54 protein-coding genes (1 of these 54 only partly in view) are annotated in these 55,986 nt (G+C 59.3%); 27 read left to right on the top strand and 27 right to left on the bottom strand.

Annotated elements, in window-relative coordinates; genetic code table 11:
• The 3 genes from C1X29_RS13455 to C1X29_RS13445 all read right to left on the bottom strand — a co-directional run.
• A protein-coding gene (locus C1X29_RS13455) for an RNA-directed DNA polymerase (protein ID WP_102717645.1) crosses the window boundary here: on the bottom strand, positions 1-2,849 show its 5' portion. The gene continues 385 nt to the left of window position 1, outside the view; 2,849 of the gene's 3,234 nt are visible here — the first part of the coding sequence; the start codon lies at positions 2,847-2,849; the stop codon falls past the left edge of the window.
• A gap of 470 nt (positions 2,850-3,319) precedes the next feature.
• Complete coding sequence (locus tag C1X29_RS13450; protein ID WP_102717644.1) at positions 3,320-3,745, bottom strand: type II toxin-antitoxin system HicB family antitoxin; 426 nt, start codon at positions 3,743-3,745, stop codon at positions 3,320-3,322.
• 31 nt (positions 3,746-3,776) lie between these two features.
• On the bottom strand, positions 3,777-3,959 hold the full coding sequence (locus C1X29_RS13445) for a type II toxin-antitoxin system HicA family toxin (protein ID WP_102687894.1): 183 nt from the start codon (positions 3,957-3,959) through the stop codon (positions 3,777-3,779).
• A 456-nt stretch (positions 3,960-4,415) separates the two neighbouring features.
• On the opposite strand from C1X29_RS13445, the gene C1X29_RS13440 reads away from it, so the two are divergent.
• Positions 4,416-4,682, top strand: coding sequence for a DUF3077 domain-containing protein (locus C1X29_RS13440; protein WP_102687853.1), 267 nt, complete (start codon positions 4,416-4,418; stop codon positions 4,680-4,682).
• Between the two features lie 58 nt (positions 4,683-4,740).
• Here the strand turns inward: C1X29_RS13440 and C1X29_RS13435 are convergent, their stop codons facing one another.
• From C1X29_RS13435 to C1X29_RS13425, 3 genes are read right to left on the bottom strand one after another with little or no spacing between them, the layout of a single operon-like run.
• Complete coding sequence (locus tag C1X29_RS13435) at positions 4,741-5,451, bottom strand: SDR family NAD(P)-dependent oxidoreductase (protein WP_102717643.1); 711 nt, start codon at positions 5,449-5,451, stop codon at positions 4,741-4,743.
• A gap of 33 nt (positions 5,452-5,484) precedes the next feature.
• Complete coding sequence (locus tag C1X29_RS13430; protein ID WP_085746363.1) at positions 5,485-6,129, bottom strand: DsbA family oxidoreductase; 645 nt, start codon at positions 6,127-6,129, stop codon at positions 5,485-5,487.
• The gene (locus C1X29_RS13425; RefSeq protein ID WP_007952610.1) at positions 6,126-6,344 is read right to left on the bottom strand and encodes a 4-oxalocrotonate tautomerase family protein; all 219 of its coding nucleotides are present in this window, start codon (positions 6,342-6,344) and stop codon (positions 6,126-6,128) included. Before C1X29_RS13425 ends, C1X29_RS13430 begins: the two co-directional genes overlap by 4 nt.
• Before the next feature lie 379 nt (positions 6,345-6,723).
• Between C1X29_RS13425 and C1X29_RS13420 the strand changes: the two genes are divergently transcribed.
• Positions 6,724-7,650 carry a LysR family transcriptional regulator gene (locus C1X29_RS13420; RefSeq protein ID WP_085647967.1) on the top strand — a complete coding sequence of 309 codons (927 nt, stop codon included), beginning with the start codon at positions 6,724-6,726 and terminating at the stop codon, positions 7,648-7,650.
• Here the strand turns inward: C1X29_RS13420 and C1X29_RS13415 are convergent.
• The 6 genes from C1X29_RS13415 to C1X29_RS13390 form a co-directional block, all read right to left on the bottom strand.
• Positions 7,567-7,884, bottom strand: a complete 318-nt coding sequence (locus tag C1X29_RS13415; protein WP_007952614.1) for an AzlD domain-containing protein — start codon at positions 7,882-7,884, stop codon at positions 7,567-7,569. The genes C1X29_RS13420 and C1X29_RS13415 overlap by 84 nt on opposite strands.
• Positions 7,863-8,579, bottom strand: coding sequence for an AzlC family ABC transporter permease (locus tag C1X29_RS13410; RefSeq protein ID WP_085702720.1), 717 nt, complete (start codon positions 8,577-8,579; stop codon positions 7,863-7,865). Before C1X29_RS13410 ends, C1X29_RS13415 begins: the two co-directional genes overlap by 22 nt.
• The gene (locus tag C1X29_RS13405; RefSeq protein WP_007952618.1) at positions 8,576-8,953 is read right to left on the bottom strand and encodes a GNAT family N-acetyltransferase; all 378 of its coding nucleotides are present in this window, start codon (positions 8,951-8,953) and stop codon (positions 8,576-8,578) included. Before C1X29_RS13405 ends, C1X29_RS13410 begins: the two co-directional genes overlap by 4 nt.
• A 79-nt stretch (positions 8,954-9,032) precedes the next feature.
• Entirely contained in the window at positions 9,033-9,779 is a 747-nt protein-coding gene (locus C1X29_RS13400) for a 2OG-Fe dioxygenase family protein (RefSeq protein ID WP_102687849.1), read from the bottom strand.
• 233 nt (positions 9,780-10,012) lie between these two features.
• Complete coding sequence (locus tag C1X29_RS13395; RefSeq protein WP_085746362.1) at positions 10,013-11,317, bottom strand: OprD family porin; 1,305 nt, start codon at positions 11,315-11,317, stop codon at positions 10,013-10,015.
• A 299-nt stretch (positions 11,318-11,616) separates the two neighbouring features.
• The gene (locus C1X29_RS13390) at positions 11,617-12,285 is read right to left on the bottom strand and encodes a DsbA family protein (RefSeq protein ID WP_085746361.1); all 669 of its coding nucleotides are present in this window, start codon (positions 12,283-12,285) and stop codon (positions 11,617-11,619) included.
• A gap of 255 nt (positions 12,286-12,540) precedes the next feature.
• Here C1X29_RS13390 and C1X29_RS13385 point away from each other — a divergent pair, with 255 nt between their 5' ends.
• A complete protein-coding gene (locus C1X29_RS13385; RefSeq protein ID WP_102717642.1) occupies positions 12,541-14,631 on the top strand; it encodes a TonB-dependent siderophore receptor in 2,091 nt (696 codons plus the stop codon).
• Between the two features lie 64 nt (positions 14,632-14,695).
• Here the strand turns inward: C1X29_RS13385 and C1X29_RS13380 are convergent, their stop codons facing one another.
• The 3 genes from C1X29_RS13380 to C1X29_RS13370 all read right to left on the bottom strand — a co-directional run bounded on the left by C1X29_RS13380 (position 14,696) and on the right by C1X29_RS13370 (position 19,352).
• On the bottom strand, positions 14,696-14,908 hold the full coding sequence (locus C1X29_RS13380; RefSeq protein WP_102687846.1) for a hypothetical protein: 213 nt from the start codon (positions 14,906-14,908) through the stop codon (positions 14,696-14,698).
• A 245-nt stretch (positions 14,909-15,153) separates the two neighbouring features.
• Positions 15,154-16,260 (bottom strand): agmatine deiminase, encoded by a 1,107-nt coding sequence (gene aguA / locus C1X29_RS13375; RefSeq protein WP_007952634.1) that lies wholly within the window; start codon positions 16,258-16,260, stop codon positions 15,154-15,156.
• A 179-nt stretch (positions 16,261-16,439) separates the two neighbouring features.
• Positions 16,440-19,352, bottom strand: coding sequence for an aminotransferase (locus C1X29_RS13370; protein ID WP_102717641.1), 2,913 nt, complete (start codon positions 19,350-19,352; stop codon positions 16,440-16,442).
• 271 nt (positions 19,353-19,623) lie between these two features.
• On the opposite strand from C1X29_RS13370, the gene rfbB reads away from it, so the two are divergent.
• From rfbB to C1X29_RS13335, 7 genes are read left to right on the top strand one after another with little or no spacing between them, the layout of a single operon-like run.
• Positions 19,624-20,709, top strand: coding sequence for a dTDP-glucose 4,6-dehydratase (gene rfbB, locus C1X29_RS13365; protein WP_102717640.1), 1,086 nt, complete (start codon positions 19,624-19,626; stop codon positions 20,707-20,709).
• Positions 20,706-21,581, top strand: a complete 876-nt coding sequence (gene rfbA, locus C1X29_RS13360; protein WP_102717639.1) for a glucose-1-phosphate thymidylyltransferase RfbA — start codon at positions 20,706-20,708, stop codon at positions 21,579-21,581. Before rfbB ends, rfbA begins: the two co-directional genes overlap by 4 nt.
• On the top strand, positions 21,578-22,123 hold the full coding sequence (rfbC, locus tag C1X29_RS13355) for a dTDP-4-dehydrorhamnose 3,5-epimerase (RefSeq protein ID WP_102717638.1): 546 nt from the start codon (positions 21,578-21,580) through the stop codon (positions 22,121-22,123). Before rfbA ends, rfbC begins: the two co-directional genes overlap by 4 nt.
• Positions 22,120-22,989: a dTDP-4-dehydrorhamnose reductase gene (rfbD, locus tag C1X29_RS13350; protein ID WP_085746354.1), complete on the top strand. Its 870-nt coding sequence runs from the start codon at positions 22,120-22,122 to the stop codon at positions 22,987-22,989. The genes rfbC and rfbD overlap by 4 nt, the downstream gene beginning before the upstream one ends.
• Before the next feature lie 36 nt (positions 22,990-23,025).
• Positions 23,026-24,834: an ATP-binding protein gene (locus C1X29_RS13345; protein WP_102717671.1), complete on the top strand. Its 1,809-nt coding sequence runs from the start codon at positions 23,026-23,028 to the stop codon at positions 24,832-24,834.
• On the top strand, positions 24,831-26,219 hold the full coding sequence (locus C1X29_RS13340; RefSeq protein WP_102687840.1) for a sigma-54 dependent transcriptional regulator: 1,389 nt from the start codon (positions 24,831-24,833) through the stop codon (positions 26,217-26,219). The genes C1X29_RS13345 and C1X29_RS13340 overlap by 4 nt, the downstream gene beginning before the upstream one ends.
• Before the next feature lie 40 nt (positions 26,220-26,259).
• Positions 26,260-26,715 carry a YiiD C-terminal domain-containing protein gene (locus tag C1X29_RS13335; RefSeq protein WP_102717637.1) on the top strand — a complete coding sequence of 152 codons (456 nt, stop codon included), beginning with the start codon at positions 26,260-26,262 and terminating at the stop codon, positions 26,713-26,715.
• Between the two features lie 13 nt (positions 26,716-26,728).
• On the opposite strand, the gene cysQ is transcribed toward C1X29_RS13335, so the two are convergent.
• Together cysQ and nudE are read right to left on the bottom strand one after the other, a co-directional pair.
• Positions 26,729-27,562, bottom strand: coding sequence for a 3'(2'),5'-bisphosphate nucleotidase CysQ (gene cysQ / locus C1X29_RS13330; protein ID WP_102717636.1), 834 nt, complete (start codon positions 27,560-27,562; stop codon positions 26,729-26,731).
• Positions 27,563-27,567: 5 nt separating this feature from the next.
• On the bottom strand, positions 27,568-28,134 hold the full coding sequence (nudE, locus tag C1X29_RS13325) for an ADP compounds hydrolase NudE (protein ID WP_102717635.1): 567 nt from the start codon (positions 28,132-28,134) through the stop codon (positions 27,568-27,570).
• 88 nt (positions 28,135-28,222) lie between these two features.
• On the opposite strand from nudE, the gene yrfG reads away from it, so the two are divergent.
• Positions 28,223-28,885, top strand: coding sequence for a GMP/IMP nucleotidase (yrfG, locus tag C1X29_RS13320; protein WP_007952643.1), 663 nt, complete (start codon positions 28,223-28,225; stop codon positions 28,883-28,885).
• Between the two features lie 93 nt (positions 28,886-28,978).
• Here yrfG and lysM read toward each other — a convergent pair whose 3' ends face one another.
• Positions 28,979-29,419 (bottom strand): peptidoglycan-binding protein LysM, encoded by a 441-nt coding sequence (lysM, locus tag C1X29_RS13315; RefSeq protein ID WP_039764611.1) that lies wholly within the window; start codon positions 29,417-29,419, stop codon positions 28,979-28,981.
• 137 nt (positions 29,420-29,556) lie between these two features.
• Between lysM and C1X29_RS13310 the strand changes: the two genes are divergently transcribed.
• The 4 genes from C1X29_RS13310 (at position 29,557) to C1X29_RS13295 (ending at position 34,489) form a co-directional block, all read left to right on the top strand.
• Positions 29,557-30,444 carry a LysR family transcriptional regulator gene (locus C1X29_RS13310; protein WP_085746350.1) on the top strand — a complete coding sequence of 296 codons (888 nt, stop codon included), beginning with the start codon at positions 29,557-29,559 and terminating at the stop codon, positions 30,442-30,444.
• Positions 30,445-30,536: 92 nt separating this feature from the next.
• Positions 30,537-31,376, top strand: a complete 840-nt coding sequence (gene fdhD / locus C1X29_RS13305) for a formate dehydrogenase accessory sulfurtransferase FdhD (protein WP_011331980.1) — start codon at positions 30,537-30,539, stop codon at positions 31,374-31,376.
• The gene (locus C1X29_RS13300) at positions 31,373-33,721 is read left to right on the top strand and encodes an FdhF/YdeP family oxidoreductase (RefSeq protein ID WP_102687836.1); all 2,349 of its coding nucleotides are present in this window, start codon (positions 31,373-31,375) and stop codon (positions 33,719-33,721) included. Before fdhD ends, C1X29_RS13300 begins: the two co-directional genes overlap by 4 nt.
• A 288-nt stretch (positions 33,722-34,009) precedes the next feature.
• Entirely contained in the window at positions 34,010-34,489 is a 480-nt protein-coding gene (locus C1X29_RS13295) for a YMGG-like glycine zipper-containing protein (RefSeq protein WP_011331978.1), read from the top strand.
• 65 nt (positions 34,490-34,554) lie between these two features.
• Here the strand turns inward: C1X29_RS13295 and C1X29_RS13290 are convergent, their stop codons facing one another.
• The 4 genes from C1X29_RS13290 to C1X29_RS13275 form a co-directional block, all read right to left on the bottom strand.
• Positions 34,555-34,986: a thioesterase family protein gene (locus C1X29_RS13290; protein ID WP_102687506.1), complete on the bottom strand. Its 432-nt coding sequence runs from the start codon at positions 34,984-34,986 to the stop codon at positions 34,555-34,557.
• A 31-nt stretch (positions 34,987-35,017) separates the two neighbouring features.
• Positions 35,018-36,241 (bottom strand): 3-hydroxyacyl-CoA dehydrogenase, encoded by a 1,224-nt coding sequence (locus tag C1X29_RS13285; protein WP_102717634.1) that lies wholly within the window; start codon positions 36,239-36,241, stop codon positions 35,018-35,020.
• A 109-nt stretch (positions 36,242-36,350) separates the two neighbouring features.
• Positions 36,351-38,279 (bottom strand): ATP-dependent DNA helicase RecQ, encoded by a 1,929-nt coding sequence (locus C1X29_RS13280; protein WP_102717633.1) that lies wholly within the window; start codon positions 38,277-38,279, stop codon positions 36,351-36,353.
• 152 nt (positions 38,280-38,431) lie between these two features.
• Positions 38,432-38,935 (bottom strand): hypothetical protein, encoded by a 504-nt coding sequence (locus tag C1X29_RS13275; RefSeq protein WP_007952668.1) that lies wholly within the window; start codon positions 38,933-38,935, stop codon positions 38,432-38,434.
• Positions 38,936-39,239: 304 nt separating this feature from the next.
• Here C1X29_RS13275 and C1X29_RS13270 point away from each other — a divergent pair, with 304 nt between their 5' ends.
• The 5 genes from C1X29_RS13270 (at position 39,240) to C1X29_RS13250 (ending at position 42,267) form a co-directional block, all read left to right on the top strand.
• Complete coding sequence (locus tag C1X29_RS13270; protein ID WP_173940188.1) at positions 39,240-39,521, top strand: hypothetical protein; 282 nt, start codon at positions 39,240-39,242, stop codon at positions 39,519-39,521.
• A 102-nt stretch (positions 39,522-39,623) separates the two neighbouring features.
• Entirely contained in the window at positions 39,624-40,751 is a 1,128-nt protein-coding gene (locus tag C1X29_RS13265) for a hypothetical protein (RefSeq protein WP_102717632.1), read from the top strand.
• Positions 40,752-41,094: 343 nt separating this feature from the next.
• A complete protein-coding gene (locus C1X29_RS13260; RefSeq protein ID WP_007952679.1) occupies positions 41,095-41,394 on the top strand; it encodes a hypothetical protein in 300 nt (99 codons plus the stop codon).
• A 157-nt stretch (positions 41,395-41,551) separates the two neighbouring features.
• Positions 41,552-41,995 carry a hypothetical protein gene (locus tag C1X29_RS13255; protein ID WP_085611243.1) on the top strand — a complete coding sequence of 148 codons (444 nt, stop codon included), beginning with the start codon at positions 41,552-41,554 and terminating at the stop codon, positions 41,993-41,995.
• Positions 41,995-42,267 (top strand): type II toxin-antitoxin system RelE/ParE family toxin, encoded by a 273-nt coding sequence (locus C1X29_RS13250; RefSeq protein WP_102717631.1) that lies wholly within the window; start codon positions 41,995-41,997, stop codon positions 42,265-42,267. The genes C1X29_RS13255 and C1X29_RS13250 overlap by 1 nt, the downstream gene beginning before the upstream one ends.
• A 174-nt stretch (positions 42,268-42,441) precedes the next feature.
• Here C1X29_RS13250 and C1X29_RS13245 read toward each other — a convergent pair whose 3' ends face one another.
• Complete coding sequence (locus C1X29_RS13245; RefSeq protein ID WP_007952682.1) at positions 42,442-43,983, bottom strand: phosphoenolpyruvate carboxykinase; 1,542 nt, start codon at positions 43,981-43,983, stop codon at positions 42,442-42,444.
• Positions 43,984-44,164: 181 nt separating this feature from the next.
• Positions 44,165-45,067, bottom strand: a complete 903-nt coding sequence (hslO, locus tag C1X29_RS13240; RefSeq protein ID WP_011331968.1) for an Hsp33 family molecular chaperone HslO — start codon at positions 45,065-45,067, stop codon at positions 44,165-44,167.
• 104 nt (positions 45,068-45,171) lie between these two features.
• Here hslO and C1X29_RS13235 point away from each other — a divergent pair, with 104 nt between their 5' ends.
• Complete coding sequence (locus tag C1X29_RS13235) at positions 45,172-45,972, top strand: phosphatase PAP2 family protein (protein WP_102717630.1); 801 nt, start codon at positions 45,172-45,174, stop codon at positions 45,970-45,972.
• 66 nt (positions 45,973-46,038) lie between these two features.
• Here the strand turns inward: C1X29_RS13235 and C1X29_RS13230 are convergent, their stop codons facing one another.
• The gene (locus C1X29_RS13230) at positions 46,039-46,446 is read right to left on the bottom strand and encodes an RNA-binding S4 domain-containing protein (RefSeq protein WP_007952687.1); all 408 of its coding nucleotides are present in this window, start codon (positions 46,444-46,446) and stop codon (positions 46,039-46,041) included.
• Between the two features lie 116 nt (positions 46,447-46,562).
• Here C1X29_RS13230 and C1X29_RS13225 point away from each other — a divergent pair, with 116 nt between their 5' ends.
• From C1X29_RS13225 to rimK, 3 genes are read left to right on the top strand one after another with little or no spacing between them, the layout of a single operon-like run.
• Complete coding sequence (locus C1X29_RS13225) at positions 46,563-47,342, top strand: EAL domain-containing protein (protein ID WP_007952688.1); 780 nt, start codon at positions 46,563-46,565, stop codon at positions 47,340-47,342.
• A 50-nt stretch (positions 47,343-47,392) separates the two neighbouring features.
• Positions 47,393-47,839, top strand: a complete 447-nt coding sequence (locus C1X29_RS13220; protein ID WP_170844915.1) for an ATP-dependent zinc protease — start codon at positions 47,393-47,395, stop codon at positions 47,837-47,839.
• Positions 47,836-48,741 (top strand): 30S ribosomal protein S6--L-glutamate ligase, encoded by a 906-nt coding sequence (rimK, locus tag C1X29_RS13215; RefSeq protein WP_007949201.1) that lies wholly within the window; start codon positions 47,836-47,838, stop codon positions 48,739-48,741. Before C1X29_RS13220 ends, rimK begins: the two co-directional genes overlap by 4 nt.
• 35 nt (positions 48,742-48,776) lie before the next feature.
• Here rimK and C1X29_RS13210 read toward each other — a convergent pair whose 3' ends face one another.
• Together C1X29_RS13210 and ompR are read right to left on the bottom strand one after the other, a co-directional pair.
• Positions 48,777-50,090: an ATP-binding protein gene (locus tag C1X29_RS13210; protein WP_007952691.1), complete on the bottom strand. Its 1,314-nt coding sequence runs from the start codon at positions 50,088-50,090 to the stop codon at positions 48,777-48,779.
• Between the two features lie 114 nt (positions 50,091-50,204).
• Entirely contained in the window at positions 50,205-50,945 is a 741-nt protein-coding gene (gene ompR, locus C1X29_RS13205) for a two-component system response regulator OmpR (RefSeq protein ID WP_007952694.1), read from the bottom strand.
• Positions 50,946-51,305: 360 nt separating this feature from the next.
• Here ompR and C1X29_RS13200 point away from each other — a divergent pair, with 360 nt between their 5' ends.
• The 3 genes from C1X29_RS13200 (at position 51,306) to gshA (ending at position 55,811) form a co-directional block, all read left to right on the top strand.
• Positions 51,306-53,630 carry a Tex family protein gene (locus C1X29_RS13200; protein WP_085746341.1) on the top strand — a complete coding sequence of 775 codons (2,325 nt, stop codon included), beginning with the start codon at positions 51,306-51,308 and terminating at the stop codon, positions 53,628-53,630.
• Positions 53,630-54,013 carry a PaaI family thioesterase gene (locus tag C1X29_RS13195; protein WP_102687497.1) on the top strand — a complete coding sequence of 128 codons (384 nt, stop codon included), beginning with the start codon at positions 53,630-53,632 and terminating at the stop codon, positions 54,011-54,013. The genes C1X29_RS13200 and C1X29_RS13195 overlap by 1 nt, the downstream gene beginning before the upstream one ends.
• A gap of 214 nt (positions 54,014-54,227) precedes the next feature.
• The gene (gshA, locus tag C1X29_RS13190; protein ID WP_102717629.1) at positions 54,228-55,811 is read left to right on the top strand and encodes a glutamate--cysteine ligase; all 1,584 of its coding nucleotides are present in this window, start codon (positions 54,228-54,230) and stop codon (positions 55,809-55,811) included.
• Positions 55,812-55,986 lie beyond the last annotated feature (175 nt).

Below are 55,986 nucleotides of genomic sequence, written 5' to 3'. Positions count from 1 at the left end.
GAACACACCATAACACCAAAACAGGCTCCATTATGGATGTATATCGGCTTATTTGAAGTTTTTGTCAACTTCCCGTACGCCCAGTACTTGCCATAAATTGCAGTAAGCGACTGATCCTCGCCTACTGCAGGCTGAAGTTTAGGTTGTCTGATTATAACGGAGGCAGGGAAACCGAGTCGGTCATCTGCCAGAACCAGACATGCTTCACTAATTACTTTATTTTTTGAAAAATGTCGGTACTCAGTACCGGCCACCAGACTAATTCCAACAGCGCTAAGCCTCCCAGCTATACTGTCAACCCACCTCAACGGTACAGAAAGCTCGGGGAAAAGAACATAGTCAGGCTTAGGGGTGAGCTGAATAGCTTGATTAACAAGCTCAGCTATTCGACTGTATCGTTCCAACGAGAGATTTGGCTTATCACAAGCCGTTGCCGCCCAAGAAGTCTCATCTGTTTTAATATTTGTTAATGCTACTATAATTTTTGACTTACGCTTAGTACCTATATACAAATAACTCCCTACACCCTTTGCTTCGTTCCGTCCGTGCTCTTGCTCTAAGGCTAGCAAAGTAGGCTTTATCCAAACACCTCTAAGAGCCTGTACATACTGCGCCCAAATAGCCGCCGGACTTTCTGTAAATACCTTACGAGTATTTCCCGGCAATCCTACACATTCTGGAGCAAGCTCCGCGATCTCAGCTGGGGTGAGTGGCCTTGTTGGGAAGAGATAAGGCATTAAGCTCTCATCTTTACGCGCTGTTGCACTTACCTTATGGAGCCGAGACCGTCTGGTTGACCTTAGAAACAATTTTAGCGCATCAATATCAAGCAACTCCGAGCTTTCCAAACAACTACAAATTCGCTTCTCATCATTCTCAGGGTGCTCCACAAACAAGTCTTGGACCGAGCGAATACTTAGAATCCTTTTATAAGGTTCTTTAGCGAGATCCGCCATAGCAATTAAAGGTGCTTTCTTATAAAAATCTTCTGAACCAATTCGAAAATCCAATATATCTTCAAAATCAGTCAAAGCTTCAATGATTACTTGCAAAAACAATTCAGCTAAGCGCGCTTCTTTCTTAGGACGATTCTGATTCAACAGCTTCTTAGGATCATAGTAACGAGCAGCCGCGTCGACGAACATCCAAGCAAGCGTACCCTTTACGTATCGCCAAAGCTCTTTCCCTGCTTTTGCTTTGGCGCCATTCAAGCCAATTTCTTTACCCGGCGTAACATGCACCGCCAACAGGTCAATAGCGGAAAATGCACGCACTACAATCTGTTCGGCGTGTTCCCACTCATTCAGACTGATAGCAAAACCAAGAAGTCTAGGCAAGTAGGTAAAGTGTGCGAATATATTCTCAGGTCGTACAATATGATTGTGTGCGAACTGATAAAATTCCTCACGCTGCCTCACCCATTCATTCTGAGGCAAGTCTCTCGCCAAGGTCTCTACATGGCGCAATTGCAAAGACCAACTAAGTCGCCGGATTGTTAATCCATCCGCTTTACGTAGAGTGTCTGCCTGGTCACCTACACTACCTGCAGCTGAAAGCACTCGAGCCGCTGTAGAGTCCTCTAGTTGATCTGGCGAGGGCATTAATCGATGTTCGCTGGATAGCTCGTAAATTTCTTTTTCTATGCTATCCAACAAATCTAAGCCAGCTCGACCATGCAAGACAAATAACTTCTGCTTTTCTGCCTGCAGCTTGATCTTAGTTTTCTTCTGCAATTCCTCCCCTTGCTGAATCTCCCACAGTCTATCATCTTTATTCCTTGTTTCTTCTGCGCCATCCGACTCTTGAAAAATGCAGTCTTCACCTAATCGGTTCTGCAGAAACAACATAAACTCTTTGGCGCTGGTGATGTTCCCCGTATCATGCAATACGATAAACATATCGTCTACGTATCTACCATAATGGATAGGAGCGACGGCCTCTCGAATCAATCTATCCCAATGACTCAACAAAACATTGGATATTATGCGAGTTGCTGTCAAACCAATCACCAGACCACCTGGTATCTCCACAGCTTCTTGCACCAACCTTTCGCTAAATTTTTTCGCCCCCTTTGACCAACTCGATAAAAACTGCGCAAGCTCCTTTGTAAACTGCTGCTCATCCTTTGAAAGGTCTACCCCTAATTTTTTTTGTAGCGCCGGAGCAGCGACTGCGAGCGGGTCTACAAAATGATAGTAGCTTTTCAGATCGAGAGACACAGCAATCACGTCCCGATCTTTTTCAAGCTCGTAGCGGATTGCTCTTAACCCATCATTACGCCACTTTTGGTAGGGCTGAAAGTATGGGGAAAATGAACCAATCGCACGCAAATGAAAAGGTTTATGCGCATTTTTATCTAGACTTTCGTCATTCCTCACACGCTTTAGACGCGCCCCATAGCAATCTGGACCTAGGCAAGCATCGAACTTGTGGCCAATCATGTTTATCCAAAGAGCAGAGACCACATGCGCATCCACTGGAAAATCGCCCACAATTCGAAATTCCGGGACCAGATGATTATTACTTTTGATATGATCAAATGCTCTTATGGGACAAGAAAAATGAATATGCCCCTTAGACCCATTCTTTTTAGGTTCAATGGTTAGCTTTTTAGGAAGAAGACGATATTCACCTAGCATTTTATCGTCATTAACAAAACCAACTTTGCCACTTAACCTTTCCAACAAGGCATTCAGATTGCCCAATAAATCTTGCTCGTACTCAGCAAATTTAATCGCAGCTGGAAATGTGTTCTCGAAAAAACAATCAGCTTTTGCTTTTCTATAGGCAACAATTAAATCATCAATTGTCAGACTACCCCAACCTTTAAAAACCGCTGTATACCCCATACGTTCTTCCTTGCAAAACAGTAATTTTTATACATTAAGTGTAATGCAGAGCCACCACCCTAAACAAGTTCACAAATTTGTGCAGATAAAACCCGAACACCCTTAGACTTCATCGAAATATCGAAAGCTATACAGAGTGGGTAAAACTCCTTCTTCGCCCAGCTTACATGGATGAACGAATCGGAACCCCAGCGCTTAATAAATCTCAGCCAAAAAGCATGGGTGTAGCGCTGAGTACATTGCCAAGCTTAGAGGTCATAAGGGTATTATTAGCGGTAGCATTTAAGATGCATAGAGAAAATATTTCGAATAATCAGATACTTGCTTAATATTTCGACTCCTGGTGCCGGCACCATACAAAACGAAGCCCTTGCAGAAATGCAGGGGCTTTGTTGTTTCTGGAGGGTGTGTTTTCCACTCCAAATGAAAAGCCCCCGACAGCCATCACTATCGGGGGCTTTTCTTCAACCTTACGCAGCCTCAACCGAAAGCAAAATCCGCCGCCCGAGCTGCTGCAATGCACGCTCGACATTTTCGATCTTGGAGTGATGCAGGAAATCGACTAACCGATCTACCTGGGGTCGTTGCACACCCAAGCGTCGTGCCAGTTCAGCTTTGCTTATCCCAGACTCCAAAAGCGTATTCCAGAGCCCAACCTTTGCCGCAGTCAGTATAGGCAGACGCAATACCGCGTCACCTTCCTGCTCCCCCGCATCACCTGTCGGAATCAACCGGCGATCATCAACGTAAATCGACAATGCCGTTTCCATCGCATCAATGGCGCCGTCGAGTGCTTCCTCGAGGGTGTCGCCAGCGGCGTGCATCTCTGGAATTTCTGCGCAGGACAACCAGACACTACTCGGCTCCTCGTGGACTTCCAACGCATATTCGAACATCACGTTTCCTCTCATGGGGTACAGCTGGGCCTCAATCCTTGAGGCCCAGCTGTTTGATTATCGATTTTCTCAACCCTTCGCCCATTTCCTTGGCTCCGTGGTCGGGAAAGACAGTTGATTTGCCATTCAAGGAAACCTTGAAATGACTGCCCTTGCCGGCTTGGAACTCGACGCCTTGGGCTTTCAACCATCGCCGAAACTCGCTGTACTTCATGTGCATCACTCGCTGTTTCGGTAGAGCGAATGTGCAACATATCTGTTACGCATGCAACATAACTGTTGCACCGCACATCCGGAACATCGCCAGCCTCCGCCACCACCTGGCCACGATTGCGCCCAACCCTCCCCCACGCTACCGTCAATCCCGTCGCTGCCAATTCAGCGACCGGGCCTGATAACCCGCGTAAGATGCAGGCGCACCAGCGCCCCAACCCACGTTTGTCGGCGCTTTTTCATGCCTGCAATTCCGTGTAATGGCGGCTGTGCGTGGGAGACCTTCGGGTCTGCCGGGTTCCTGTATCTCCGGTTTATCAGCCTGCGCATAGCTGCCACCCCATTCGCCTGATAACGAATTGGCAGCCCCATTTGATACAGGGAGTTTCACAAATGATTAGCATCGATCCATCCAAAGTCTGCCCTTTCCACCTCCCAACAAACGGTAGGTGAAGCCATGACCCATCCCCACGATCTGAAAACCCTCGGCCTCACCCATTTCTCCTTCCAGTACAACCACGCACTCTTCCGCACCAACTCCGGCGTCCCGGTCGTCACCGCCCTCTCCCACGCCTCGCATCTGCTGCACATTTCCAAACTGCTCACCTCCGATACTTCTGCCGCCAACGATCCAGAACTCCACGCCTGCGCCTCGCAATATTTGCAGGAGTTGAGTAAGGCGCTGGTCGATGACGCGGTCAAAGTGCTGAGTCCGGATCCATAAACCGTCGCCCATAAAAAAGCCCTCGCATCGCGGCGAGGGCTTTGTGTTACCGGATCAATCAGTGCCCAGCGCTCTGCCCACCATCTACATGCAGAATCTCGCCAGTCACAAAATTCGCGTTATCGAGATACACCACCGCCTGCGCAATGTCGTCGATCTCGCCCATGTGTCCAACCGGATGCAGCGCGCCCAGTGCAGCGTGGGTTTCCTCGCCGTGCATCGGCGTTTTGATGATGCCCGGCGAGACCGCGTTCACCCGGATTCCGCGTTTGGCGTATTCAATGGCCAGGGATTTCGTCGCAGCATTGAGACCGCCCTTGGTCAGCGAAGCGAGGACCGAGGGCACGCCGTCTACCGCGTGGTCGACCAAGCTGGTGGTGATATTGACCACGTGGCCCTTGCCCTGTTTTTCCATCTCGGCGATGGCCAGTTGGGTTATGTAGAAGAAGCCGTTGAGGTTGACCGACAGCACCGCTGCGTAGTCTTCCGGGGTGTAGGCGGTGAACGGTTTGGCGACGAAGATGCCGGCGTTGTTGACCAGGGTGTCGATGCGGCCGAAGCGTGCCACGCCTTCGCTGATCACGCGTTGAGCAGTGGCCGGGTCGCCGATGTCGCCGGCGATGGTCAGGATTTGCGGGTCGTTCGACGGTTTGATCGAGCGCGAGGTGGCGACGATGTTGTAGCCCAGCTCACGGAAGGCTTTGACCATGCCTTCGCCCAGACCTTGGGAAGCACCAGTGATAACGACAGTTTTTTTCGAATTGCTCATGATGAAATCCTCAATCAATAAGTAGGCGTTGAATCAGGCGCTAGCCAGTTGTTTCAGCATTTGTTCGTAGTACTCGACCGATTGCGAACCGGAGACGAGGTGCTTGCCGTTCAGGATCAGCGCGGGCACCGAGTTGATTCCGTGCTGCCGGTAAAACGCCTGCAGTTGCCGCACTTCGCTGGCGAATTCGTCGTTGACCAGCACCTTGCGGGCCCTCGCTGCATCCAGTCCCGCTTCGGTCGCCAGACGGATCAGCGTCGGGTGATCGTTGGGGTTGTCGCCGTCGCGGAAGTAAGCGCGCAGCAGGATCTTTTTCAGCGCGATCTGCCGCCCTTCCTGCGCCGCCCACATCAGCAATCGATGAGCATCGAAGGTGTTGTGAAAGTGCGTGCGTTTCTCCAGGTCGAACTCGAAACCGATGGCTTTGCCGCGTTCGATCTGCATCTTCTTGCCGGCGGCGACGTCTTCGGCGGTGCGGCCGTATTTGCGCATCAGGTGCTGCACGGCCGGTTCGCCTTCGGCGGGCATGTCCGGGTTGAGTTCGAAGGGCTTGTAGGTCAGCTCCACCGAAACCTCGCCGGCCAGATTGCCGATCGCCTGCTCCAGCGCTGTCGCCCCGAGTGCGCACCAGGGGCACACCACGTCGGAGACGAAATCGATGGTCACGGTCGGGGTCATGACTGGCCCCGTTCCGCCAGTTGTCGGCGGTACTCGGTGGTGGTGATGCCGGCGTAGCCCCAGTTATCGGTGTCGACTTCTTCGATCACGATGTGGGTCAGGTCCGGGCGTTTGTTGAGGACGCGTTCCAGGGTTTCAGTGATTTCGGCGATCACCTGAGCTTTCTGCTCACGGGTAACGCCGTCGCGGGTGATACGTACGCTGACAAATGGCATGACGACTACTCCAGTGACCTGCCCTCGGGATGATGGTCAGGTGTTGGAGCTCAATTTAGGCGTGTGCCGGGAGGGGAAAAAGTAGGGGTGGGGTACTTCATTTGTGAAGTGGTGTAATGAATAGCCTGTAAAAATCGCGCCAAAATTCCTTTGGAAAAACCCGAAGACGCACCCAAACCGTGCACTTTTTTTGACCCCAATCACCCCCACGTCACCAAAAACCCCGATCCTGTGTCAGCCTCCAGCCATCGGCAGGGACATCAATTCGCTACTAATTGCGCGACAACTATGCTCAGGTGCAGGAATATAGCCAGCAAATGGCGCCGTTCAGGTCGTCACGTACACAACAATACCCAGCCCACTTCAGAGGGCATTACCCATGGATAGCAGAACCTTACGCAACCTCATGCGCATCGTGCAGACCGGCTCGTTGTCGGCCGCAGCCGAGCATTCGTGCCTGACCGTGCAGGCCCTGGCCGCACAGTTGAACAAGGTCGAAGAGCAGTTCGGTTTCCGCTTGTTTAGACGATCCAACAAGGGGCTGACGCTGACGCCGCAAGGCACCGAGCTGACGCCTTATATGGACAGAGTGCTGATTGCCACGCGGCAGATGGAAGAGAAAGTCGAAGCATTGAAGGTGCCGGGACAACGCACATTGAAAGTGGCGTTGAACACCACGCTGGACCCGGATTTCAACCGACGATTGATCGGGCGCCTGATCGAGGTGTTTCCCGATTACCAGATGGAATTCAGCTACGCCGAGTCGATGGAAAACCTCAGCAAGCTGAAGAACGAGGACTTCGACCTTGCGGTGTTGATCGGCCCGCAGCGTCCGGGTCTGCCGAGCATTGTCCTGCCTGAAGTGCAGGTGCAGGTGGTCGGCGCGCACTGTGGTCAGGAGAACGATCCGCTGACGTTGCTCGGCAACAAGTTTCAGGTGCGTCCCGCAGAAGATTGTCCGTATTCCCACAGCTTTTTGCGTTTTCTCGACGCAGGGCTGGGCAATCACGAGAACAGTCAGCGGACGATCTACTCCTGCAGCGAAACGCTGACTTTGTCGCTCATCACCCAGATGGACGCGGTCGGCATGGTCTCCCGCGAGGCCGCGCAGAAAAACGGCCTGACGATTTTCCCCGGGTTCGAGGATTTCCTCGAAGTGCGCCTGGCGGTGAACAACCCGGATCTGTCCGGCCAGGCGTTGAACGACGTGGTCGATCTGCCGCTACATGAACGAGCCGAGCGCAATGTACGCAGCCGTCCCAACCGCCACACTGAGAAAGAGGTTTTTGCTGAAATACGCACATAACAGCGTCGGAATCGCTGCATAGAATTCCGGGCGATCGAGCTGTATGTGCTGATCCTTGATCAACAAGGGTGTCAGGCTGATCGCAGCGACGATCGCCACCGGCAGGTATTCCAGCGCCCGCGCGACGAAGGGCGGCCAGTGCTCGGTGTTGACCTGCAGCGGCAAGGCCCGTGGCAGGAAGGTCACGGCCATCATCAGAGCGACCACCAGAATCAGGAACGTTTGGTCAGGCATACACCCACTCCGCAGCCCACAAACGTGGCGATGAAAACGTTGAATGGCGAGCTGCCCACCAGACTCAGTGCGCCCATGCAGACGACTGCGGCCATAGCGGCGATGAGTTTGTTGCGGGTGTTGCACAGCGAGACCAGCACGTAGAGCATCATCGCGGTCAGCGCGTAATCGAGCTGGTATTTGATCAGGTGCGACGCGTACTGCGCACACAAGGCTCCGAGCAATCCGCCGATCACCCAGGAGGTGTGGCAAAACAGGTTGAAGCCGATCAGATATCGGATGTTCACCGGTGCACCAGTGCCCAGTTTGACGCTGTGGAAGGCGAACGATTCATCGGTCAGGCCGCCGGCGTAACACCAGCGCTCCATGCGGCTCAGGCCCAGCGCGCGCAGGGCCTTCGCCATGTAGACCGACATCAGCATGTGCCGCGCGTTGATCAGAAACGTGGTCAGCACGATGGTGGTCAGCGATGCCCCGCTGCTGATCAGCGCCAGCGCCGCGAATTGCGAAGCCCCGGCATACACGAACAGACACATGGCCACCGGCAGCCACAGCGGTAGCCCGGCGTTGACGGCCATCAGCCCGAACACGAACGACACGGTGAAGTAACCGGCCACCACCGGGCTGGCTTCGGCAAAGGTGCGCGATGGCTGACGGTCGACCATCAGCGGCGCACTGCCGGATGTTTCATTCATAGATCCCTCTCAAATGTCCGCTCGCCGTGAGGTTCGCAAAAACCCTGGGCCGTCCAGAAACGCTTGCCCGCGAGGTTAGCATCGTCGACGAACAGAAACATCCGCAGCACACCGACCCGTTTCATGTCGGCCGACGCCGCTTCCACCAGCCGCTGGCCCACGCCCTGGCTGCGATAGCGCAGGCTGACCGCCAGATGGTTGATCGTGCCACGGCTGCCGAGCATGCCGCCCAGCACCGCGCCGACGATCTCGCCTTCGACGTCGAAGGCGAGATAGGCCGTGGTGGTTTTCTGGATCAACACGCCGCGCAGGCATTTGGCGTCCTGCCATTCACAGAACGACACTTCGTCGAACTGGCGGAAGAAGCGCTCCATGCGCTGCGCGTCCTTGGCCGTCGCGCGCCGCAGCACCACCGGCGTCGAGCATTCGACGCCGTCTATTTGGGTGATCTGATTAGCGAACAATGTCGAAAGCGGTCCCGGGCCGCGAGAAAGAAATTGCCAGGATCTGCCGGTACGCCATGGCATGGGTATGGGTGTTGCGCGCCGGGGTCACGTAGTGGCGCATGTCGCGGTCGAGGAAGTAAGTTGTGTCGAGGATTTCCTGGTAGGTGGTCGACGCCAGTTGCTGCTCGTGGATGTCGTACAGACGACTCTCCGCACCCTCGACATTGTTGCGGCCCCAGAAGTGCACGCCGCTGAACGGATAACCGTCGCAGTGAATCCCTTCCGGGGTGATTTCCAGTTGTTTGCCGGGTTTGATCTCGATGCGGATCTGATGGATCTGGCATTGCCAGATTTCATCGTGCAGCTCTTCCGGCAACACGCTTTTGTACACTTCAAAATCGGTGTCGATCAGGCTGCGCATTACCGGCGAGCTGATGACTTCGTCCGAGAAGTCCTGGAAGTGCCGCACCACGCCGCCCACATAGCTGTTGTTGGCCTTGGACTGCACGTACGCGCGATGTTCCAGCTGCTTCAGTTCGCGAGTCTTGGGGTTGTACTCAAAGTCGCTGTAACGACGGTAACGCATGCCGGCTTCGGCCTGACCGTAGTAACTGTCAGGCTCCATGTTTTCCCAACTTTTGGTCAGTCTGACGAAGTCGGCGAAATGACCGTAGAGATTGAAGTCAGCACCCTGCACATTGGCGTACTTGTCGCGCCGTAGCGATTCGCCCACTTCTCTGGTTAAAACGATCATTACCAAATTCTCCGCTGCATTGAGCGGCCTAATCTATTAGGTGGAGAATTTGCGTCCATGAGAAAGAATTTCAGGCATTTAAAGCCCTGTTTGAAGCGCGATTTGAAACGGCTTGAAAGTGCATTTCAAATGACAAAAACACGGGTTTTTATACTGTTTTTTCAAAAAGCGTCAAAAAAAAACCCCGAACAAGTCGGGGTTTTTCTGTCACGTTTCGCGGGTTCAACCGATCATCAGAAGATGTTAATCGGGTAATCCACGAACACACGCAGTTCGTTGCCGCTGACGTTGTATTCGCTGGATTTCTGCGAAACACGCAGGATCGAGCTGCGCAGCTTGATGCTCAGGTCTTTGGCCGGGCCACTTTGCACGACGTACTTGAACTGGTTGAAGATCTCGCGCTCGGTGCCGCCTTCGCTGGTGGACGTGGTGATGTTGTCGCCACGCACGTACGCGAAGTTGTAGCTCAGACCCGGTACGCCGAATGCGCTGAAGTCCAGGCCGTAGCCCAACTGCCAGCTGCGCTCGTCTTCAGCGTTGAAGTCGGACCAGTAGGAGTTGGCCAGGTAGATGGTGTTGCCACCGTCCCCGACACGATGTTGATCTTTCTGGTAGCCGCCGTAGGCGTAGCCCAGGTTACTGTCGCCGGTGGAACGCTGGTGCGCCACGGTGAACGAGTGCGGACCAGTGGCGAAGGTTGCTGCCAGGCTCCAGATTTTGTTGTCGTCACCAGTGACGATACTTTTACCCGGTACAGTGTTCTCGCGGATGTAGGAGTCTTCCAGCTTGGTGCGGTAGCCGTTGAAGTCCAGGGTCAGGGACTGATCCTTGTTGAACGGCAACACGTAGTTGGCGTTCACGTATTGCTTCTTCAGCACGTCTTCGACGTCGGAAGCGTACAGCGCGCCCTTGAAGTTTTCGGTGAACTGGTAGCTACCGCCCAACACGTTGATCGACTTCAGACCACCGCTGTCACGGCCTTCATCGCTCTTGCGCGATTCCGCGGTGAAACGGCCAGCATCCAGCTGCAGACCTTTGATCTCTTTGGAAGTGATCAAGGTACCGGTGTAGCTCTCTGGGAGCAGACGGGAGTTGTCGTAGTTCAGCACCGGCAGGGCCGGCATCTGGTCACCGTAGGTCAGCACGGTGTTGGAGAAACGGAATTTGACTGCCGCGCCGCCCTTGGCCAGATCGTCAGCCGGGTTGCCGTTGTTGTCTTGCTTGAAAAAGTCGATACCGCCGGCGCCGCTGCGGCCCTTGCCGCCGTCCAGACGCAGCGCGTACAGACCGAACGCGTCCACACCCACACCGACGGTGCCCTGGGTGAAACCGGACGAGAACGTACCGATGGCCGCTTGGCCCCACTCGGCTTTATCGTCGTTACCGTTTTTGTAATCACGATTGATGTAGGCATTGCGCAGCAGCACTTTGAGGCTGCTGTCTTCCACAAAACCCTTGGACTCGGCCTGGTCGTTAGCCATGGCCGAAGTGGCACTCAACATCCCCAGTGCGATCAGACTGATTCGCTTGTTCAACATTTTGTTTTCCTTATTACGGGTTGAAACGCGCTGTGTCGAACGGCTGAAACGGCGCTTATTGCACTCTTTTATTCACCCCGAAACAAAAAGACCCGCTCAAGACAATGTCATGGCGGGCCTGCTCCTAATTTTGAGTCATGGCGGTTAGCCACAGGCGTTGGGCCGAATCGTAGCCGCGCCCTCAACAATGTGTCAATTTCAAGAATCGTCTTTAAATAGGCGAAAAACGTCTAAAAAAAGTAAATTTTGTGATGGCTTCGTGCACGGAATTGCTCGCAGTCAGGGATTTTGATGCGGGATTACGCGCAACCATCTAGGCCACAGACCTGCAAGGTTTCAGTCCCTGGCGCAGGCGTAAACGACTCACTCAACCATTGGGCGAAGGCTTCTGGCTTGCCCAGCCACGGCCCGATATCTACCAGTGTGAACTGACCGTCCTGTTCCAGTGCAAAAGTTGGAAAACCCTGCCCACCCAGTTTTGCCAACAGGGCACGGCTGTTCTTTATATGTTGTTCGGTGTCGACGGACTTCACGGCGTTCAAGAACATATCGGCGTTGTAGCCCTGCTCTACCGCGTATTCCACAAGCACACTTTCGTCGGCAATTCGCCGCCCTTCGACATAGTGCGCAGTCTGCAAACGGCCAAGCAGCTCCAGGCCACGACCGTCGATTTTTTCCGCTGCCATCACAGCGGCAATCGGTGGTGCCGAATCAAACACCGCCGAGTGATCGCGCAACAGGCCTTCGAAATAAGCTTCGCCGAAGGGCTGACCGGTGTATTCGGCAATGCGTCGGTCGTGAGGCATCACGTAATTGCGCAGTTGCGGTGAAACGTTCTGGCGGTTGGCGCCGGTCATCATGCCGCCGGCGTGGGCGATCACGGGCAGCACTTGCTGGGCGGCCTGCACCAGTGGTTTGGCGCCATAGCACCAGCCGCACAGCGGGTCGTAGATGTAATGAAGAGTCATCGGAAAGCTCCGCTCAGAAGGTGGGAAAAACGATGTCGGCACATTAGTCCCTCGGTCGTTGCGGAAAAACGCCGGAATGGCTTTCAGTCTGTTTCGGCAATCGGTCAAATGCGCTTGTTGTCCGCTCCGACACAAACATGAAATAAATTGACACAATCAAACCACGGAACCTTTCAGGAATAATTAACGGGAGTAAATGCAAAGCATTACCATTCGCGCGCTCGAATTCTTCCAACCTTTCGGATGCGCTTTTCAATGCCTGCCCCGTTCCGTCTCACGCCCGTCACGCTTGGGCTTTCTGCCTTTTTGTCCTCCGGTTTCGCTTACTCCGCGACCGAGCTTCCCGCCACGTCGATCAGCGCAGAAGCGCAGGTTGATGATCCGCGCGTAAAGGTCAGCAACACCGCGACCCGCACCTCCACCCCGGTGCGTTACGTGCCGCAGGCGATCGATTCGATCAAGACCGCCAATGTCGCGGATTACGGCATCAATGACATCGAAGATGCCCTGAGCGGTATTCCCAACGTCAGCGGCGGCGGCGATACGCGCTTCGACAGTCTGCGCATCCGTGGTTTCGACGCCAGCAACGACTTCTATCTGGACGGCATCCGCGACGACAGCCAGTACAAGCGCGACCTGCACAACATCGAACGCGTCGAAGTGCTCAAGGGTCCGGCCGCCGTGCTGTATGGCCGTGGCAGCCAGGGCGGGATCGTCAACCGCGTCAGCAAGGCACCCGAATTCGGCCGCCGTTCGACCATCGAGGCCCAGGGTGGCAGCGAAGACCTGCGCAGCCTGTACGCCGATCTCAGCACCGACCCGAGCGACAACATCAGCCTGCGCCTGAACATGGGCAACATGGACGAAAACAGCTTCCGCGACGGCGTCAGCGGCAATCGCCAGCTGTTTGCACCGTCGATGAGTTGGCAGCTCACGCCTGACCTGAACTGGCTGGTGCAATACGAATACAGCCGCTACAACCGCACGCCGGATCGCGGCATTCCCGGGGTCGGTGGACGTCCGGCAGATGTCGGTCGGGACACGACCTACGGCAACGATCACGATTTCATCGACGACAAAACGCAATCCCTGCGCTCGAAACTGGCTTATGAAATCAACGACAACTGGCAGCTGCGCCACACGCTCGGTGTGTTCAAGCTCGACAGCGATTTCGACAACACCTACCTCACCGGTTACACCCCGGCGACGCAGAAGGTCACCCGCCAGCACTGGCAGCAGGACCTGACCACCCGTAACGTGTTCAACAACGTTGAGCTGGAAGGCGGATTCGAAACTTTCGACCTCGAGCACCGCCTGCTGACCGGCCTCGAAACCGGCAGCCAGCGCCGCGACCCGACGCTCTACAACGCCGCCACGTCCGGGCGCGGCAGTTCCGCCGTGCCGTCGCTGGATCTGTACAACCCCAACCGCGACCTGCGCCACACCGGGCGCATGCAGGTGTCGAGCAGCAGCCACACCGAAGTCGAAAGCCGCGCGGTCTATGTTCAGGATCAACTGCGCCTGAACGATCAATGGCAATTGCTGGCCGGCCTGCGCTACGACACCTTCGATATCGAGTCGACCAACAAGCTGCGCAACATCTCCGAAGACCGTGACAGCCACAGCACCAGTCCGCGTTTCGGCGTGGTCTGGACGCCGCTGCAGAATCATTCGTTCTACGCCTCGTGGACCAAGACTTTCTCGCCGGTAGGCGGTGGTCTGATCGGTATCACCCCAGGCGCGGCCGGTAACACCAATGACCTGAGCCCGGAGCTGACCAAGCAGAAAGAGATCGGCGTGAAAAGCGACTGGCTCGACAATCGCCTGAGCACCACCCTAGCCGTCTATGAGCTGGAACTCTACAACCGCCGCACCACCGATCCGAACGACCCGACCCTGACCGTGCTCAGCGGTCTGCAACGCTCGCGCGGGATCGAGCTGACCGGTACCGGCAAGATCGTCGGCAACTGGTATGTGCGCGGTGGTGTAGGCGTGCAGGACGCGACCATCGAGAAGGACAACAACGCCCTGGAAGGCAAACGCGTGAACAACGTGGCCAAGCGCAACGGCAGCCTGTTCCTGACCTGGAAACCGGAAATGGGCTGGTACGCCGAAACCGGCCTGACCCTGGTCGGCCAGCGTTATGCCGACAACGCCAACACCACCGTGTTGCCGGGCTACGGCCGTTGGGACGCGCTGGTCGGCTACCGCCACAAGGACTGGGACCTGCGTGGCGCCCTGAACAACATCACCGACCGCGAGTATTACTCGTCGGCCACCAGCGCGTTCCAGATCCAGCCGGGCGCACCGCGCAGCCTGGTAGTCACCGGCACCTACAGCTTCTGATTCGCGCCCATAAAAAAAGCGCTGCCATCCCGGCAGCGCTTTTTACAATCCTTGTTTGTTCTTCTTATCCTTCCATCACATCCCACAGTGCTTCCAGTTCGGCCTCGCTGAACAGGCCAGCGGGGTAACGCTCGATCATCATCCGGCGCGGATCAGGTTCCCTGATCTGACGCGTTCCATTGGACTTCAACCAGTGCGCGACAATCTGGAGCGACTCACTATTTACCGTCATGGGATGCAACGTCCGCTCGCTGATTACGTTCACTTCGGCGTTCATTTCAGCGCTCTCTCCCCGTTCATGAGCGGCTACGTTATCCAAGGTTTATGACAGAACTGTTGAAGTTCTCCCCCCTCCCTAGTGCGTCATGAGCGATACAAGAGCTATGCCAATGTCTGGAAACTGCCGACAGGCGGATATAAAGAAACCCGCAGTCCTGACGGGCTGCGGGTTTCTCTTCAAGCGTGGGCAACGAATGACTGACCGGTCGATTTTTCAATCAACTCAAGCTGTTACATCCGCACTCACTCTTTGTGCGGCGCGGGTTGCTGTTGGGTAAGGCAGTGAATGTTGCCGCCGCCCAGTAACAGTTCGCGGCCCGGCACCATCACCACTTCATGTTGCGGGAACAGGTTCTGCAGGATCTCCCGCGCCGGCGCGTCCATCGGATCGTCGAAGCTCGGCGCGATGATGCCGCCGTTGACGATCAGGAAGTTCACGTAGGAACCGGCCAGGCGTACGCTCGGGTTACGTTCCTGAGTGCCGTCCACCGGATCCACGCCCGCGCATTCTTCTTCGGTGGCAAACAGCGGCCCCGGAATCGGCATCTTGTGCACCGTGAACGGGCGGCCCTTGGCGTCGGTGCTGCTTTCCAGCACTTTCATCGCGGCCTGGCAGCGCGGGTAGTTCGGATCCTGCGGATCGTCGGTCCACGCCAGCAGCACTTCGCCCGGACGCACGTAGCAGCAGAAGTTATCCACATGGCCGTCGGTTTCGTCGTTGAACAGGCCATCCGGCAGCCAGATGATCTTGTCCACCGACAGGTTTTCGCTGAGCACCGCTTCGATCTCTTCGCGACCCAGGTGCGGGTTGCGATTGCGGTTGAGCAGACATTCTTCGGTGGTGATCAGGGTGCCTTCGCCGTCGACGTGAATCGAGCCGCCTTCGAGCACGAAGCCTTCGGTGCGATAACGCGGGCTTCGCTCGATTTCGAGGATCTTGCCGCCGACCTGAGAGTCGCGGTTCCACGGCGAATACAGGCCGCCGTCGAAGCCGCCCCAGGCATTGAAGTCCCAGTTCACACCGCGCACTTCGCCGCTGTTGTTGATCACGAAAGTCGGGCCGCTATCGCGAACCCAGGCGTCATCGCTGGACATCTCGACCACGCGGATATTCGGCACGTCGAGGCGAGCACGAGCGTTTTCGTACTGGCCGGCAGAGACCGCCACGGTGACCGGTTCGAAACGCGCGATGGCTTTGGCCACTGCCGCGTGGGCGGCCTGCGCCGGTTTGCCGCCGAGACGCCAGTTGTCCGGACGCTCGGGCCAGATCATCCAGGTCTGGGTTTGCGGTGCCCATTCGGCCGGCATGTAAAATCCATCGGCGCGTGGTGTGCTTTTCAATGTGGTCATGTCGATCAGACTCCAGGGAACCGTCGAGGGTTTTTCAACACGCCGTACAGGGATGGACGACGGACTATGGCGACTTTATAAACGATAAATATCGACTTTAGAAGCCATAAATAAAAAACAATCTCGTTTTAACCCGGCAAATACCGATACAAATCGGTATTTGCCGGTTCCGGATCGCCTCAGAGCCCTTCTTCCAGCACCTTCGCCAGCATGTCGACAAAGAAATCCACGCTCTGACGCGAGGTGACCATCGGCGGTTTGATCTTCAGGACGTTCAGATAATCGCCGGTTGGCTGCATGAAAATCCCCAGCTCCCGCAGGCGATCACACAACCGCGTGGTTTCCTCGGTCGCCGGTTCCAGGGTTTCCCGATTGCGGATCAGCTCGACCCCCAGATAGAACCCGGAACCGTGCACCGCGCCGACCAACGGATATTGATCGATCAACGCCTCCAGCCGGGCCTTGAAATGAGCGCCGACCACCTGGGCGTTTTCCCAGAGTTTTTCTTCTTCCATGACGTCGAGCACCGCCATGCCGACCTGGCAGCTCACCGGACTGCCGCCAGCGGACGAGAAGAAATAGCCCTCGGCCTCCAGCGCCTCGGCGATTTCCCGGCGGGTGATCACCGCGCCCAGCGGCTGGCCGTTGCCCATGCCTTTGGCCATGGTGATGATGTCCGGCACCACGCCTTGCTCTTCGAAGCCCCAGAAGAAGTGGCCCATGCGCCCGTAACCGACCTGCACCTCATCGGCGATGCACACGCCGCCCCGGGCGCGCACCAGTTCATAGACTTTCTTGAGGTAGCCCGGCGGTAGCGAGATCCCGCCCGCATTGCCGTAGACCGGCTCGCAGATGAACCCGGCGAGTTGGCGTTTCTGCTCGTCGATCTTCGCCAGATGATGTTCGACACTGCGCACATAATCCGGCGCCGAATCCGGGCCGCGAAATTCGCCGCGATAGGTGTTGGGCGCGGTCACCGCATGCACCCAGTCCGGGCGACTGCTCAGGGCCTGCGGGTTATCGGCAATCGAGGTCGACACTGCGTCCGCGCCCACCGTCCAGCCGTGATAGGCCTCCAGCACGCTGATCATGTCGCGCCCACCGCTGGCGGCCCACGCCAGGCGGATCGCCAGATCGTTGGCCTCGCTGCCGCTGTTGACCAGGAACACCCGATCCATGCCCTCCGGCGCGAGTTTCAGCAAACGCTCGGAAAACTCGGCGACCGCCGCATAGTTGAATCGCGAGTTGGTATTGAGCAGCGACCACTGCCGGCTCGCGACCGCCGCCATGCGCGGGTGACCGTGGCCGAGCACAGCGACGTTGTTGAGCATGTCGAGGTAGGAACGGCCCTGCATGTCGATCAGGTGATTGCGCCAGCCGCGCTCGATGCGCGGCGGGTCGACGTAATAGTGCTTTTGGGTGCGGGCAAAACTGGCGTCGCGGCGCGCCAGCAAGGTAGCTGCGTCCAGCTCGGGTTCGGCGTCGCAGGCCAAGCCCAGCAGTGCGGCCGGCGAGGGGGACAACGCCTGCCACGCCAACGCGCGTGATGGTGTACAGAACAGCGGCGCTTCCAGCTGTGCGCCGCGAATCAATTGCACGGTCAACGGACCGTCCACCGAACCCAGTACCTGACCTTTGACCAGCGCTGCGCCACTGTGCAATGAAGGTTTCACGCCCAGCAAGCGCAGGCTCAGTTGCGAACCATCGAGTCGCAGCGCGCCGTCGGCCGACAGGTGAAGTACGCCAGCAAACGGCGCTTCCACCGTCGAACTCTGGGGCACATGCAATTCAACGTGCAGCGGGAATGTCTCTGGCTCATCGGCGCTGTCGGGCCGGGTGCGCGACAACCGGTATTGCCCGTATCGACTGGCCGCCAGACCGTGGATGGCCGCTGCTTCACTCAACAGGCGCTGATCGATGCCAGGCTGCTCCCAATTGCCCGCCTCGAAGTGCGCGCTCAACACACCCAGATCGATCAACGCGAATTCGCGCCCGACGAGACCGGGCAGCAACGGCGCAAAGCCTTCACTGTCGATGGTCGGCAAGGTCTGGCCGACCGCTGTGAGAATCGCCGCCTCCATCAAGGCCAGAGGCACAGAGGTGGCGACCCGGAAGATCTCCCACTCGTGGGTCAGATTATCGCGGCTGTAGGTATTGCCCGGATCGATGCTGACCTGTTGCTCGCCACTGAGCACCAGCACCGCCGCCCGCGCCACGATCAGCGGCCACAGCGCCAGCAGTTCTTCGTGTTGCAGCGGATTGACCGCGTGATAGGCCTGCACGGCCGGCAGGATCACAAACGGATCGCCGGCGGCATGATGCAGCAGCGCGGCGCAGGTGACCGACAGATCGGTGATACGCCAGGTGCGCACCAGATCGCCGAAATCGATGACGCCCTGTAACTGCCAGTGCCGCCGGGCATCACGCTGCCAGACTACGTTGTCGTCGGTGATGTCCATGTGGATCGCCTGCACCGGCAGCTTTTCCAGCAGCGGCTGCAAACGAAGCCTGGCCTGTTCGGCAGCCTCGGCGATCAGCGCGCGTTGGCGTTCGTCTTCGATGACCGGCAGCAGGTGCTCGATCAGTGCGCTGGCATGGCGCGCGTCCCATTGCAACGTGCGCTCGAGTCCCGGATGGTCGAACCCGGCCAGGGCCAGATCCATTTCGCCGCAGAGCCGGCCGAAACCGGCGACGACATCGTGGCCAAGGTGATCGAGAGCTGTCAGCGGCTGGCCCTCGATGTAATCGAGCAGCCGTACATGCACCGATTCTCCACCGACGTCCAGGGTCAGCAGGTCTTGGCCGTCACTGGCCGGGATGACCCGGGGAACGTGGACATCGCAGTGTTCAGCCAGATATTTCAGGCCAGCATGCTGGGCTTGCAACTCGACCAGCGAATAGTCGCCCCGACAGATCTTCAGCACGAATCGCCCACGCTCGCTGTCGACCCGGTAATTGAGGTCCTGCTGGCTGCCCAGCGCCTGCAACTTGCCGCTCAGCCCGTAATGCTGCGTCAGAACCTGCAAGGCCTGCTCTGCAGTGACCTGTGGGCCCGGAAGACTGGCGCGATGAATCAACGTGGCGAACGACATGGAACGACCCCTGAAATTTTATTAGGCGCCTATATCGCCACTGCACCGATGGATAATCAACCCCCCGTAAACCCCGCGCCGATCACTGCCCTGTTTCACTCGGCCGCCGCTGCACCATTGAATGGATTGCACCGGGCGTCCGTACGTCGAATACCCTTCGACAAAGAGCTGCATGGATAAAATCCCTGGGCAACCCTCTTGTGCCGCCCCTCCCCTGCCGACAAGCTATGCTCCACTCGCTTTATAGTCTTACGGAAAAAGGCCAACCTGCATGCGTATTCTCGTCACCGGTGGTGCCGGCTTCATTGGCTCCGCACTGGTTCGCCACCTGATTTGCAACACGGCTCACGAGGTGTTGAACCTCGACAAACTGACTTACGCCGGCAATCTCGAATCGCTTACGAGCATCGCCGACAACAGCCGTTACGAATTTGTGCAAGCCGATATCGTCGATCAGTCCACAGTGAGCACCCTGCTCAAGCGCTTCCAGCCCCATGCGATCATGCATCTGGCTGCCGAATCCCATGTCGACCGATCCATCGATGGGCCGTCGGACTTCATTCAGACCAATATCGTCGGTACTTACAGCCTGCTGGAAGCGGCCCGTGCCTACTGGCAGGGCCTGGCCGAGCCGAAAAAAAGTGCCTTCCGCTTTCACCATATATCGACCGACGAGGTCTACGGCGACCTGCATGGCGTCTACGATCTGTTCACCGAAACAACTCCCTACGCCCCCAGCTCGCCCTATTCCGCAAGCAAGGCGGCGTCCGATCATCTTGTCCGGGCGTGGCACCGCACTTATGGCCTGCCCGTCCTGCTGACCAATTGCTCGAACAATTACGGGCCCTACCACTTTCCGGAAAAGCTGATCCCGCTGGTGATCCTCAACGCACTGGCCGGCAAGCCACTGCCGGTGTATGGCAACGGTCAGCAAGTCCGCGACTGGCTGTTCGTCGACGATCATGCCCGGGCGCTGTTGAAAGTGGTCACCGAAGGCGCGGTGGGTGAAACCTACAATATTGGCGGACACAACGAACAAAAGAACATTGAGGTGGTGCACGCCATCTGCTCATTGCTCGAAGAGTTGGCACCGAACAACAAGCCTCAGGGCTTCGCTCGATTCGCTGACCTGATCACTTTCGTCAAGGACCGTCCCGGTCACGACCTGCGTTACGCCATTGACGCCGGCAAGATCGAACGCGAACTGGGTTGGGTCCCTGAAGAAACGTTCGAGACCGGCCTGCGCAAAACCGTTCAGTGGTATCTGGACAACCGTCAATGGTGCCGACGCGTTCAGGACGGCAGCTATCAGGGCGAACGCCTGGGTTCCACCGACATCAAGGATCTGCTCGCATGATGAAGGGCATAGTTCTCGCCGGAGGCTCCGGCACACGATTGCATCCAATCACGCTCGGCGTATCCAAACAGCTGTTGCCGGTCTACGACAAACCGATGATCTACTACCCGATCTCGGTGCTGATGCTGACCGGGATCAAGGACATCCTGATCATCTCCACCCCGCAGGATCTTCCGCAATACCGCAACCTGCTGGGCGATGGAAGCCAGTTCGGGGTCTCGTTCAGCTATGCCGAGCAGCCATCCCCCGACGGACTGGCCCAGGCCTTTCTGATCGGCGAGCAGTTCATTGGTAATGATCCGGTGTGCCTGATTCTCGGCGACAACATTTTCCACGGCCAATCCTTCAGCGAACAGTTGAAGAAAGCCGCCCGCAAACCTCAAGGCGCAACAGTGTTCGGCTATTGGGTCAAGGATCCAGAGCGCTTCGGCGTGATCGACTTCGACAGCGAAGGGCGCGCCCTGTCCATCGAAGAGAAACCCGCAAAGCCCAAGTCCAGCTACGCGGTGACGGGTCTGTACTTCTACGATAACGACGTGATCAGGATCGCCAAGGCTGTCAAACCATCGCAGCGTGGCGAACTGGAAATCACCGACGTCAACAACGCGTATTTGCAGCGTGGCGATCTGCAGGTCGAGCGTTTCGGACGCGGGTTCGCCTGGCTCGACACCGGTACTCACGACAGCCTGCTTGAAGCCTCCCAGTATGTGCAGACCATCGAACACCGCCAGGGCCTCAAAGTCGCGTGCCTGGAAGAGATTGCCTATCTGAACAGGTGGATCAGCCGCGAACATCTGCTCGAGCGCGCGCAGTACTTCGGCAAGACCGGCTATGGCCAGTACCTGTATTCGATTGCCGGAGAAAACCAATGAACGTGATCGAAACCGATCTGCCCGGCGTCATGGTCATCGAACCCAAAGTGTTTGGTGACGAACGCGGCTTTTTCTACGAGAGCTTCAATGCCAAGGCGTTTGCCGAAGCGACGGGCGTGAATGCGCAGTTCGTACAGGACAACCATTCGCGCTCGCAGAGAGGTGTGTTGCGTGGTCTGCACTATCAGTTGGAAAACACCCAGGGGAAACTGGTGCGAGTGACCGTCGGTGAAGTGCTCGACGTTGTCGTGGATATCCGGCGCAGCTCGCCGCACTTCGGCAAATCGCTCACCCTGCGCCTGTCGGCAGACAATCGTCGCCAACTCTGGATACCCGAAGGCTTCGCCCACGGTTTTGTCGTGCTGAGCGAGGTTGCCGAATTTCTCTACAAGACCACCGACTATTACACGCCGTCTGCCGAGCGATGTATTCGCTGGGACGACCCGACGCTGGACATCGACTGGCAACTCGAATCTGCCCCGCAGCTTTCGGCCAAGGATCAGAACGGTAAAAGCCTGAACGAGGCTGACCTGTTCCCATGAAAATCCTCATCTGTGGACAACAGGGTCAGGTCTCGAAAGAGCTGCAGTTGCGCCTGGCCGATACAGGCGATCTGATCGTGCTCGGGCGTGACCGGCTTGACCTGGCTCAGCCCGCGCAAATCCGCCAGCAGGTCAGACAGATCGCTCCCGATCTGATTATCAACGCTGCGGCCCATACTGCAGTCGACCAGGCAGAAAGCGAGCCCGAGCTGGCTTTCGCCATCAATGCGACAGGGCCCGGTGTCTTGGCCGAGGAAGCAGCACGGCTTGGTGCGCCGCTGATTCATTACTCCACCGATTACGTCTTTGACGGCAGCCAGCCAGAGCCCTACAACGAATCCGATGTACCAGCCCCGCTGAGTGTCTATGGCAAAAGCAAGCTGGCAGGCGAGCAAGCCATCGCCGACGTTCAGGGGCAACACCTGATTCTGCGAACCAGTTGGGTTTACTCCACCCATGGCCGGAACTTCCTGTTGACCATGCAGCGATTGCTCCAGGAAAAACCACAATTGCGGGTCGTCGCCGATCAGGTCGGAGCCCCCACCTGGGCGGGCACCATTGCCCAGAGCACCCTGGCACTTATCGAACGCTGGCAGTCAGGGCAACCCGGGGTCTGGGGCACCTACCACCTGACGGCCGGCGGGCATACCTCGTGGTTCGGTTTCGCCCAGGCTATTGGCGCAGCGCTGCGTGAACAGGGCAAACCGTGCGCAGAACTGATACCGATCCCTTCCAGCGACTATCCGACGCCTGCTGCACGTCCCTTGAATTCGCGTCTGGACTGCAGTCGCCTGCAGCGTGAGTGGGGCGTCAGTCTGCCGGACTGGCAAACCGCGCTGCACGAGTGTCTTGCCGGGCAAGCCTAGGCATAATGCGCCTGTACCCACAGGCGCCCGATGCTCATGACTCCGACTCTTCCCCGTCGCCCCCGCTGGCGCAGCCTCGCCCTGCTGGCCCTGTGTCTGGCTCCGCTGCTGTGGCCGCTGGAGCATCTCGCCGAGCGCTATTACCGCAGCGAACTGGCCGGCCAGAACCGCCAGACCCTCGACCTCTACGTCGCCAACCTGCTGGGCACCCTGCATCGCTATGAAGTACTGCCGCAAATCCTCGGCGACCTGCCGGCCCTGCGCGCGGTGCTCGGGGCGCCGGACGACGGCGTCACCCAGGGCAACGCCAACCGCCTGTTGAAGAACATCGCTGCGCAGACCGGCGCCGAAGTCATGTACCTGATGGACACCAGCGGCCAGACGCTCGCGGCGTCGAACTGGGACAAGCACGACAGTTTCGTCGGGCGCAATTTCTCTTTCCGGCCGTACTTCAGCGAGGCCATGGCCGGCCGCCTCGGGCGCTTCTTCGGGTTGGGCACCACTTCCGCCAAACGCGGCTATTTCTTCGCCGCAGCAGTGCGCAACGGCGAAAAAATCATCGGCGTACTGGTGATCAAGGTTGACCTCGACCACACCGAAAGCCTGTGGGGCAAAACCCCGGAACAACTGCTGGTGACCGACCACAACGGTGTGGTCATCCTCACCTCGCGTCCGGAATGGCGCTTTCGCGCGACCCGCACCCTGAGTGATGCCGAGCGCGCGGCGATCACCGCGATCCAGCCCTACCCGACCCGCGAGCCACGCCCGCTGAACCTGAGCCCGACCGCATGGCTTCCGCAGACCCAGGACATCGCGGAAACCGGCTGGAGCGTCAGCATTCTTGCCCCGCGCACGTTGATCGACCGACCGGTGCGCACGGTGGTGGCGATCGGCGGCGCCACCTTGCTGGTAGTCATGTTGTTGCTGGGCCTGATGATGCAGCGTCGTCGTCATTACCTGGAACGCATCGCTTTCGAAGCCAAGGCCCGGCGAGAGCTCGAGGGCCGGGTTGCCGAGCGCACCAGCGATCTCGAAGGCCTCAACCGCCGACTGAAACAGGAAGTGCTTGAACGCGAACAGGCCCAGCAGGAACTGGTGCGCGCCCAGGACGACCTGGTGCAGGCCGGCAAACTGTCGGCGCTGGGAACGATGTCGGCAAGCATCAGCCACGAACTCAACCAGCCACTGGCAGCGATCCGCAGCTACGCCGAGAACGCCGAAGTGTTGCTCGACCACGAACGCACCGAAGATGCCCGTGGCAACCTCAAGCTGATCAGCGAGCTGACCGGGCGCATGGCCTCGATCATCGCTCACCTGCGCGCCTTCGCTCGTCGCGACCGCCACGCCCCGGAAAGTGTCGCCCTGCAACCGGCGCTGGACGACGCGCTCGCCTTGCTGGCCAAACGGCGCCGCAGCATGGATGTCGAGCTGATCCGTGACCTGCCCGCCGCGACCTTGTGGGTCGAAGCCGGGGAAACCCGACTGCGTCAGGTGCTGGGCAACCTGCTGGCCAACGCTCTCGATGCCCTGACCGAGAAAGGCCCGCCGCGTAAATTGTGGCTGAGTGCCGAATCCACCGATGACGGCGTCAACCTGTACATTCGCGACAATGGCCCGGGTTTCTGCATGGAAGCCCTGGGCCGTGCCAGCGAACCGTTTTACACGACCAAGACCCGCACTCAGGGTCTCGGTCTGGGGTTGGCCATTTGCGAAACCCTGATGCGCGCCTTCGGTGGTGAACTGTCGTTCGCCAACCACAAGCAAGGTGGCGCCCTGATCACCCTGCGGCTGCGCGCCGGCGCGCCCGGGGTCAGCCTGCAACCGTCCGAGGATCGAAGCGCATGACCATCGACAACCGCATTCAGGTGGTGCTGATCGACGACGATCCGCACCTGCGTCAGGCCTTGGGCCAGACTCTGGATCTGGCCGGCCTGAAAATTCTCCCGCTGTCCGAAGCCAAGGGCCTGGCCGCGCAACTGGAGCGCGACTGGCCGGGCGTGGTGGTCAGCGACATTCGTATGCCTGGCATGGATGGTCTTGAGTTGCTCCATGAACTTCACGCTCAGGATCCCGAGCTGCCGGTGCTGCTGATCACCGGCCACGGCGACGTGCCACTGGCCGTGCAGGCCATGCGCGCCGGTGCCTATGATTTTCTGGAAAAACCTTTCGCCAGCGACGCCCTGCTCGACAGCGTGCGCCGCGCCCTGGCCCTGCGGCGTCTGGTGCTGGACAACCGCAGCCTGCGCATGGCCCTGAGTGATCGCAACGAACTGAGCGCGCGGCTGGTCGGCCAGTCCGCGCCGATGTCACGCCTGCGCGAGCAGATCGGCGCGCTGGCGGCGACCAAAGCCGACGTGCTGATCCTCGGCGAAACCGGCGCCGGCAAGGAAGTCGTCGCCCGCGCCCTGCATGATCTGTCGAGTCGGCGTAACGGCCCGTTTGTGGCGATCAACGCCGGGGCGTTGGCCGAGTCGGTGGTCGAAAGCGAATTGTTCGGCCATGAACCCGGCGCCTTCACCGGTGCGCAAAAGCGCCGGATCGGCAAGTTCGAATTCGCCAATGGCGGCACGCTGTTCCTCGACGAAATCGAGAGCATGAGCATGGATGTGCAGGTCAAACTGCTGCGCATGCTGCAGGAGCGCGTGGTCGAGCGTCTGGGCGGCAATCAGTTGATCCCGCTGGACATCCGCGTCATCGCCGCCACCAAGGAAGACCTGCGCCAGGCCGCGGATCAGGGGCGATTCCGGGCGGACTTGTATTACCGCCTCAATGTGGCGCCGCTGCGCATTCCACCACTGCGTGAACGGGGCGAAGACGCGTTGATGCTGTTCCAGCATTACGCCGACGAAGCCAGCGCCCGCCATGGTCTGCCACCGCATGAACTGCAACCGGCGCAACGGGCGTTGCTGCTGCGGCACTCATGGCCGGGCAACGTGCGGGAATTGCAGAACGCGGCGGAGCGTTTTGCCCTCGGCCTGGAACTGGCACTGGACAACACGCAGCCCGATGGCAGCCCCGGCACCACCGTCGAAATCACGGCGGGCGGGCTCAGCGAGCAAGTGGAAAACTTCGAGAAATCCCTGATCGCCGCCGAACTGGCCCGCTCTCACAGTTCCGTGCGCAGTCTCGCCGAAGCCCTGGGCATTCCGCGCAAGACCCTGCACGACAAACTGCGCAAGCACGGTCTGAATTTCGCTGGCAGCGGCGGCCATTCCGACGAATCCGAATGAAGCACGCTCAATTCACTTTTCTGCCGCAAGAGGTCCGGGCATGAAGCACGACAGTCGTTATCTGGAATCGGTCCTTCACCACGATATCCCGCTGACCCGGGACATGGGCCTCAAGGTGCTCGACTGGCAGGAACAGCAACTGCGCCTGCATCTGCCGCTGGACGCCAACGTCAATCACAAGAGCACCATGTTCGGTGGCAGCCTGTATTGCGGCGCGGTGCTGGCCGGCTGGGGCTGGCTGCACTTGCGTTTGAAAGAAGAAGGCATCGAAGACGGGCACATCGTGATTCAGGAAGGGCAGATCAGTTATCCACTGCCTGTGACCGGCGATGCCATTGCGATCTGCCCGTCACCGAGTGCAACGCAGTGGGAGAAATTTCTGGCGATGTATCAGCGTTACGGACGGGCGCGATTGACTCTGCATACGCGGGTCATCAATGCCGGTAGCGATGAGGATGCAGTGACCTTCAGCGGGCAGTACGTCCTGCACCGCTGAAGACTGAGCGCGCTTACGAGCGGGCGAGTTCGAGCAGCTTCGCCCGCCATGCTGCTTTCGCCGGCAACGCCAGGAAGAAACTGTTCAACAAAGACTCCCGAGCTGGATAACAGAACGCTGCGCCACTCAGATCGAGCACTTCACCGCCCGCCCCTTCCAGAACGCCCTGCGCGGCTGCCGTGTCCCACTGCGAAGTCGGCGCCAGACGCGGGTAGCAATCGGCAGCACCTTCGGCCAGCAGACAAAACTTCAGCGAACTGCCGATGTTGGCCAGTTGCAACTCTCCAAGGCTGGCACTCAATCCGGCGAGCAAGCGTTCCTGCTCCGGGCTCGAATGACGGCGGCTGGCAACCACGGTAAACGCTTCGCCAGGTCCCGGCACGTCACGAACCTGAATTGCCACCGGCGTGCCGCCCGTGTCGCCGCGCCAGGCACCAAGCCCGGCTCCGCCGACGTAGAAGCGACCGTTGGTCGGCATCGTCACCACACCGAACACCACCCGGCCGTTCTCGATCAGCGCGATGTTGACGGTGAACTCTTCGCTGCCGCTGATGAACTCCTTGGTGCCATCCAGCGGGTCCACCAGCCACCAGCGCTGCCAGCCGGCGCGCACGCTTTGCGGGATGTTGGCGTCCTCTTCGGACAGCACCGGAATGCTCGGATCCAGCGCTGTCAGACCGGCCACGATCACGTGATGCGCGGCCATGTCCGCCGCCGTCACCGGCGAATCATCGGACTTGGCGGTGACGGCCACACCGGCACGCCAGAACGGCAGGATCGCCTCGCCGGCCCGCAGTGCCAGCTCGACCACCGGCGCCATCAACGGATGGGGAAAACTCATCGGCATCTCACTCATGACTGGAAATATCCGCGCTGGGTCAGCAGATCGCGGGTCAGGTACAACGCCGCCAGGGCGCGCCCCTCACTGAAATTCGGATTCTGCGCCAGCGTCGACAGTTCCCGCAGGTTGACCTTGTCCACACGCATCGGCTCGGGCTCATCGCCTTCGAGGCGCTCTTCGTACAAATCGGTGGCCAGCACCACCTGAATTTTCTGGCTCATGTAACCGGGGGACAACGACAGCTCGGTCAGATGCTCCAGTTGTCGCGCGCCATAACCGGCTTCTTCCTTGAGTTCGCGTTCGGCGGCAGCCAGCACGTCTTCGCCGGGTTCGATCAGGCCTTTGGGCAGCGACAGTTCATATTCGTCGGTGCCGCCGCAGTATTCCTCGACCAGCACGGCGTGCTCGGTATCGAGCATCGCCACGATCATGACCGCGCCATAGCCGGCGCCCTTGCCGACCAGCCGCTCGTAGGTGCGTTCCACGCCGTTGGAGAAACGCAGCTTCAGCTCTTCGACGCAGAACAGCCGGCTGGTGGCGACGATCTCGCGGGCGAGTACGGTGGGTTTCTGGCGCATGCAAAGCTCCTTGGCGTGAACGCGCTACTATAACGCGGCTTTTCCGATTGTTTGCGTCGGATATCTTTCTACCGTTCGAGACGTTGCCATGCCTTCATTACCGTGGTCCGACATCGATACCGTTCTGCTCGACATGGACGGCACATTGCTGGACCTGCACTTCGACAACCACTTCTGGCTGGAACACCTGCCGCAGCGCTACGCCGAACTGCACGGCGTGAGCCGGGCCATGGCGGAAATGGAATTGCAGCCGCTGTTCGAGCGCCATGCCGGTCAGTTGCAGTGGTACTGCCTGGACTTCTGGAGCGCGGAGCTGAAGCTGTCGGTGCGTGAACTGAAACTGGAAACCGCCCACCTGATCGCCCTGCGTCCGGACGCCGACACCTTTCTGGAAGCGATCAAACGAGCCGGCAAACGCGTGGTGATGATCACCAACGCGCACCGCGATTCACTGTCGCTGAAACTGGAGCGAATCGAACTGGCGCCGTACTTTGAACGGCTGATCAGCTCCCACGATTACGGGTTCCCCAAGGAAAACCCGCAATTCTGGGACGCCTTGCAGGCCGACATCGGTTTTGACCCGGCACGCAGCCTGTTCATCGACGACACCTTGCCGATCCTGCGCAGTGCGCGGAATTTCGGCGTGGCGCATTTGTTGGCCGTGAAGGAGCCGGACAGCCGCAAAGGGCCGAAGGACACCGGGGAATTTGCGGCGGTCGAGGATTATCGGGATTTGATTGCGGGCCTGTAGACCGCATCGTCCCCATCGCGAGCAGGCTCGCTCCCACAATAGAAATGCATTCCAATGTGGGAGCGAGCCTGCTCGCGATTGCGGTATCTGCGGTTATTCAGGAATACGCAGCGTCTGCCCCGGATAAATCTTGTCCGGATGTGACAGCAGCGGCTTGTTGGCCTCGAAGATTTTGTTGTACTGGTTGGCGTTGCCATACACCGCCAGGGAAATCGCGCTGAGGGTGTCGCCCTTCTTCACGACCACAAAACGCGCCGCCGCCACAACCGGCCCGGTCACGGTGATCTGGTCATCGACGCTGCCGACACCGGCAATGTTGCCCACTGCCAGAAGAATCTTCTCTTTCTCTTCCTGGCTCGCCACTTCACCGGTGACCGTCACCTTGTCACCGTCCACGGTCGCCTGAACATTCGGGTTACCCAACCCGACCTTGCTGATGTGCTCCTTCAATTGCTCGCTGGCATTGGCGTTGCCAGGGGTCAACAGGTCTAGCAACTTCTCACCGGCCTCTTTCACAAAGCTCAAAAGACTCATAGCGCACACTCCTTGATTTAAGTTCCAGACGCCCAAGCCTAGACCACCCCGGACAAACCCGGTTGCGGGCCGACCAATGACCCTGCCCCCGCGCAAGCGGTAGAATCGCCCACCCTTGCCAGCGCCCCGGAGCGAAGATGGACATCAAGCAGCTGAAATTCCTCATCGCCCTCGACGAAACCCGCCATTTCGGCCAGGCCGCCGCCCGCTGCCACATCACCCAGCCAACCTTGTCGATGCGTCTGCGCAGCCTCGAAGAAGAACTCGATCTGCCACTGGTCAACCGTGGCCAGCGCTTCGAAGGCTTTACCGCGCCGGGCGAACGGGTGCTGGCCTGGGCACGCACGGTGCTGGCGGCTTATGACGGCTTGCAGGCGGAAGCGGCGGCGTGTCGCGGCAATCTGATCGGCACCCTGCGGCTGGGCGTGGTGCCGCTGTCGAGTTTCGATGCGCTGCCGTTGATGCAACGCCTGCACGCGCAACACCCGAACCTGCGCTTCGAGCTGTCCTCGCTGAGCTCGGAACAGGTTCTGGAGCAACTGGCAAACAATCGCATCGACATTGGCGTGTCCTACCTGGACCGCCTCGACGGCGAGCGTTTTGAATCCCTGGCGTTCAGTGAAACGCAGATGGGCCTGCTCTACGACCAGCGGTTCTTCAGCTTTGGCGAAGCGCCGCTGAGTTGGGAATCACTGATCGAACTGCCCCTGGGCATGCTCACCAGCGGCATGCACTTTCGCCAGTCCATCGACCATAACTTCCACAGTCGCGGCCTGACCCCACAGCCATTGCTGCAAACCGACGCCGTTCACCAATTGTTGCAAGCGGTGCACGGCGGCCTGTGCTGCGCGGTGATGCCACTCGATGGCGGCCTGGAAAACCTCACGGATAACCTGCGCCTGCAACCCATCGAAAATGCCCAGACCCTTGCCCGACTAGGGCTGATCATGCGTCGCGGCGCCCCACGATCGGCGCTGGCAGAGGCGTGTTTCGCGCTTTATCAGAAATCACCAGCGGAGGCTTGATCGACGGCATCTATCGAAGGATCGACACTAGCGATTAGACGCGACAACTTGCCGCGCCTAGTCTTAACGTTGATCAATCCGTCGGTGATGCCATGAACGCCAAGCGCCCGGCCTGCGCGGCGCCTGCTCTCGAAACGCCCGCGCCTGCCGCCAGTCAGACCTACAGCTACAGCGATCTCCCCCTCGCGGAATCGGCCAGCACCGCGCTGGCCGAAGAAGTCGCGTTGGCGATTGCCTACAACGGCATCAGTCAGGCCGTGATGCTGGTGACGCCGACCGACCTTGAAGACTTCATCGTCGGCTTCAGCCTCGGCAGCGGCATCATCGAAGACGCCTCGGACATCTACGACCTGCAATTGAGCGGTTCGGGCTCGGCGCAATACGCGCAAGTGACCATCGCCAACCGCGCTTTCTGGAACCTCAAACAGCAGCGTCGGCAACTGGCCGGCACCAGCGGTTGCGGGTTGTGCGGCGTGGAAGCGGTAGAGCAGGCGCTGCCTGACCTCAAGGTTTTGCCCGGCGCTCCCTTGCCGCCCATCGAATGGCTCGACGGTCTGCGCCAGCGCATCGGCGCGTTTCAGCCGCTCGGCCAGCATTGCGGTGCGGTGCACGCGGCGGTGTTCATGAACGCCAGCGGTGAATTGCTGCTGGGCCGCGAAGACATCGGCCGGCACAACGCCCTCGACAAGCTGATCGGCGGCCTGATCCGGCAAAAGATATCCACAGCCGGCGGCCTGGCGATTGTCACCAGCCGTTGCAGCCTCGAATTGATCCAGAAAGTTTTGCGGGCCGGGATTCAGACCCTGGTCAGCCTGTCCGCGCCCACCGGCCTCGCCGTGCAATGGGCCCGACGCCACAACCTCAATCTCATCCACCTGCCGCAAAAGAACGCGCCGCGGGTGTATAGCCCAGAAATGGAGAAACACCCGTGAGCCAACACCATCAAGCCGACCAGAAACCCGTCCCACGCTACAAGCCTTACAAGGGCGCAGCCGGCGGCTGGGGCGCACTGATCAGCGTGGCCCAGGCCTGGCTGACCAGCGACAACGCCCTGAAAAACCTGCGCATGATGCTCAAGACCAACCAGAACGGCGGCTTCGACTGCCCGGGCTGCGCCTGGGGCGATTCGCCGGAAAGCGGCATGGTCAAGTTCTGCGAGAACGGCGCCAAGGCGGTGAACTGGGAAGCGACCAAGCGCCGGGTGGACGGCAAATTCTTCGCCAAGCACAGCGTCACCGCGTTGCTCGAACAGAGCGACTACTGGCTCGAATATCAGGGTCGCCTGACCGAGCCAGTGGTGTATGACGCCGAAACCGATCGCTACAAGCCGATCGGCTGGGACGATGCCTACGCGCTGATCGGCAAACACCTGCGAGCGCTGTCGAGTCCGGATCAGGCCGAGTTCTACACCTCCGGCCGCGCCAGCAATGAAGCGGCGTACCTGTATCAACTGTTCGTGCGCGCCTTCGGCACCAACAACTTCCCCGACTGCTCGAACATGTGCCACGAGGCCAGCGGCGTGGCGCTGGCGCAAAGCGTCGGTGTCGGCAAAGGCACCGTGACCTTCGACGACTTCGAACACGCCGATGCGATTTTCGTCTGGGGCCAGAACCCGGGCACCAACCACCCGCGCATGCTCGAACCGCTGCGCGAAGCAGTCAAACGCGGCGCCCAGGTAGTGTGCGTCAACCCGCTGAAAGAGCGGGGTCTGGAACGTTTCCAGCATCCACAGCATCCGATCGAAATGCTCACCAACGGCGACAAGCCGACCAACACCGCGTATTTCCGCCCGGCGCTGGGCGGCGACATGGCGGTGCTGCGCGGCATGGCCAAGTTCCTGCTGCAATGGGAACGCGAGGCGCAGAAGGCCGGCGCACCGGCGGTGTTCGATCACGACTTCCTCAATGAACACAGCGTCAATGTGCTGGAATACCTCGGCGTCGTCGATGACACACCGTGGGAGCAGATCGTCACCCAGTCCGGCCTGACCCTGGTGGAAATCGAGCAAGCGGCGCGCATGTACGCCAAAGGCAAGAACGTGATCATGTGCTGGGCGATGGGCATCACCCAGCATCGCCACTCGGTGCCGACCATCCAGGAGATCGCCAACCTGATGCTGCTGCGCGGCAACATTGGCAAACCCGGCGCCGGTCTGTGCCCGGTACGCGGCCACAGTAACGTGCAGGGCGACCGCACCATGGGCATCAACGAACGTCCGCCGGTGGCGTTCCTTGATTCCCTCGAGCGCCGCTTCCAGTTCAAGGTGCCACGTCACAACGGGCACAACGTGGTCGAAGCGATTCACGCGATGGCCGAAGGTCGCGCCAAGGTGTTTATCGGTCTGGGCGGCAACTTCGCCCAGGCCACGCCGGACAGCCCGCGCACCTTCCAGGCCCTGAGCAACTGTGACCTGACGGTGCAGATCAGCACCAAGCTTAATCGCAGCCACCTGGCCCACGGCAAGGACGCGCTGATTCTGCCGTGCCTGGGTCGTACCGACATCGATATCCAGACCGAAGGCCCGCAAGCCGTCACCGTGGAAGACTCGTTCAGCATGGTGCACGCCTCCAACGGCCAGTTGCAGCCGCTGTCGAACCAGATGCGCTCGGAGCCGTCGATCATCGCCGGCATTGCCGCCGCCACCCTGGGCAGCAAACCGGTGGACTGGAACTGGCTGGTGGCCGACTACCGGCGCATCCGCGAACTGATCGCCGACACCATTCCGGGCTTCAAGGACTTCAACGAGAAGGTCAAGAACCCGGGCGGCTTCTACCTCGGCAACAGCGCCGGCGCGCGCAAGTGGAACACCACGTCGGGCCGGGCCAACTTCAAGCCGAACATGCTGCCCAAGGACCTGATCCACGAGCGCACTCGCGCTACCGGCAAACTGCCGGATCTGATCCTGCAATCGATGCGTTCCCACGATCAGTACAACACCACGATCTACGGTCTCGACGACCGTTATCGCGGGGTGAAGGGACAGCGTGACGTGCTGTTCGCCAACGAGGCGGACATCATTCGCCTGGGCTTCAAACCGGGGCAGAAGGCTGACATCGTGTCGCTGTGGGACGATGGTCGCGAGCGTCGGGTGAAGGGCTTCACGCTGCTGGCGTTCGATATCCCGGCGGGGCAGGCGGCGGCTTATTACCCTGAAGTGAACCCGTTGGTGCCGCTGGAGAGTACCGGCGATGGCAGCCATACGCCGACGTCGAAATTCATCGCTATCCGGTTGGAAGCGGCGAGTGAGACGGGGCTGATCATGGCCAAGTCGGCCTGATTCTGATCGCTCCCACGCTCTGCGTGGGAGCGAAGCCGTGGACGCTCCGCGTCCGAAAGTCAGACTCGATAGATCTCGCAGACACTTTTCAAACGCCCACAAAAAAGGCCGCTTTGTGATCAAAGCGGCCTGTCCGAAGTAGCTAAAGACCGGCGAAAATCGGTTAAGTTCCGCCCAAAAATCAGCAACTTGCAGAATTGTATACAGGTCGTGCTATTCGTCGGATTTTGATTGTCACGCCCATTCCAGAGCCTCAGGATCGCGCCGTCATCCCTTTGAGGCTCCTCTATGAAGTTCTCCTCGATTCTCTTGTTGTCCCTTGGCCTGGTCAGTGGCTTCGCTTCTGCCGGAGGCACCACCGAAGCAGGTGTGGGCGGCGCATTGGGCGGGGTTCTTGGCTCGGTCGTCGGTCAATCGCTAGGCGGCAGTACAGGTTCAACCATTGGCGCAGCCTTGGGCGGCGCGGGTGGTAGTGCGGTGGGCGCCGACAAGCGCAGCCGTGGCGAAGCAGCCATCGGCGGTGCGCTGGGCGCAGCCGGCGGCAACGTGGTCGGCCGCAGCATGGGCGGCACCACCGGCAGCCTGATCGGCGCAGCAGCCGGCGGCGGCGCGGGTGGCGCGCTGGGCAACTACATGGGCAACAAGAGCGATGACGATGATCGTCATTACGATCGTCGCCATGATGATCGTCGCTACTACCGTGACCGTCACCCAGGTCGTGGCCATGCCTATGGCCATCGCAAGCACCACCGCTACTATCGCGACTGAGGCCTGGCCTCGTTAGCTGATACCCCCAGATCGCAGCTCCCCCGGGCTGCGATTTTTTTTGTCCGTCACACCGTCAGGCGTTCCAGCGCTTCGCGCAATCGGGCCGGAATCGACACCGGCTGATTGGACGCCCGGTCGACGAATACATGCACGAAACGTCCGGCGGCACAGGCTTCCACCTCTCCTTCCTTGAACACCGCCAGTTCGTATTGCACCGAACTGTTGCCCAGCTTGCCGACCCGCAGACCAATCTCGATTCGATCCGGAAAAGCGATCGACGCGAAGTAGTCGCAGGACGAACTCACCACAAATCCCACCACCTCGCCGTCATGGATATCCAGCCCTCCGACCTGAATCAGGTACGTGTTCACCGCCGTGTCGAAGAAGCTGTAATAGGTGACGTTGTTGACGTGGCCGTAGGCGTCGTTGTCATGCCAGCGCGTGGTGATCGGCTGGAAGTGCGGGTAATCGCTGCGTTGCGGCATAGGGTTGGACATCAGTGTCGATTCCTGGAGTGATCTGCCCAGTCTAAAGGTAAAAACCTTTGCCTCGCGCCGCCAGCTCGCCGATCAATGGCGCCGGACGCCAGTGATCGCCCTGCCGGGTCTCCAGCGCCAGCAATCGCTTGTGAATGTCGGCCAGACCCTGATCATCCGCCCAGGCCATCGGCCCGCCCCGCTCCGCCGGGAAGCCGTAGCCATTCAGATAAACCTGATCGATGTCATGCGCCGACTCGGCAATCCCTTCCTGCAGGATCTTCGCGCCCTCATTGACCAACGCCAGCAGGCACCGCTCAAGGATCTCCTCCGAGCCGATATCCCGCCGATGAAATCCCAAGCCTTCGCTGACGCTCAACACCAGCGCATCGACCTCAGGATCATGCTCGGCCTGACGACTGCCCGGCTCGTAGTGGTAATAACCGTTGCCGGACTTCTGACCGAAGCGACCCTGTTCGCACAAGCGGTTATCCACCTGAACCTCGGGCGCGTCCTGCCCCTTGCCGGCGAGCTCGCGGGCACGCCACTCGAGATCGATGCCGACCACGTCGTACATGCGAAACGGCCCCATGGCGAAACCGAAACTCTGCAACGCCGCATCGACCTGATGCGGATACGCCCCTTCGAGCAACATCTTGCGCGCTTCGAGCACATACGGATGGAGCATGCGGTTGCCGATAAAACCGTGGCAGTTACCCGACACCACACTGACCTTGCCCATGCGCTTGCCCAGCTCAAGCGCAGCCTCAAGCACAGCCGGTGATGTCTGCGCGCCACGGACTATTTCCAGCAACTTCATGATGTGCGCCGGGCTGAAGAAATGCAGGCCCAGCACTTGGGTCGGACGCCGTGTCGCGGCGGCAATGGCGTCGATGTCCAGCGCCGAGGTATTGCTCGCCAGCAGCGCTTCGGGCTTCAGCACGCCATCGAGCTCGCGGAAGATCTTCTGCTTGAGCTCAAGATTCTCGTACACCGCTTCGATCACCAGGTCGACATTGCGGATCGCCACATAGTCTGGCGCCGCACTGATACGGGCAATCCGCGCATCGGCCTCGGCCTGGTCGATCCGTCCCTGTCGCACGTTGTGCGCGTAGGTATCGGCCACGGTGGCCAGCGCCTGCTCGAGCATCTGTGGATTGTTATCGACCCACTGCACCGACACGCCGGCGTTGGCCAGGCACATGACGATGCCGCGGCCCATGGTGCCGGCGCCGATCACGGCGGCCTGCTGAATAGCGAAGGATGTCTGGCTCATGTTGTTCTCTTGTTGGCGATCCGAAGACAGCCATCACCATAGTCAGCCACCGGGCATTTTTGAAGTTCATTGCCGTGATGATCGACATTCACCAGATGGATTCGAGACCTCACAGATGCGCCTGAGCCCAGGCCCGAACCTCCGCGTAGGGATATTCTTCCAGCGCCGCAAACCCGGAAATGGCCCGGGCCTTTAGCTTGGTAAACAACGGTACGCTGATTCCGCACAGGAACCGGGTCAACCGCTCCGCCGACGGAGCGCTGCCAGCGTGCTGCTGGTGCCTGTGGATAAAATCGCCACACAACGTCGCAAAATTTTTATCCACAAGCGTCGGCAATTCCGGAGGTGCTGGCAGCCGCGCGACTTGCCCGTGACACACCGAGCAATGTCCGCACTGCTGCGGTGCATTGTGATCGCCAAAATATTCGGCCAGCCGATATCCGAGGCATCGCTCGGTGGCGAACAGCTCGAGCATGGCGTGAATCCGCGCCACTTCGGTTTGCTCATGGCGGGTGAAATAGTCATGCAGTTCAGCGCTCAGCGCCTGGCTGTCGAAATCGCCGCGCAGGACGTTGTAGACCTCGGTCATTTGCTTGCTCTCAAGCTCGACCCAGCCCTTTTCCTGAAAGTAATCCAGCGCCTTCACCACCCGGTTGCGCTCGGCTGAATACTGCTCGTACATCGCCTCGAAATTCACCGTGGCCCAGGTGCGCGCGCGGCTTGAGGTCTGGATGATCGCGGCGACGAAATCCTTTCGCTCGCCCTCGAAACGCTCAAGCAACGCCTCGGGCTCCAGCAAGTATTTGAAACGGTATTCGGCGTAGTACGCGTAGCGCGGGGCAATCAGTCCTCGCAGCTCAAGCTGCACCAGCAACGTCTTCAGAGGCAACGAACGAATGTTGCTCTGGTCCGCCAGCGGCCCGAGCAGAAATTCCCATTGGCCTTCGGGCGCGGCGGCCTGCAACTCGTCGAGCACATGACGAATGCCGTCCTGTTCCGGCGTGTCGCCATACACGAAGTTTTCCAGCACGTTGAGGCTGTCGCGGTTGGCCAGCACCAGGCAGTCGGACGGCTGCCCGTCACGTCCGGCGCGACCGATTTCCTGGCTGTAGTTTTCGATGGATTTGGGCAGGTCGAAATGCACCACGTTGCGGATGTCGCTCTTGTCGATGCCCATGCCGAAGGCGATGGTGGCGACGATGCAATTGGACTGCCCGCCCATGAAGCGCTTCTGGATCCCGTCCCGTTGCTCATGGGGCAAACCGGCGTGATAAGCCTCGGCCTGAATGCCATTGCGCTCAAGATGTTCGGCAATCTGCTCGGCGGTTTTCTGCAGCGTGACGTAGACGATGCTCGGCTGCCCCGCGCGCTCGCTCATCCACTCCACCAGCCGTCGGCGCTTGTCCTGCCCACGCACCGGCTCGACCAGCAGATTGAGGTTGGGTCGATAGAAACCGGTGGTCACCACATCTTCTGCCGCGATGGCGAATTTCGCCTGCATGTCGGCGATCACTTTCGGCGTTGCCGTGGCAGTCAGCAGCAGGGTTTGCGGGATGTTGAACTGGCGCTGGTAGTCCGGCAGTTTGAGGTAGTCGGGGCGGAAGTTGTGGCCCCATTCGGAAATGCAGTGCGCCTCATCCACCACCAGCAGCGAGATCGGCACCTGCTGCAAAAAATTGCGAAAGCGCTCGTTCTTCAAGCGCTCCACGGAAATCATCAGGATCTTCAGTTCGCCGGAACGGGCACGTGCCATCACATCATTGGCATCTTCGCGGCTCTGCGCCGAATCGATGCTGCCTGCCGAAATCCCGTGTCGTCGCAAAAACTCGAGCTGATCCTGCATCAGCGCCAGCAGCGGCGAGACCACCAGCGTCAGGTGTGGCAACAAGAGCGCCGGCACCTGGTAACAAAGGGACTTGCCGGAGCCGGTGGGAAATATCGCGGCGGCCGAACGCCCGGCGAGAACGGCGCTGATCGCAGTCTCCTGGCCGGGTCGAAACTGTGGATAACCGAAAACCTGTTCCAGGGTGTTGTGCATTCGCTGTCACTCCGTTGACCGCTGTGATGCCAACAGCCTAGCGGGCGATCGCAGCGCGTCGAGAAAAGGTCGGGGTCAAATCGATACGGGATGATACCCGACGACCTCCAGCCTTTGGCCAACGTCGTGACGGCGGGACTGTGACGGCGGGACTACGGCTGCAACACCGCCACTCGCAATTGCTCGTTCAATAGTTGCTCGTGCACGCCCTGGCTTTTGCTGGCCCACAGTGCATGGGCCGGGCTGATATCACCAGTGAATGCCGCCGCCAACTGACGCAGGTCGGCGACACTGCGCACCCGAGGACAGAACGCTTGCTCGTCGCAGTTCTGGCTGGCGTTGCGATAGGTGGTGAGCAAACGATCCCATAGGCCGTCACGCACCTGGCGGATCGACTTGAGCTGCACATGCGGCACGCCCAGACGTTGTTTCAGCCCGGACTCATCCAGGCCTTCGCTGGCCAGCAGTGCCTTGCCGAACATCAGCACTTCGGCGCGGGACGCCGTGTCGATGCTGGCCTGGGTCGTGAGTGCGTCCGGCCATTCGGTGCGCTCCACTTGCGTGAGCACCAGCCCATTGCCCGCCTCGGAGGCCAACGCCAAACGACAACCACTGGCCCATAGCAAAACGATCGAGGCCATTCTTAGCCACTGCATACCCAATTCCCTTTAAGTCTGTGTCGGACGTCTGGAAACGCCCCACGGATTCTGGCGCGCACCATACAGATGTTTAACGGGAATCGCCCGACAAACACGTAGGAAATTTCGCCCATCAGGGTTTGGCTGTGAAAAAGCCGCAAAAACGCGTAGGGCAAATGCCCGAACCCCGGAAAAACCCCTACGAATTCTGTCCATTGTGGCTGTCTTGTCCCACTCGACGGCTCCCTTCTATAGTGGCCGGCGCGACTGAAAACACTGTGTCGGCCCGCCGAAGCGACTTCGTAAAGGACACACCTCAATCATGAACATGTTCACACCGCTGAATACTCGTTTTCGCCCTCTCAAGACCTGCGGCGGCGACAACCCGGTCATGGTCATCGACACCGCAGCAGCACCGGGTGATTTGCTCAATGCCGCCGATCAACGCCTGCGTGCCGCCAGCGATCTGCTGGAAACTCTTTACTGTTTGTGTTTCAAACAGGCCGACGTGAAAGATATCCCCAACATCGTCAATGCGCTTTATTTGTTGACGCAGGACGGCTGTGACTTGTTGGAAGTTGCCAGACAACGAATAAATAGTTAAAGCCAGCTGACCAACTTACAAAGCTCGCAACAACCCATCACTTCCATTACAACAAAGATCGGAACTAGCCTGTTTGCTCTTACATCAACCAAGAGCAACAACATGACTACGCTGACTATTTTCTTTTGCGGTACAGGTTCGACGAAGTTTGATGACACCCACGAAAACTATTGGGACGGTGAATTGGTTTCCACACTTGCCTCTCATCACGTTGGCCGCGAGTTCGCCGAATGGATCGTGGTCGATGGCCCCGGCACCAGCAACCTGCAAGCTGATGAACTGTTCACAAAATCCAAGGACTACGGCCTCAGCGGGACCTTGTTCGGCAAAGGTTGGGAAGAAAACGTCCTGCACGCGATGAACATCATCAAAGGCAAGTGCGACTGGCAGCGCGAAAAACTGACAGAGGCGGAATACAACCGCCTAAAAGCCGCCGGCATTCCGATTGAAGATGTAAAAGTCGAAGGTTCCTGGCTGTGGCGCAAATATAACTATGGCGATCGCAGCGTCACGCAACAGAAGTTACAGGAACAGATTATTAAAACTTTTCGCAAGGACGGTGTTATTCCAACAAAAGTCAATCTGGTGGGCTGGAGCCGCGGCGGTATCAGTTGCCATATGCTGGCCAATGCCATGTTCAACGACAGTGCACTGAAAAACATTCCAGTGAATATCTTTGCCATCGACCCGGTACCAGGTATTGGCAACTTTCAGGACCAACGGGTAAAGCTCAACAGCAACGTAAAAGAATATGTGGGTTTCTATGCGCGGGATGAGCGCTCCAAGGGCTTCAGTTGCGTCATCCCGCAAACCGCGACCGGCACCAAGACCAGCATCTTCCCCATGCCCGGCCGTCACGCCACCCTGGTCGGCAACGCCTCCGCCGACGGCAACAGTGGCCCAAAAGTGCTGGCCGAACCCGGCCTCATCGTCCGCCACTTTGCCGAGGTCTGCCTGAAACGCTGGGGCACCGTACTCGACAAAAACCTCAACCTCACCGACGCCGACCTTCGCAACCACACCGCCGCCATCGTCAACGCGGCAGCGAAATACAAGGCCATGGAAAAGTGTTCCTACACCTGGTTCACCGAGCTGGATCAGGGCGAACGGTACGTTTCGCTGGGGAGCAAAGGCGTTCCGTTTTCCACGGTGAAAGGCACGATCTACAGCCCGGCGACCGGGCTGACCACGAGTGTGCTGGATGTTGAGGGGTATCGGGCGATTCGTTGAAAACCGTGATTGAACTGTAGGAACAGCCTGCCGGAATCTGCATCCCGTTCCTACACGCAGCGACGCCTTGTCTTCTATCGGCGCTTGTTAGCCCAAATCTATAGTTGTGAGTGTCGCTGCCCAATCAGCGATTCAGGTTTGGTCACCTGAAAAACAGAGATAACTGATACATGCCCTTGTATGCTGCCGAGCTCTTTCTGTCGGCACGTTTTATGGCGGGCTGTGTTTGGGACGCTTCGGCGTACCGGGTTATCTCTGCCGGTTTGACCAACTTGAACACAGTCCGCCTCCACCGCTTGGTCACGGTAGCAGCGGTTCATCGATGCCTGCAGAGATAGAAAAAATGAAATCATGGAACGAGCTCCACTCCGATCGCTACCGCCCACTCGACTCCAACCTCACCGACACCAAGCCCCTGGTCATCGACACCGAGGCCAACCCGCAAGACATCCTCGAATGCGCCGTCCAGCGCCTGCGCGCCTCAAGCGACCTGCTGCAAACCCTCTACTGCCTCTGCTTCAAACACGCCGACGTAGAAGACATCCCGCACATCACCCACGCGCTCTACCTTCTCACCAAAGACGGCTATGACCTGCTCCAGGTCGCCCAGCAACGAATGCTCAACTGGAAAGCGCCGGCCTGACGAACTCCTCGGCAGGCGTGTTCACAGCTAGAACTGCCTGCCCCTATCTCGAACACTGACGCCGACATCTCCGGCGCGAAACTTAAGGATCAGAATTTTGCAAACTATTATTGATTGCGTACGATGGGAGCCATTGTTCAACCAAGGGCTTGCCTTCATGACCACTGAAACCATTGATCACAGCACTCTCACGCGGCTGTTTGAGAACGGCTCGATCAGTAGCGCACATATCGTCGCCAAACCGGGTGGCTGGTCGATTCAGATTCAGCAAGGAAGCAAAGAATATTCACTGACCGCACAGCGCAGTGGTCAGGTGCGGCTGTTCAAACGGTTCGAAACACTGGTGACCTACCTGCAAGGGGTGGGCATCAATCACTTCGATGTGGACGCCTCCAGTTATGACCCTCTTCAGATAAAAACCTATGCCCGCCCTGATCGCGCCGAAGCGATGAAACAAGCTCATGAAGCAGCTGCGTATGAGGAATGGGTCAAGCAACAGGTACAAATCAGTATTGATGACCCAAGACCCAGCGTCAGCGATGAAGACGCTCGGAGGATATTTGCCGCCAAGCGGGATGCCCTGCGTCAGCGAGTACGTTGATGAGGTTGGTCTGGCGCCAAGAGGCGCTGGATGACCGAGACAACATCATGGAGCGTATCGGCCAGGAAAATCCCGCTGCAGCGATTGAACTTGATGAGGCCTTCGAACTGAAAGGAGAAAGCGCTCGGCACCACCCAGCCCTGTACCGAAAAGGTATCGCGGGAGGTACCCGCGAAATCGTCGTCACTCCAAACTACGGCATCATCTACACAGTCAAAGTTGATGTTGTGGAAGTGCTACGAGTGCTGCATACCAGACGGCAATGGCCATGATGGCTGGAGAGAAAATGCTCAGGGGATTCGCGGCTCCTTAAGTAGCATTATTCTGGCTCTTTAACACGGATTGTGCGGGAATAATGGCAGTTGATCTGACAATGAGATCCAACCCGTCACCCACAAAAAAGCCGCCCTCAAGAGGCGGCTTTTTCATTCGCTACAAACCCAACCTTACAACTTAGGCCCGGCAGCCTTGATCGCGTCGCTCACTTCGAACTTCTTGAAGTTCTCGATGAACAGACCGGCCAGTGCTTTGGCAGCTTCGTCGTACGCAGCCTTGTCAGCCCAGGTGTTGCGTGGGTTGAGCAGGTTGGTTTCGACGCCCGGTACGGCCAGTGGCACGTCCAGGTTGATGGTGTCCAGGTGTTCGGTGGCTGCACCGATCAGCGCGCCGCTCTGGATCGCTGCGATCACCGCACGGGTGGTCGGGATGTTGAAGCGTTTGCCGACGCCGTAGCCACCGCCGGTCCAGCCGGTGTTGACCAGGTAGACCTTGGAGCCGAAGCCGCGGATGCGTTTGATCAGCAGTTCAGCGTATTCGCCGGCCGGACGCGGGAAGAACGGTGCGCCGAAGCAGGTGGAGAAGGTCGACTTGATGCCGCTGCCCGAACCCATTTCAGTCGAGCCCACCAGTGCGGTGTAGCCGGACAGGAAGTGGTAGGCCGCTTGTTCTTCGTTGAGGATCGACACTGGCGGCAGGACGCCGGTCAGGTCGCAGGTCAGGAAGATCACAGCGTTTGGCTCGCCGCCCAGGTTCTTCTCGGAACGCTTGGCAACGTGCTCCAGCGGGTAGGCCGCGCGGCTGTTCTGGGTCAGGCTGACATCGGCGTAGTCGGCGTGCTTGGCATCGTCGATCACGACGTTTTCCAGCACCGCGCCGTGCTTGATGGCTTTCCAGATGACCGGCTCGTTCTTCTCGGACAAGTCGATGCACTTGGCGTAGCAGCCGCCTTCGATGTTGAAGACAACGCCTTCGCCCCAGCCGTGTTCGTCGTCACCGATCAGGTAACGGCTTTCGTCGGCGGACAGGGTGGTCTTGCCGGTGCCCGACAGACCGAAGAACAGGGTCACGTCGCCTTCTTCGCCGATGTTGGCAGCGCAGTGCATTGGCAGCACGTCAGCGGCCGGCAGCAGGAAGTTCTGCACGGAGAACATGGCTTTCTTCATTTCACCGGCGTAACGCATGCCGGCGATCAGCACTTTCTTCTGGGCGAAGTTGATGATCACGCAACCGTCGGAGTTGGTGCCGTCACGCTCAGGCACGCACTCGAAGTTGGCGACGTTCAGCACTTGCCACTCTTCGCGACCGGCCGGGTTGTACTGAGCCGGGTTGATGAACAGGCAACGACCGAACAGGTTCTGCCAGGCAGTCTGGGTGGTCATCTTCACGGCCAGGTAGTGATCTTCGGCCGCGCCTACATGCACGTGGGAAACGAAATGCTCTTGCGCGTTGTTGAATGCTTCAACACGAGCCCACAGCGCGTCGAACTTGTCGGCCGGGAACTTGCGGTTGATCGGGCCCCAGGCAATGGCGGCCTGGGTGGAAGGCTCTTCAACGATGAAACGGTCGACTGGCGAACGGCCGGTGCGGTGACCGGTGCGAACAACCAGAGCGCCGGTATCGGCAAGCTCGCCTTCACCGCGGTTCAGGGCTTCTTTTACCAGATCATCAACACTCAGATCGGTGTACACGGCGTTATTGGCTTGCGTCATGAGGTTCCCCGTCGGCCAGTGGCCGAGTGTGCTCCAAACGTTTTGTAGTAGAAAGTCGTGCACTACTACCGCGAAAAAAGTGGGCCGGATTATGCCAGAAAAGCCCAAAAAGAGTAGGGCCCTCCCGTCGTAACGGCGTAATTCCGTCGTTGAGCAGTGAATTTACCTGCGCTGAACCGTTTTAGTGCCGGGTATCTGACGGCGTCTCGACGCCCGCTCCAGCGAACAATTGAGCGATATCTGCCGCATCGAACAGGTAGCGCTGGTTACAGAACTGACAATCGATCTCGACTTGGCCACCTTGCTCGGCCACCAGCGCCTGCGCATCTTCCAGACCCAGGCTGACCAGTGCATTGCCCGAACGCTCGCGTGAGCAGCTGCAGTGGAAGCGCAGTTTCTGCACATCGAACAGACGAACCTGCTCTTCATGGTAGAGGCGATGCAGAACCGTTTCGTTGTCCAGGCTCAACAGTTCATCAGCGGTCAGGGTGTTGCCCAGCGCGGTGATGTGCTGCCAGCTGGCGGCGCGTTCTTCTTCGTCTTTCAGGCGATCGGCCGGCAGTTGCTGCAGCAGCAGACCACGGGCACGACGGCCATCGGCGCACAGTTTGAAGCGAGTGCCGACCTGCTGGGACATGACGAAATAGTTGGTGAAGCAGTCGGACAGGGTTTCGCCGTCGAGGTCGACAATGCCCTGATAACGCTGGCCGGCGATCGGGTCGACGGTCAAGGCCAGGACACCGTTCGGCATTAGATCACCGAGGGTCGCGTCGGCAGGAATCTGCTCGGCGTGATAGCGCGCCAGGCCGCGGATTTCGCGCTCGCTGGAGCATTCGATCATCAGCAGCGGAATCGGGCCTTCGGAACGGGCCTGAAGAATCAGCAGGCCATCGAATTTCAGGGTGCCCACCAGCAACGAGGCGGCAGCCATCAGTTCGCCCAGCAATTGCGCAACCGGCTCCGGGTACGGGTGCTTGGCGAGCACTTCGGCATAGCTGCGCTCCAGCGACACCAGTTCGCCGCGCGTGTCGCTGTCATCGAAGATGAAGCGTTGGGTGTAATCGGTATCGAGGAAATCGGTCATAGGTCTGGGTATCTGAATGTGATGACAAAATGGTTACAAAGAATGAAAATCCCGCGCTTCTGGCATCCTTTTTGATGCCGATGTTCAGCCACGGGAGGCATTTTATGAACAATCCGGGTTTGTTCCAATCAAGGTGGAACCTCGGCCGGCTGGTTCTGTGCAACGTTGTGCCATTGGCACTACTGGCTTTCTGGTTATGGCCTACGGGTCAGATGCTGTGTGTGATTTTCGACGAGTGGCTGTTCCGCACACTCAATGCACCGCTGGCCAGCAACCCCATATGGCTCCACATCTGGGCAATTGCAAGTCTGCGACCGTTCGACATCGTCGTCGGCCTGATTCTGCTGATGCTGCTGATCAAGGGTGACTGGGTGTTCAGAGCGATTGACGTGCGTCGCGCCTTTTTCGGATTTTTTTCGATCCTGCTGCTGATGGTGGTGATCCGCGCGCTGTTTTCCAAGTTCGCCGATCACATGGGCTGGCAGCACAGCAGCCCGTCGATGGTGCTCGAAGGTGCCGTGCATATCAGCGACTACTTTCCGCATCTGGAGAAGACCTGGGAGCTGAAAGATCGCTCGAGCCAGAGCTTCCCCGGTGACCACGCCTCGGTGCTGCTGATCTGGGCGCTGTTCATGGGCGTGTTCAGCCGTACGGCTGGTCAGTTTCTGGTGATCTGGGGCCTGGCGCTGCTGTTCATGCTGCCGCGCCTGGTCGCCGGCGCACATTGGGGCCAGGACGATTACATCGGCGGCATGTTGCTGGCGGTGTGGGCACTGGGCTGGGGTTACTACACGCCGTTTGCTTATCACGCGGCGAATTTCTGGGTGAAGGTCACGGCGCCGGTTTTCCGGCTGCTAGGCAAACTGCCGGTGGTTTCGCGAATGAGTGTGGTGTCCGCGCAGTAATCAACGGTTACTGAAAAAAACGCAGCCGCCGGCGGGTCTTGAACCCAGGCCGGCAGGCTGCGTTTTTTATTCGCCGCTACTGTTCCCACGAAATTTAAACAGATCCCGGCGCTGCTTCTTGCTCGGTTTGCCGTCGGTGGTCACGCCCAAGGCGCCCGCCTTGCGCATCGCCGCAGCCGCTTCACGTTTGGCAATACTCGCCTCGGTCTCGGCATACAGCGTCTGCGCCTCAGGTGCACCACGACGCACGATCGACAGGGCCTGAACCACAACGGTCTTCTCGTCGAAGCCCGTGCGGATCTCGAACTCATCGCCAATGCGTGGCTCTTTGCCAGGCTTGCAGCGCTCTCCCCGACAATGCACCTTGCCGCTCTCGATGGCAGCCTTGGCCAAAGCGCGAGTCTTGAAAAAACGCGCGGCCCACAGCCACTTGTCGAGACGGACCTTGTCGTCCTCTTCCTGTTTTTGCGCCATATGAATTCCTCGTTCAGCCAGTAGTCGGAACTGTACTACCGATTCTGTTGGGCGCAAGAATCCGGCCCTCCAGATAAACTGTGATCTTCGCCGGTTCAACGGCATGGAGTGATCGAGTGACCAAATTTCCGTCTTCATTGACCTCGCCCAAATCCGGGTGCCTGGGCTGCCAGCAAAGCGAGCCGCTGGGCTTCGATTTTTCGTTCGCTTATCAGCCCATCGTGGATCTGCGTGACGAGTCGGTGTACGCCTACGAGGCACTGGTTCGTGGTGCGGCTGGTGAAGGCGCTTTAACCGTGTTGGATCAGGTTACAGAAGATAACCGCTACCGTTTCGACCAGCTCTGCCGGACTCGCGCCATCGAAGGCGCAGCCGAGCTTAATATGCAGACACACTTGTCGATCAACTTCATGCCCAACGCCGTCTATCGTCCAGAGTTATGCATTCGCAGCACCCTGGAGGCTGCCAGAAAACACAATTTCCCGATCGACCGGCTGATTTTCGAAACACTGGAAAGCGAGCACGTAGATAACTATCGCCATTTGACCAATATTCTGCGTGAATACCGCGAATTCGGCTTCAAGACGGCCATCGACGATTTCGGTGCCGGCTATTCGGGGCTCAATCTGCTGGCCGATTTCCAACCGGACCTGATCAAGCTCGATATGGCGCTGATCCGCGATATCGACCGTGACCGTGTTCGTCAGGCTATCGTTCGGGGGATTGTCACAATCTGTGCGGAGTTGGACGTTACAGTCATCGCCGAAGGCATAGAGAGTGCGGGTGAACGGGATTTCCTGGCGGACTGCGGAATATTTCTGATGCAGGGTTACTGGTTCGCCAGACCCGCATTCAAAGCGTTAGCCCAGGTGTCCCCTGAAGCGTGGACGCGTTAATCGTTGGTTTTTTTCCATTGAAGACATTTGACCATTTGACCGTTATCGGTCTGCGCGAGTGGGTGGCGCTTCCGGATCTGGGAGTCGCCGGCCTTCGGGCAAAAATCGACACCGGCGCCAGCACCTCCAGCCTGCATGCCACCGACATCGAGCCGTTCGAACGTGACGGCGAGAAGTGGGTGCGCTTCACCGCGCACCTGGGCACCGTCGTGCAGTTACGCCATCGGCGATGCGAAGCGCCGCTGGTGGCACGCAAGACTATCAAGAGTTCGAACGGTCAGGCCCAGGTGCGCTACGTGATCAGCACCACCCTGGCCTTGGGTGACCGGGTCTGGCCAATCGAGTTCACCCTCGCCTGCCGCAAGTCCATGCGCTATCGCCTGTTGCTCGGTTCCAAAGCCCTGATCGACGGCCAGCTGGTGGTCAATCCGGGCATCAAATATGTACAAGACAAGCCGGTGTTCCCGGTATCTACCTCCTCCACAGGTGTTGCATGAAGATCGCTGTGCTGTCGCGGAACCCGCGTCTGTATTCCACCCGCCGTCTGGTCGAAGCCGGAACCGAACGCGGGCATGAAATGGTGGTGATCGACACCTTGCGCGCCTATATGAACATTGCCAGCCACAAGCCGCAGATCCACTACCGTGGCAAACCGCTGGAGGGTTTCGACGCAGTGATCCCGCGGATCGGTGCGTCGGTGACGTTTTATGGCTGTGCGGTGTTGCGCCAGTTTGAAATGATGGGGGTGTTCCCGCTCAACGAATCGGTGGCCATCGCCCGCTCGCGGGACAAGCTGCGCTCGCTGCAATTGCTGTCGCGCCGGGGCATCGGTTTGCCGGTGACCGGGTTCGCCCACTCGCCGGACGACATTCCCGACCTGATCGACATGGTCAACGGTGCGCCGCTGGTGATCAAAGTGCTGGAAGGCACCCAGGGCATCGGCGTGGTGTTGTGTGAAACCGCCACGGCGGCGGAGTCGGTGATCGAGGCGTTCATGGGCCTGAAGCAGAACATCATGGTGCAGGAATACATCAAGGAGGCCGGCGGCGCCGACATCCGCTGCTTCGTGGTCGGCGACAAGGTGATCGCGGCGATGAAGCGTCAGGCCAAGCCCGGCGAGTTCCGCTCCAACCTGCACCGGGGCGGCAGCGCCAGCCTGATCAAGATCACCCCGGAAGAACGCATGACCGCGCTGCGTGCGGCCAAGGTCATGGGCCTGGCGGTGGCGGGTGTGGATATCCTGCGCTCGAACCACGGGCCGCTGGTGATGGAAGTGAACTCGTCACCGGGGCTGGAAGGGATCGAAACCACCACGGGCAAGAACGTGGCGGGGATCATCATCGAGCATCTCGAGAAGAATGGCGGGCCGAACATGACCCGCACAAAAGGCAAGGGTTGACCCTTGAATCAGGCGGCCGCAAGGCCACCTGAAACTTAAACCGCGTCTCGCGGCAGCATCAATCCCAGCGGCAACCGGACCCGTGCTTCCAGCCCGCCACCGGAGCGGTTGCGCAGTTCGACATTGCCGCCGTGCATCGACGCAATCCGCTTGACGATCGCCAAGCCCAGCCCGGTGCCCTTCCCGCCCCGGGCACGATCGCCACGGGTGAACGGGTTGAAGATCGCCTCAAGTTCGGAAGGATCAATCCCCGCCCCACGGTCCATCACGCTCAGCACCACATACGGCGCACTGGTGTCACCGGACACATAGGCCGCGACGTCCACGCTGCCGCCGGCATGATTCAACGCGTTGCCGATCAGGTTGTTCAGCAAGCGCTTCATCGACACCCGACGCAGCGGGAACGGCTGAATCGGTTCCAGGCGCAGGCGCACTTTCTCTTCGGTCTGGTTATAGGGCGCCGCCACTTCACGCACCAGATCGCTGAGATCCACCTCCTCCACCGACTCGTCCCGACCATCACGAATGAAGGCGAGGAACTGGTCGAGGATCGCGTCCATGTCTTCGATGTCGCGCACCATGTCGTCGGTCAGGTCGGTGCGATCGCCCATCAACTCCAGTGACAGCCGCAAACGGGTCAGCGGCGTCCGCAGGTCATGGGATACCCCCGCCAGCATCAGCTCACGCTCGCGACCGGCCTGCTCGACGTCTTCGGCCATCTGGTTGAAGGCGCGATAAACCTCGGCCATTTCGCTGGGGGTGTCGCTGATAGGCAGGCGCACACTGCGGCCCTGGCCGAGTTGCCGGGCAGCGTAGACCAGACGCTTCAGTGGCTGGTTGAGCTGGCTGACAAAAATCCACGCAGACGCCGTGGACAGCAGGCCGATCGCCAGGAACCAGCCGAGCACGTTCCAGATTTTCTGGCCACGCAACGGGTGTGGATACAGCGGGACTTTCAGCCAGCCATCCCCCAGGCTCGGCGCGCGAACCCACAAGGCCGGCGGCGAGTGCATGCGCAAGCGCACTTCGGTGTCGGCACCCAGTTCCGCCTGCATCTGCCGCTGGTAGATTTCGCTGTACGGCCAGTGCTGTTCGCCTTCCGGCACACCGGCACCGACCACGCGGATCAGGGTCGCGGCATCGGCGATTTTCGCGCGGTTCTCTTCGTCGGCGGCCCAGTAGGCACGCAACGTCAGGGCGACGCCGTGACTGTATTGGCGATCCACCAGCACGTCCTCGTTCATCAACAGATAAACCAGGGTCAATGCCTTGGAAAACAATACGACGATGAGCACCAGCCACAGGGTGCGGGAGAAAAAACTTTGGGGGAACCAGACGGGGGTTTTCATGGATAACCGCTACACACTTGCAGGAGCGAGCAATGCTCGCATATTGCGGATTGCGGGTCTGCGCTGACGGCGTTTCCGACCGTTTCCCGCAGACCCGCTCCTACAAATCACCCATCACTTGGTGGAGTTGCCATCCGGCACGAACACGTAGCCGACACCCCAGACGGTCTGGATGTAGCGCGGCTTGGACGGATCGGGTTCGATCATCCGGCGCAGACGGGAAATCTGCACGTCGATGGAACGCTCAAGGGCATCCCACTCACGGCCACGGGCCAGGTTCATCAGCTTGTCGCGGGTCAGCGGCTGACGAGCGTTCATCACCAGGGCCTTGAGTACCGCAAACTCACCGGTGGTGAGCATGTGCACTTCGTCGCCGCGCTTGAGTTCGCGGGTAGCCAGGGACAGCACGTAATCGCCGAACGTGACGTTTTCTTCTTCACTGCCCGGCGCGCCCGGCACCGGCGCGGCCTGACGGCGCAGCACGGCTTTGACGCGAGCCATCAGCTCGTCCGGGTTGAAGGGCTTGGCCAGGTAATCGTCGGCGCCCAGTTCCAGGCCCTTGATACGGCTCAGTTCGTCGCCCTTGGCGGTAAGCATGATGATCGGAATCTGATTGTTCGCGCCCCGCAGGCGGCGGCAAGCGGTCAGGCCGTCTTCGCCCGGCAGCATCAGGTCGAGGACGACCAGGTTGAACACTTCACGCGACAGCAGACGATCCATCTGCTCGGTATTCGGTACGGCGCGGGCACGGTAGCCCTTGCTGACGAAAAAGCGTTCCAGCAGGCTGCTCAGCCCCGGATCGTCGTCAACGATGAGAATTTTTTCGCCTTCAGCAGTTTGTGCAGTGCTGCTCATTGGATGCTCCTTTTAGCTCGGCGCGCATTATGGCGTAGCTGCCGTTATACGCACCGTGTGCATTGTTAGCAGATTTTTCCTTCACTGCCAGAAAACCGGGGCTTGTGCCTACAGACTGCGTCGCCCCCGAATGACAGAACGCTGGTTATAATGCGCGGCCTTTTGTGTCAGGCAACGTCTGAATCGTTACCGCAGGTGGCCGTCCCTTATTTTCATGGGCGCCGCAGTAATTGTTCGATTTCACGGGTCAATGGGATGCCTTTTGACCCAGGCAGCGGCCAGCATCAAGCCGCCCCACCAGACTCCGGGCCTTTATTTACGCGCCTGCGAGCCTGCTTTCACAATTTGTCAGGTGGTTTTATGGACAGCATCAACAGCCGCATCGCCGAGGAACTCGGCGTACGCCCACAACAGGTCGAAGCGGCCGTCGCGCTACTCGATGAAGGCTCTACCGTTCCCTTCATCGCCCGTTACCGGAAAGAAGTGACCGGCAGCCTCGATGACACCCAACTGCGTCATCTGGAAGAGCGTCTGCGCTACCTGCGAGAACTCGACGAACGGCGCATCAGCATTCTTTCCAGCATTCAGGAGCAGGGCAAACTCACCCCTGAGCTGGAGCGCGAAATCAAACTCGCCGACACCAAGACCCGCCTCGAAGACTTGTACCTGCCGTACAAGCAGAAGCGCCGCACCAAGGGCCAGATCGCCCTGGAAGCCGGCCTCGGCGAACTGGCCGACGGCCTGTTCAACGACCCGTCGCTGACCCCGGAAACCGAAGCCGCGCGCTTCGTCGACGCCGAAAAAGGCGTGGCCGATGCCAAGGCTGCACTGGAAGGCGCCAAGTACATCCTCATGGAGCGCTTCGCCGAAGACGCCAACTTGCTGGAAAAACTGCGCACCTACCTGAAGCAGGAAGCCACCCTCAGTGCCCGCGTGATCGCCGGCAAGGAAGAGGAAGGCGCGAAATTCCGCGATTACTTCGAACACGACGAACCGCTGAAAAGCATGCCGTCGCACCGCGCGCTGGCGATTTTCCGTGGCCGCAACGAAGGCATTCTCAGCTCCGCGCTGAAAGTCGGCGAAGAACTGCCGGGCACCCTGCACCCGTGCGAAGGCATGATCGGCCAGCACGTCGGCATCCAGAACCAGAACCGTCCGGCCGACAAATGGCTGGGTGAAGTGGTGCGCTGGACCTGGAAGGTCAAGCTCTACACCCACCTGGAAACCGACCTGCTCGGCGAGCTGCGCGACGGTGCCGAAACCGAAGCGATCAATGTGTTCGCCCACAACCTGCACGACCTGCTGCTGGCCGCCCCGGCCGGCCCGCGCGCCACCTTGGGCCTCGACCCGGGCCTGCGTACCGGTTGCAAGGTTGCGGTGGTCGACTCCACCGGCAAGCTGCTGGATCACGCCACGGTTTACCCGCACGTGCCGCACAACAAATGGGATCAGACCATCGCCATCCTGGCCGCCCTGTGCGCCAAGCACTCGGTCGATCTGATCGCCATCGGCAACGGCACCGCCAGCCGTGAAACCGACAAACTGGCGATCGAACTGATCAAAAAATACCCAGCGATGAAAATGACCAAAGTCATGGTCTCCGAAGCCGGCGCATCGGTGTATTCGGCATCGGAACTGGCAGCCAAGGAATTCCCGGATCTGGACGTGTCGATCCGTGGCGCGGTATCGATCGCCCGTCGTCTGCAGGATCCGCTGGCCGAACTGGTGAAAATCGATCCGAAATCCATCGGTGTCGGCCAGTACCAGCACGACGTGTCGCAGCTGAAACTGGCGCGCGGCCTGGACGCCGTGGTCGAGGACTGCGTGAACGCCGTGGGCGTGGACGTAAACACTGCCTCCGTGGCGCTGCTGGCGCGGATCTCCGGCCTCAACGCGACCCTGGCGCAAAACATCGTGGCCCACCGTGACGAACACGGCGCGTTCAAGACCCGCGCGGCCTTGAAGAAAGTCGCGCGTCTGGGCGAGAAAACCTTCGAACAGGCCGCCGGCTTCCTGCGTGTGATGAACGGCGACAACCCGCTGGATTCCTCGGCCGTTCACCCGGAAGCCTATCCGCTGGTACAACGCATCGCCGCTGAAACCGACCGCGACATTCGCTCGCTGATCGGTGACGCGGCGTTCCTCAAGCGTCTGGATCCGAAGAAATTCACCGACGAGACTTTCGGTCTGCCAACCGTCACCGACATTCTGCAGGAACTGGAAAAACCGGGCCGCGACCCGCGTCCGGAGTTCAAGACTGCCGAGTTCCAGGAAGGCGTCGAGGACCTGAAGGACCTGCAACTGGGGATGATCCTCGAAGGCGTGGTGACCAACGTGACCGCGTTCGGTGCGTTCGTCGACATCGGCGTGCATCAGGACGGTCTGGTGCACATTTCGGCGCTGTCGGAGAAGTTCATCAAGGATCCGCGCGAAGCGGTGAAGGCCGGTGACGTGGTGAAAGTGAAGGTCATGGAAGTCGACATCCCGCGCAAGCGCGTCGGCCTGTCGATGCGCATGAGCGACACCCCGGGCGAGAAGATCGATGGTGCCCGTGGCTCGCGTCCGGGCTCGGCGCCACGCCAGTCGCAGGGTTCGGCGCCACGCAAGGAAAGCACCCCGGCGGCTCCGGTGAATAACGCGATGGCGTCGCTGTTTGCCAACGCCAAGCAGTTGAAGAAACGCTGATGGATATGCCAGCCGGGCTCGTCGAGAGCGCGTTTTTCAAGCTGTTGGGCTGCCGCCTGCACAGCCTGGAAACCGGGGTGGCGCAAGTCGCCCTGGCGCTGGAACCCGAACTGCGCAATCGCGGCGGCAAGCTGCACGGCGGCGCGCTGTTCAGTCTGGTCGACATCGCCATGGGGCTGGCCTGTTCCAGCACCCACGGCTTCGACCAGCAGAGCGCGACCATCGAGTGCAAGATCAACTACATCCGCGCCGTCTCCGAGGGCGAGGTGATGTGTACGGCGCGGGTGATCCACCCGGGCCGGCGCACGCTGGTGGTCGAAGCCGACGTGATGCAGGGCGACAAACTGGTCGCAAAAGCGCAAGGCACGTTCGCTGTCCTGTAGATGTTGTTCATCATTTTGAGTTAATTTCGGCGCTGTGATCGCAGCGTCGGAGTTTTCCTCGCCCGCGTCTGCCAGATTCAGGGACTGAAGTTGGCGTTTCCAATGGGGCTTTCATGGCCCGAAAACCAGGCGAAAACGCCAGTTTCAACTTCACCCTTGTAGACCGTCCTGCCCACCCCCATATTGGGGCGACTGACGCGTGAAGGAATCCAAATTGAGCGAACTTCTCAACCGCCGCCTGGCTCTGCTCGGCGAGCGCGCTAACCTCTCTCTGCTTGAGCAGTGCCTTCACGGTATCGAACGTGAATGCCTGCGCGTGAACGGCGAAGGCCGCCTGGCCCAAACGCCGCACCCTGAAGCCCTGGGTTCCGCGCTGACCAACGAACAGATCACGACCGACTATTCCGAGTCGCTGCTGGAGTTCATCACGCCTGCCCTGCCAGACCCGGCCGATACCCTGGCGAGCCTGGACAAGATTCATCGCTTCGCCTACAGCAAGCTCGGCAACGAGTACCTGTGGAGTCCATCGATGCCGTGCCCGTTGCCGGCCGAGGAAGATATCCCGATCGCCTATTACGGCACCTCCAACATCGGTCAGCTCAAGTACGTCTACCGCAAGGGCCTGGCCCTGCGTTACGGCAAGACCATGCAGTGCATCGCCGGGATTCACTACAACTTCTCCCTGCCGGAAAAACTCTGGCCGTTGCTCAAGGAAGCCGAAGGCTTCATCGGCACCGACCGGGATTTCCAGTCGTCGTCTTACATCGCGCTGATCCGTAACTTCCGCCGCTACAGCTGGCTGCTGATGTACCTGTTCGGTGCTTCGCCGGCGCTGGACGCGGGTTTCCTGCGCGGTCGTGCGCACCAGCTGGAACAGCTGGATCCGGACACCCTGTACCTGCCCTACGCCACCAGCCTGCGCATGAGCGACCTCGGTTACCAGAGCAACGCCCAGGCCGGTCTGACCCCTTGCTACAACGACCTGGCGAGCTACACCGACAGCCTGCGCAAAGCGGTGGCCACGCCGTACGCGCCGTACGTCGAAGTCGGCACGCACCAGGATGGCGAGTGGGTGCAACTGAACACCAACATCCTGCAGATCGAAAACGAGTACTACTCCAACATCCGCCCGAAACGCGTGACCTACACCGGCGAGCGGCCGATCCAGGCCTTGATGGCCCGTGGCATTCAGTACGTCGAAGTACGCTGCCTGGACATCAACCCGTTCCTGCCGATGGGCATCGACCTCACCGAGTCGCGCTTCCTCGACGCGTTCCTGCTGTACTGCACGCTGAACGAAAGCCCGCTGCTGACCAACAACTCCTGCGGCAACGCCACCTCCAACTTCCTCAGCGTGGTCAAGGAAGGTCGCCGTCCGGGCCTGCAATTGCAGCGCGACGGCCAACCGGTGGAGCTGAAGGAATGGGCCGCCGAACTGCTGGAAAAAATCGCTCCGCTGGCGGCGCTGCTGGATCAAAGCCACGGCGGCGATGCCCACAGCAAGGCGCTCGATGCGCAACTGGCCAAGGTCAAGGATTCGTCCCTGACGCCTTCGGCTCAGGTGCTGGCGGCGATGGCCACGCACAAGGAAAGCTTCGCGCAATTCTCCCTGCGCCAGAGCCAGGCCCACGCCGAGTTCTTCCGCAGCGAACCGTTGGCGGCTGAGGAACAGGCGAAGTTTGAAGAACTGGCGCGTTCGTCGCTGGCGCAACAGGCTGACCTTGAGCAGAACGAGGTGGGCGATTTCGACGTGTTTGTCGGGTCGTATCAGGCGAGTATTTTGGCGATCAGCAACTGATTGATCGGCGTTGGATCGCAGCCCCCTCACCCTAGCCCTCTCCCGGTGGGAGAGGGGACTGACCGCAGTGTTTATCAGAGCTACGCCGACTTGAAATACCGAGCCGAACTCCGATTGTGAAAAGCCCTCGATCGGCTCCCTTTCCCCCTCGCCCCCTTGGGGGAGAGGGCTGGGG

It is taken from the genome of Pseudomonas sp. GW456-12-10-14-LB2 (assembly GCF_002884345.1).
Taxonomy (GTDB): domain Bacteria; phylum Pseudomonadota; class Gammaproteobacteria; order Pseudomonadales; family Pseudomonadaceae; genus Aquipseudomonas; species Aquipseudomonas paraglycinae.
The sequence above is the reverse complement of the archived record's forward strand: the minus strand, read 5'-3'. Positions and strand labels throughout refer to the sequence as shown.

What these genes read in the sequence shown, in the direction of transcription:
- C1X29_RS13370 (WP_102717641.1), bottom strand. Translation starts at nt 19,352, where the DNA reads ATGTCGTTCGCCACGTTGATTCATCGCGCCAGTCTTCCGGGCCCACAG.
- cysQ (WP_102717636.1), bottom strand. Translation starts at nt 27,562, where the DNA reads ATGCCGATGAGTTTTCCCCATCCGTTGATGGCGCCGGTGGTCGAGCTG.
- fdhD (WP_011331980.1), top strand. Translation starts at nt 30,537, where the DNA reads ATGAACGCCAAGCGCCCGGCCTGCGCGGCGCCTGCTCTCGAAACGCCC.
- C1X29_RS13280 (WP_102717633.1), bottom strand. Translation starts at nt 38,279, where the DNA reads ATGCACAACACCCTGGAACAGGTTTTCGGTTATCCACAGTTTCGACCC.
- C1X29_RS13275 (WP_007952668.1), bottom strand. Translation starts at nt 38,935, where the DNA reads ATGCAGTGGCTAAGAATGGCCTCGATCGTTTTGCTATGGGCCAGTGGT.
- C1X29_RS13445 (WP_102687894.1), bottom strand. Translation starts at nt 3,959, where the DNA reads ATGAAGTACAGCGAGTTTCGGCGATGGTTGAAAGCCCAAGGCGTCGAG.
- C1X29_RS13395 (WP_085746362.1), bottom strand. Translation starts at nt 11,317, where the DNA reads ATGTTGAACAAGCGAATCAGTCTGATCGCACTGGGGATGTTGAGTGCC.
- C1X29_RS13290 (WP_102687506.1), bottom strand. Translation starts at nt 34,986, where the DNA reads ATGTCCAACCCTATGCCGCAACGCAGCGATTACCCGCACTTCCAGCCG.
- C1X29_RS13285 (WP_102717634.1), bottom strand. Translation starts at nt 36,241, where the DNA reads ATGAGCCAGACATCCTTCGCTATTCAGCAGGCCGCCGTGATCGGCGCC.
- C1X29_RS13405 (WP_007952618.1), bottom strand. Translation starts at nt 8,953, where the DNA reads ATGGAGCGCTTCTTCCGCCAGTTCGACGAAGTGTCGTTCTGTGAATGG.
- C1X29_RS13210 (WP_007952691.1), bottom strand. Translation starts at nt 50,090, where the DNA reads ATGAAAACCCCCGTCTGGTTCCCCCAAAGTTTTTTCTCCCGCACCCTG.
- C1X29_RS13400 (WP_102687849.1), bottom strand. Translation starts at nt 9,779, where the DNA reads ATGATCGTTTTAACCAGAGAAGTGGGCGAATCGCTACGGCGCGACAAG.
- C1X29_RS13260 (WP_007952679.1), top strand. Translation starts at nt 41,095, where the DNA reads ATGAAATCATGGAACGAGCTCCACTCCGATCGCTACCGCCCACTCGAC.
- C1X29_RS13335 (WP_102717637.1), top strand. Translation starts at nt 26,260, where the DNA reads ATGAAGCACGACAGTCGTTATCTGGAATCGGTCCTTCACCACGATATC.
- C1X29_RS13250 (WP_102717631.1), top strand. Translation starts at nt 41,995, where the DNA reads ATGAGGTTGGTCTGGCGCCAAGAGGCGCTGGATGACCGAGACAACATC.
- C1X29_RS13440 (WP_102687853.1), top strand. Translation starts at nt 4,416, where the DNA reads ATGACCCATCCCCACGATCTGAAAACCCTCGGCCTCACCCATTTCTCC.
- C1X29_RS13195 (WP_102687497.1), top strand. Translation starts at nt 53,630, where the DNA reads ATGGATATGCCAGCCGGGCTCGTCGAGAGCGCGTTTTTCAAGCTGTTG.
- C1X29_RS13420 (WP_085647967.1), top strand. Translation starts at nt 6,724, where the DNA reads ATGGATAGCAGAACCTTACGCAACCTCATGCGCATCGTGCAGACCGGC.
- C1X29_RS13390 (WP_085746361.1), bottom strand. Translation starts at nt 12,285, where the DNA reads ATGACTCTTCATTACATCTACGACCCGCTGTGCGGCTGGTGCTATGGC.
- C1X29_RS13380 (WP_102687846.1), bottom strand. Translation starts at nt 14,908, where the DNA reads ATGAACGCCGAAGTGAACGTAATCAGCGAGCGGACGTTGCATCCCATG.
- rimK (WP_007949201.1), top strand. Translation starts at nt 47,836, where the DNA reads ATGAAGATCGCTGTGCTGTCGCGGAACCCGCGTCTGTATTCCACCCGC.
- hslO (WP_011331968.1), bottom strand. Translation starts at nt 45,067, where the DNA reads ATGACCGATTTCCTCGATACCGATTACACCCAACGCTTCATCTTCGAT.
- C1X29_RS13270 (WP_173940188.1), top strand. Translation starts at nt 39,240, where the DNA reads ATGAACATGTTCACACCGCTGAATACTCGTTTTCGCCCTCTCAAGACC.
- rfbB (WP_102717640.1), top strand. Translation starts at nt 19,624, where the DNA reads ATGCGTATTCTCGTCACCGGTGGTGCCGGCTTCATTGGCTCCGCACTG.
- C1X29_RS13310 (WP_085746350.1), top strand. Translation starts at nt 29,557, where the DNA reads ATGGACATCAAGCAGCTGAAATTCCTCATCGCCCTCGACGAAACCCGC.
- C1X29_RS13385 (WP_102717642.1), top strand. Translation starts at nt 12,541, where the DNA reads ATGCCTGCCCCGTTCCGTCTCACGCCCGTCACGCTTGGGCTTTCTGCC.
- C1X29_RS13340 (WP_102687840.1), top strand. Translation starts at nt 24,831, where the DNA reads ATGACCATCGACAACCGCATTCAGGTGGTGCTGATCGACGACGATCCG.
- C1X29_RS13450 (WP_102717644.1), bottom strand. Translation starts at nt 3,745, where the DNA reads ATGTTCGAATATGCGTTGGAAGTCCACGAGGAGCCGAGTAGTGTCTGG.
- aguA (WP_007952634.1), bottom strand. Translation starts at nt 16,260, where the DNA reads ATGACCACATTGAAAAGCACACCACGCGCCGATGGATTTTACATGCCG.
- C1X29_RS13255 (WP_085611243.1), top strand. Translation starts at nt 41,552, where the DNA reads ATGACCACTGAAACCATTGATCACAGCACTCTCACGCGGCTGTTTGAG.
- C1X29_RS13415 (WP_007952614.1), bottom strand. Translation starts at nt 7,884, where the DNA reads ATGCCTGACCAAACGTTCCTGATTCTGGTGGTCGCTCTGATGATGGCC.
- rfbA (WP_102717639.1), top strand. Translation starts at nt 20,706, where the DNA reads ATGATGAAGGGCATAGTTCTCGCCGGAGGCTCCGGCACACGATTGCAT.
- C1X29_RS13295 (WP_011331978.1), top strand. Translation starts at nt 34,010, where the DNA reads ATGAAGTTCTCCTCGATTCTCTTGTTGTCCCTTGGCCTGGTCAGTGGC.
- C1X29_RS13230 (WP_007952687.1), bottom strand. Translation starts at nt 46,446, where the DNA reads ATGGCGCAAAAACAGGAAGAGGACGACAAGGTCCGTCTCGACAAGTGG.
- C1X29_RS13425 (WP_007952610.1), bottom strand. Translation starts at nt 6,344, where the DNA reads ATGCCATTTGTCAGCGTACGTATCACCCGCGACGGCGTTACCCGTGAG.
- C1X29_RS13345 (WP_102717671.1), top strand. Translation starts at nt 23,026, where the DNA reads ATGACTCCGACTCTTCCCCGTCGCCCCCGCTGGCGCAGCCTCGCCCTG.
- nudE (WP_102717635.1), bottom strand. Translation starts at nt 28,134, where the DNA reads ATGCGCCAGAAACCCACCGTACTCGCCCGCGAGATCGTCGCCACCAGC.
- yrfG (WP_007952643.1), top strand. Translation starts at nt 28,223, where the DNA reads ATGCCTTCATTACCGTGGTCCGACATCGATACCGTTCTGCTCGACATG.
- C1X29_RS13410 (WP_085702720.1), bottom strand. Translation starts at nt 8,579, where the DNA reads ATGAATGAAACATCCGGCAGTGCGCCGCTGATGGTCGACCGTCAGCCA.
- C1X29_RS13430 (WP_085746363.1), bottom strand. Translation starts at nt 6,129, where the DNA reads ATGACCCCGACCGTGACCATCGATTTCGTCTCCGACGTGGTGTGCCCC.
- rfbC (WP_102717638.1), top strand. Translation starts at nt 21,578, where the DNA reads ATGAACGTGATCGAAACCGATCTGCCCGGCGTCATGGTCATCGAACCC.
- lysM (WP_039764611.1), bottom strand. Translation starts at nt 29,419, where the DNA reads ATGAGTCTTTTGAGCTTTGTGAAAGAGGCCGGTGAGAAGTTGCTAGAC.
- C1X29_RS13200 (WP_085746341.1), top strand. Translation starts at nt 51,306, where the DNA reads ATGGACAGCATCAACAGCCGCATCGCCGAGGAACTCGGCGTACGCCCA.
- rfbD (WP_085746354.1), top strand. Translation starts at nt 22,120, where the DNA reads ATGAAAATCCTCATCTGTGGACAACAGGGTCAGGTCTCGAAAGAGCTG.
- C1X29_RS13265 (WP_102717632.1), top strand. Translation starts at nt 39,624, where the DNA reads ATGACTACGCTGACTATTTTCTTTTGCGGTACAGGTTCGACGAAGTTT.
- C1X29_RS13235 (WP_102717630.1), top strand. Translation starts at nt 45,172, where the DNA reads ATGAACAATCCGGGTTTGTTCCAATCAAGGTGGAACCTCGGCCGGCTG.
- C1X29_RS13245 (WP_007952682.1), bottom strand. Translation starts at nt 43,983, where the DNA reads ATGACGCAAGCCAATAACGCCGTGTACACCGATCTGAGTGTTGATGAT.
- C1X29_RS13435 (WP_102717643.1), bottom strand. Translation starts at nt 5,451, where the DNA reads ATGAGCAATTCGAAAAAAACTGTCGTTATCACTGGTGCTTCCCAAGGT.
- ompR (WP_007952694.1), bottom strand. Translation starts at nt 50,945, where the DNA reads ATGAGCAGCACTGCACAAACTGCTGAAGGCGAAAAAATTCTCATCGTT.